General features: G+C 68.5%; 48 protein-coding genes and 1 pseudogene (2 of these 49 only partly in view). 29 read left to right on the top strand and 20 right to left on the bottom strand.

Annotated elements, in window-relative coordinates; translation table 11 throughout:
• Together SJY11_RS00795 and SJY11_RS00790 are read right to left on the bottom strand one after the other, a co-directional pair.
• A protein-coding gene (locus SJY11_RS00795) for a stimulus-sensing domain-containing protein (protein ID WP_376984555.1) crosses the window boundary here: on the bottom strand, positions 1-1,775 show its 5' portion. 25 nt of this gene lie to the left of the window's left edge; 1,775 of the gene's 1,800 nt are visible here — the first part of the coding sequence; its start codon is at positions 1,773-1,775; its stop codon lies beyond the left edge, outside the window.
• A 92-nt stretch (positions 1,776-1,867) separates the two neighbouring features.
• A complete protein-coding gene (locus SJY11_RS00790; RefSeq protein ID WP_376984553.1) occupies positions 1,868-2,569 on the bottom strand; it encodes a response regulator in 702 nt (233 codons plus the stop codon).
• Between the two features lie 143 nt (positions 2,570-2,712).
• Between SJY11_RS00790 and SJY11_RS00785 the strand changes: the two genes are divergently transcribed.
• The 4 genes from SJY11_RS00785 to SJY11_RS00770 all read left to right on the top strand — a co-directional run bounded on the left by SJY11_RS00785 (position 2,713) and on the right by SJY11_RS00770 (position 7,268).
• Positions 2,713-3,489, top strand: a complete 777-nt coding sequence (locus SJY11_RS00785) for a HugZ family pyridoxamine 5'-phosphate oxidase (RefSeq protein WP_376984551.1) — start codon at positions 2,713-2,715, stop codon at positions 3,487-3,489.
• 208 nt (positions 3,490-3,697) lie between these two features.
• Entirely contained in the window at positions 3,698-5,308 is a 1,611-nt protein-coding gene (locus tag SJY11_RS00780; RefSeq protein WP_376984550.1) for a phosphoenolpyruvate carboxykinase, read from the top strand.
• Positions 5,309-5,533: 225 nt separating this feature from the next.
• Positions 5,534-6,541, top strand: a complete 1,008-nt coding sequence (locus SJY11_RS00775; protein WP_376984548.1) for an Lnb N-terminal periplasmic domain-containing protein — start codon at positions 5,534-5,536, stop codon at positions 6,539-6,541.
• Between the two features lie 259 nt (positions 6,542-6,800).
• Entirely contained in the window at positions 6,801-7,268 is a 468-nt protein-coding gene (locus SJY11_RS00770; RefSeq protein WP_376984546.1) for an Lrp/AsnC family transcriptional regulator, read from the top strand.
• Positions 7,269-7,494: 226 nt separating this feature from the next.
• Here SJY11_RS00770 and SJY11_RS00765 read toward each other — a convergent pair whose 3' ends face one another.
• From SJY11_RS00765 to SJY11_RS00745, 5 genes and pseudogenes are all read right to left on the bottom strand, one after another.
• Entirely contained in the window at positions 7,495-9,345 is a 1,851-nt protein-coding gene (locus tag SJY11_RS00765; protein ID WP_376984544.1) for an ABC transporter ATP-binding protein, read from the bottom strand.
• 25 nt (positions 9,346-9,370) lie between these two features.
• Positions 9,371-10,312 (bottom strand): ABC transporter permease, encoded by a 942-nt coding sequence (locus SJY11_RS00760; protein ID WP_376984542.1) that lies wholly within the window; start codon positions 10,310-10,312, stop codon positions 9,371-9,373.
• Positions 10,278-11,237: an ABC transporter permease gene (locus SJY11_RS00755; RefSeq protein WP_376984541.1), complete on the bottom strand. Its 960-nt coding sequence runs from the start codon at positions 11,235-11,237 to the stop codon at positions 10,278-10,280. The genes SJY11_RS00760 and SJY11_RS00755 overlap by 35 nt, the downstream gene beginning before the upstream one ends.
• 154 nt (positions 11,238-11,391) lie before the next feature.
• Entirely contained in the window at positions 11,392-13,179 is a 1,788-nt protein-coding gene (locus tag SJY11_RS00750; RefSeq protein ID WP_376984539.1) for a peptide ABC transporter substrate-binding protein, read from the bottom strand.
• A 202-nt stretch (positions 13,180-13,381) separates the two neighbouring features.
• Positions 13,382-13,966, bottom strand: a pseudogene (locus SJY11_RS00745) (formyltransferase family protein); the annotation flags it as partial.
• An 89-nt stretch (positions 13,967-14,055) separates the two neighbouring features.
• Here SJY11_RS00745 and SJY11_RS00740 point away from each other — a divergent pair.
• From SJY11_RS00740 to SJY11_RS00710, 7 genes are all read left to right on the top strand, one after another.
• Positions 14,056-14,856 (top strand): SDR family oxidoreductase, encoded by an 801-nt coding sequence (locus SJY11_RS00740; protein ID WP_376984537.1) that lies wholly within the window; start codon positions 14,056-14,058, stop codon positions 14,854-14,856.
• A gap of 56 nt (positions 14,857-14,912) precedes the next feature.
• Positions 14,913-15,935: an inositol 2-dehydrogenase gene (iolG, locus tag SJY11_RS00735; protein WP_376984535.1), complete on the top strand. Its 1,023-nt coding sequence runs from the start codon at positions 14,913-14,915 to the stop codon at positions 15,933-15,935.
• The gene (locus SJY11_RS00730; protein ID WP_376984533.1) at positions 15,932-16,714 is read left to right on the top strand and encodes an inositol monophosphatase family protein; all 783 of its coding nucleotides are present in this window, start codon (positions 15,932-15,934) and stop codon (positions 16,712-16,714) included. Before iolG ends, SJY11_RS00730 begins: the two co-directional genes overlap by 4 nt.
• Before the next feature lie 93 nt (positions 16,715-16,807).
• The gene (locus tag SJY11_RS00725; RefSeq protein WP_376984531.1) at positions 16,808-17,845 is read left to right on the top strand and encodes an ABC transporter substrate-binding protein; all 1,038 of its coding nucleotides are present in this window, start codon (positions 16,808-16,810) and stop codon (positions 17,843-17,845) included.
• A gap of 40 nt (positions 17,846-17,885) precedes the next feature.
• Positions 17,886-20,093, top strand: a complete 2,208-nt coding sequence (locus SJY11_RS00720) for an ABC transporter permease (protein ID WP_376984529.1) — start codon at positions 17,886-17,888, stop codon at positions 20,091-20,093.
• A 13-nt stretch (positions 20,094-20,106) separates the two neighbouring features.
• Complete coding sequence (locus SJY11_RS00715; protein WP_376984527.1) at positions 20,107-21,174, top strand: ABC transporter ATP-binding protein; 1,068 nt, start codon at positions 20,107-20,109, stop codon at positions 21,172-21,174.
• A 144-nt stretch (positions 21,175-21,318) separates the two neighbouring features.
• Positions 21,319-23,043, top strand: coding sequence for a Na/Pi cotransporter family protein (locus SJY11_RS00710; RefSeq protein WP_376984525.1), 1,725 nt, complete (start codon positions 21,319-21,321; stop codon positions 23,041-23,043).
• Between the two features lie 19 nt (positions 23,044-23,062).
• On the opposite strand, the gene SJY11_RS00705 is transcribed toward SJY11_RS00710, so the two are convergent.
• From SJY11_RS00705 to SJY11_RS00690, 4 genes are all read right to left on the bottom strand, one after another.
• Complete coding sequence (locus SJY11_RS00705; protein ID WP_376984523.1) at positions 23,063-23,503, bottom strand: NUDIX hydrolase; 441 nt, start codon at positions 23,501-23,503, stop codon at positions 23,063-23,065.
• Positions 23,504-23,675: 172 nt separating this feature from the next.
• Entirely contained in the window at positions 23,676-24,965 is a 1,290-nt protein-coding gene (locus SJY11_RS00700) for an ArgE/DapE family deacylase (RefSeq protein ID WP_376984521.1), read from the bottom strand.
• 128 nt (positions 24,966-25,093) lie between these two features.
• Positions 25,094-25,486, bottom strand: a complete 393-nt coding sequence (locus SJY11_RS00695; RefSeq protein WP_376984520.1) for a c-type cytochrome — start codon at positions 25,484-25,486, stop codon at positions 25,094-25,096.
• A gap of 116 nt (positions 25,487-25,602) precedes the next feature.
• Positions 25,603-26,433, bottom strand: coding sequence for an alpha/beta fold hydrolase (locus SJY11_RS00690; protein WP_376984518.1), 831 nt, complete (start codon positions 26,431-26,433; stop codon positions 25,603-25,605).
• Positions 26,434-26,675: 242 nt separating this feature from the next.
• Between SJY11_RS00690 and SJY11_RS00685 the strand changes: the two genes are divergently transcribed.
• From SJY11_RS00685 to SJY11_RS00665, 5 genes are all read left to right on the top strand, one after another.
• Complete coding sequence (locus SJY11_RS00685; RefSeq protein WP_376984517.1) at positions 26,676-27,338, top strand: FecR family protein; 663 nt, start codon at positions 26,676-26,678, stop codon at positions 27,336-27,338.
• A 3-nt stretch (positions 27,339-27,341) separates the two neighbouring features.
• Positions 27,342-28,040 (top strand): Crp/Fnr family transcriptional regulator, encoded by a 699-nt coding sequence (locus SJY11_RS00680; protein WP_376984515.1) that lies wholly within the window; start codon positions 27,342-27,344, stop codon positions 28,038-28,040.
• On the top strand, positions 28,033-29,958 hold the full coding sequence (locus SJY11_RS00675) for a CHASE2 domain-containing protein (protein ID WP_376984514.1): 1,926 nt from the start codon (positions 28,033-28,035) through the stop codon (positions 29,956-29,958). Before SJY11_RS00680 ends, SJY11_RS00675 begins: the two co-directional genes overlap by 8 nt.
• A gap of 209 nt (positions 29,959-30,167) precedes the next feature.
• A complete protein-coding gene (locus tag SJY11_RS00670; RefSeq protein ID WP_376984512.1) occupies positions 30,168-31,358 on the top strand; it encodes an OmpA family protein in 1,191 nt (396 codons plus the stop codon).
• Positions 31,355-32,506, top strand: a complete 1,152-nt coding sequence (locus SJY11_RS00665) for a formylglycine-generating enzyme family protein (RefSeq protein WP_376984511.1) — start codon at positions 31,355-31,357, stop codon at positions 32,504-32,506. Before SJY11_RS00670 ends, SJY11_RS00665 begins: the two co-directional genes overlap by 4 nt.
• A gap of 9 nt (positions 32,507-32,515) precedes the next feature.
• Here the strand turns inward: SJY11_RS00665 and SJY11_RS00660 are convergent, their stop codons facing one another.
• Complete coding sequence (locus tag SJY11_RS00660) at positions 32,516-34,432, bottom strand: TRAP transporter permease (RefSeq protein ID WP_376984510.1); 1,917 nt, start codon at positions 34,430-34,432, stop codon at positions 32,516-32,518.
• Positions 34,433-34,481: 49 nt separating this feature from the next.
• The gene (locus SJY11_RS00655) at positions 34,482-35,465 is read right to left on the bottom strand and encodes a TAXI family TRAP transporter solute-binding subunit (RefSeq protein WP_376984508.1); all 984 of its coding nucleotides are present in this window, start codon (positions 35,463-35,465) and stop codon (positions 34,482-34,484) included.
• A 448-nt stretch (positions 35,466-35,913) separates the two neighbouring features.
• On the opposite strand from SJY11_RS00655, the gene nadC reads away from it, so the two are divergent.
• Positions 35,914-36,747 carry a carboxylating nicotinate-nucleotide diphosphorylase gene (nadC, locus tag SJY11_RS00650; RefSeq protein ID WP_376984506.1) on the top strand — a complete coding sequence of 278 codons (834 nt, stop codon included), beginning with the start codon at positions 35,914-35,916 and terminating at the stop codon, positions 36,745-36,747.
• Positions 36,748-36,763: 16 nt separating this feature from the next.
• Complete coding sequence (gene phnN, locus SJY11_RS00645) at positions 36,764-38,818, top strand: phosphonate metabolism protein/1,5-bisphosphokinase (PRPP-forming) PhnN (protein ID WP_376984504.1); 2,055 nt, start codon at positions 36,764-36,766, stop codon at positions 38,816-38,818.
• A 168-nt stretch (positions 38,819-38,986) separates the two neighbouring features.
• On the opposite strand, the gene SJY11_RS00640 is transcribed toward phnN, so the two are convergent.
• Positions 38,987-39,487 (bottom strand): Lrp/AsnC family transcriptional regulator, encoded by a 501-nt coding sequence (locus SJY11_RS00640; RefSeq protein ID WP_376984503.1) that lies wholly within the window; start codon positions 39,485-39,487, stop codon positions 38,987-38,989.
• Between the two features lie 228 nt (positions 39,488-39,715).
• On the opposite strand from SJY11_RS00640, the gene SJY11_RS00635 reads away from it, so the two are divergent.
• The 5 genes from SJY11_RS00635 (at position 39,716) to SJY11_RS00615 (ending at position 45,446) form a co-directional block, all read left to right on the top strand.
• A complete protein-coding gene (locus tag SJY11_RS00635; RefSeq protein WP_376984501.1) occupies positions 39,716-40,945 on the top strand; it encodes a 3-methyl-2-oxobutanoate dehydrogenase (2-methylpropanoyl-transferring) subunit alpha in 1,230 nt (409 codons plus the stop codon).
• Between the two features lie 4 nt (positions 40,946-40,949).
• Entirely contained in the window at positions 40,950-41,966 is a 1,017-nt protein-coding gene (locus tag SJY11_RS00630; protein WP_376984500.1) for an alpha-ketoacid dehydrogenase subunit beta, read from the top strand.
• Entirely contained in the window at positions 41,966-43,285 is a 1,320-nt protein-coding gene (locus SJY11_RS00625; RefSeq protein ID WP_376984498.1) for a dihydrolipoamide acetyltransferase family protein, read from the top strand. Before SJY11_RS00630 ends, SJY11_RS00625 begins: the two co-directional genes overlap by 1 nt.
• 165 nt (positions 43,286-43,450) lie before the next feature.
• Positions 43,451-44,848, top strand: a complete 1,398-nt coding sequence (gene lpdA / locus SJY11_RS00620; RefSeq protein WP_376984497.1) for a dihydrolipoyl dehydrogenase — start codon at positions 43,451-43,453, stop codon at positions 44,846-44,848.
• A gap of 193 nt (positions 44,849-45,041) precedes the next feature.
• Entirely contained in the window at positions 45,042-45,446 is a 405-nt protein-coding gene (locus tag SJY11_RS00615) for a DUF983 domain-containing protein (protein WP_376984495.1), read from the top strand.
• 15 nt (positions 45,447-45,461) lie between these two features.
• On the opposite strand, the gene SJY11_RS00610 is transcribed toward SJY11_RS00615, so the two are convergent.
• The 3 genes from SJY11_RS00610 to SJY11_RS00600 are packed head-to-tail and all read right to left on the bottom strand — an operon-like array spanning position 45,462 to position 48,395.
• On the bottom strand, positions 45,462-46,238 hold the full coding sequence (locus SJY11_RS00610; protein WP_376984494.1) for an ABC transporter ATP-binding protein: 777 nt from the start codon (positions 46,236-46,238) through the stop codon (positions 45,462-45,464).
• 7 nt (positions 46,239-46,245) lie between these two features.
• Positions 46,246-47,310 (bottom strand): FecCD family ABC transporter permease, encoded by a 1,065-nt coding sequence (locus SJY11_RS00605; protein ID WP_376984492.1) that lies wholly within the window; start codon positions 47,308-47,310, stop codon positions 46,246-46,248.
• Positions 47,307-48,395, bottom strand: a complete 1,089-nt coding sequence (locus tag SJY11_RS00600; RefSeq protein ID WP_376989220.1) for an ABC transporter substrate-binding protein — start codon at positions 48,393-48,395, stop codon at positions 47,307-47,309. Before SJY11_RS00600 ends, SJY11_RS00605 begins: the two co-directional genes overlap by 4 nt.
• A 259-nt stretch (positions 48,396-48,654) precedes the next feature.
• On the opposite strand from SJY11_RS00600, the gene SJY11_RS00595 reads away from it, so the two are divergent.
• Positions 48,655-49,437 (top strand): class I SAM-dependent methyltransferase, encoded by a 783-nt coding sequence (locus tag SJY11_RS00595; protein ID WP_376984490.1) that lies wholly within the window; start codon positions 48,655-48,657, stop codon positions 49,435-49,437.
• Between the two features lie 9 nt (positions 49,438-49,446).
• On the opposite strand, the gene SJY11_RS00590 is transcribed toward SJY11_RS00595, so the two are convergent.
• Entirely contained in the window at positions 49,447-50,088 is a 642-nt protein-coding gene (locus SJY11_RS00590; RefSeq protein WP_376984489.1) for an NrsF family protein, read from the bottom strand.
• 81 nt (positions 50,089-50,169) lie between these two features.
• On the bottom strand, positions 50,170-50,742 hold the full coding sequence (locus tag SJY11_RS00585) for a sigma-70 family RNA polymerase sigma factor (RefSeq protein WP_376984487.1): 573 nt from the start codon (positions 50,740-50,742) through the stop codon (positions 50,170-50,172).
• Between the two features lie 158 nt (positions 50,743-50,900).
• Between SJY11_RS00585 and SJY11_RS00580 the strand changes: the two genes are divergently transcribed.
• The 5 genes from SJY11_RS00580 (at position 50,901) to SJY11_RS00560 (ending at position 56,664) form a co-directional block, all read left to right on the top strand.
• Entirely contained in the window at positions 50,901-51,755 is an 855-nt protein-coding gene (locus SJY11_RS00580; protein WP_376984485.1) for a CE1 family esterase, read from the top strand.
• Between the two features lie 73 nt (positions 51,756-51,828).
• The gene (locus SJY11_RS00575) at positions 51,829-53,472 is read left to right on the top strand and encodes a thiamine pyrophosphate-binding protein (protein WP_376984483.1); all 1,644 of its coding nucleotides are present in this window, start codon (positions 51,829-51,831) and stop codon (positions 53,470-53,472) included.
• Positions 53,472-54,659: an OpgC family protein gene (locus SJY11_RS00570; protein ID WP_376984481.1), complete on the top strand. Its 1,188-nt coding sequence runs from the start codon at positions 53,472-53,474 to the stop codon at positions 54,657-54,659. The genes SJY11_RS00575 and SJY11_RS00570 overlap by 1 nt, the downstream gene beginning before the upstream one ends.
• A 77-nt stretch (positions 54,660-54,736) precedes the next feature.
• A complete protein-coding gene (locus SJY11_RS00565) occupies positions 54,737-56,119 on the top strand; it encodes a tetratricopeptide repeat protein (RefSeq protein WP_376989219.1) in 1,383 nt (460 codons plus the stop codon).
• Between the two features lie 14 nt (positions 56,120-56,133).
• On the top strand, positions 56,134-56,664 hold the full coding sequence (locus SJY11_RS00560; protein WP_376984479.1) for a YHS domain-containing (seleno)protein: 531 nt from the start codon (positions 56,134-56,136) through the stop codon (positions 56,662-56,664).
• A 6-nt stretch (positions 56,665-56,670) separates the two neighbouring features.
• Here the strand turns inward: SJY11_RS00560 and SJY11_RS00555 are convergent, their stop codons facing one another.
• A protein-coding gene (locus SJY11_RS00555; RefSeq protein WP_376984478.1) for a DUF2798 domain-containing protein crosses the window boundary here: on the bottom strand, positions 56,671-56,850 show its 3' portion. It continues 45 nt past the right edge of the window; only the last 180 of its 225 coding nucleotides appear in the window; its start codon lies beyond the right edge, outside the window; the stop codon is at positions 56,671-56,673.

The raw sequence follows: 56,850 nt of genomic DNA, 5'->3' as shown, positions 1-56,850 counted from the left end.
AGGCAGACGATGAAGCGCGCACCCAGCCGCGGCTGCACGCCGTCGGTCCCGGCCGGGCCGAGGCGGTTCTCTGCCCGGATCGTGCCGCGATGCGCCTCGACGATCTGGCGCGAGATCGACAGACCGAGTCCGGAATTCTGGCCGAAACCCTCGTTTGGCCGGTCGGTGTAGAAGCGCTCGAAGATCCTCTCCAGCGCATGCGGCTCGATCCCGGGCCCGCCATCCTCGACCGTGACGAGAACCTCGTCGCCGACCCGCGAGAGCATGACGCGCACCGGCTTGTCCGGCGGCGAGAAGGAGCGGGCGTTGTCGATCAGGTTGACGATCACCTGGCCCAGCCGCGAATCGTGGCCGAGAACGATGAAGCCGTCGCGCCCGCCCGGGCGCTGGCCGCGACGCTCGGTGACGAGTTCGATCATCGGCTGGCCCTCGCGGCGGGTCTCGTTCTGGGCCGAGACCACCGTCTCGAGGATCTGGCCGAGATCGACCGGCCCGGCATCGTTGCGGGCGAGTTCGGCATCGAGCCGCGAGGCGTCGGAAATGTCGGAGATCAGCCGGTTGAGGCGGCGCACATCGTGCTGGATCACGGCCAGGAGCCGGCCTCGGGACTCGTCCGACTTCGCCCGCGGCAGGGTCTCGACCGCGCTGCGCAGCGAGGTCAGGGGGTTCTTGAGCTCATGCGCCACATCCGCGGCGAAACTCTCGATCGCCTCGATGCGGCTGTAGAGCGCCTTCGTCATCTCGCGCAGCGAGCCGGAGAGATGGCCGATCTCGTCGTGGCGGCCGCTGAAATCGGGGATCTGCTCGCGTGACTTCACGCCGCGGCGCACCCGCTGGGCGGCATCGGCGAGCTTGCGGATCGGTTCGGCGATGGTCCCGGCCAGCAACACCGACAGGACGATCATGACCCCCGCCGAGATCGCGAACACCCGGAAGATCGCGTAGCGCTCCGAGACGATGACGGCGTCGATGTCGCCGCCCTGTGTCGACAGCAGCAGCGCGCCCTTCACCGTCCGGAAGCGCTGGACCGGCACCGCGACCGACACGATGGTCTGCCCGCGCGTGTTGACGCGGACCACGCTGGCGGGCGAGCCGTTCAGCGCGCGAGCGACCTCGGGATAGGACTTGCCGTTGGCATTCTCGAAATCGTCATAGGCCGGCACGTCGGCGCGCCCGAGCCGGTTACGGAACAGGTTCCAGGTCCGCTCCATCAGCGGCGCCTCGTCCGGCTCGCCGACGCGCGGCAGCTCGAGCCGCAGCACGTCGCCGCGCGAATAGAGGCTGCGAGAGTCCAGGGTCAGCAGCCCGTCGCGGTCATAGATGCGGGCCCGCGTCTTGGTCGGCGTGACCAGCCGGCGCAGCAGCGGCGCGACCTTTTCGGGGTTGATCGAGAAGTCGAGCGGGTCTTCGGCGATGCCGGCGCTCTCGCCCGCCTGCAGTTGCAGCAGCTTGTCGGGATCGATGGTGATCGCGTCGGTCTCGACCGTGGCGGACGCGGCGATTGCGCCGGCGATGATCTCGCCCTGCGTGAGTAGGCTCTGGACGCGCGATTCGATCAGGCTCTCGCGGAACTGGTTGAGATAGAGAAAACCGACCAGGAGCGCGACGAGCCCGCCGAGATTGAGCACGACGATGCGCCGGGTCAGGCTGGAGGCGGCGCCGGACGAAATCGCCCTCAGGCTGCGCCGCGCGAAGGCGGCCAGCCGCTGCCGCAGCGCCGGGCGCCCTGCGCCGCCGCCGACCTCCGCCCTGCGCTCCTCGTCGATCGTCGCCATGGGTCTGGAACGCTGCTGTCCTGCCGTCGGGCCTGGCGGCGTCGCCCGTCGCGCGGCCTCCGGACGAGGCCGTGCGTTCGAACGCTCGGGGCTCAGCCCTCCTTGAACCGGTAGCCGACGCCGTACAAGGTCTCGATCATGTCGAAATCGGCATCGACCTGGTTGAACTTCTTGCGCAGCCGCTTGATGTGGCTGTCGATGGTGCGGTCGTCGACATAGACCTCGTCGTCATAGGCGGCGTCCATCAGCGCGTTGCGGCTCTTCACCACGCCCGGCCGTTGCGCCAGAGACTGCAGGATCAGGAACTCGGTGACGGTCAGCGTCACCGGCTCGCCCTTCCAGGTGCAGGTATGGCGCTCCGGGTCCATGCGCAGCAGGCCGCGCTCCAGCGCCTTGGCGTCCTCGCCCCGCGGGGCGGCGGCCGGGTCCTTGGCGCCGGCGCGCCGCAGGATCGCCTTGACACGCTCGACCAGCAGACGCTGCGAGAACGGCTTCCGGATGAAGTCGTCGGCGCCCATCTTGAGCCCGAAGAGTTCGTCGATTTCCTCGTCCTTGGACGTCAGGAAGATCACCGGCAGGTCGGACTTCTGGCGCAGCCGCCGCAGCAGCTCCATCCCGTCCATGCGCGGCATCTTGATGTCGAAGATCGCGAGGTCGGGCGGATTCTGCTTCAGGCCGTCCAGCGCCGAGGCGCCGTCGGTATAGGTCATGATGCGGTAGCCCTCGGCTTCGAGAGCGATCGAAACCGAGGTGAGGATGTTGCGGTCGTCATCGACCAGCGCAATGGTTGGCATAAGCTCTTTGTCTCTTGGCCGTGTTGCAATGACTGAGGTCCACTCCCGCGAGAGAGCGGCTAAACCGTGGCCGCAATCTAGCGACGGCAGGGCGGTTTGCCTATGTCCCCGTCACAGAAAGACCCGACAGGACCATTCGTTCCATGACCACGTCTCCCGCCGCGCCGCAAAAACGCGAGGATCCGATCCGCCCGACCGACGACGCGGCGCGCGCACTCGCCAAGACCTTGCTGCGCGGTGCACGGTTCGGATCGCTGGCGACGCTGGGGCGGGACGGCCACCCATCCGCGAGCCTCGTCAGCCTGGCGACTGACAGCGACGGCACGCCGCTGATCCTCGTCTCGGCGCTGTCGTCTCACACCGGCAATCTCGAGGCCGATCCGCGCTGTTCGCTGTTGCTGGCGCCGGGCGGGAAGGGCGACCCGCTCGCCCATGCGCGGATCACGCTGAAGCTCCAGGCGCGTCGGATCGCGCGCGAAGGCGCCGAGGGCGGGCGCATCCGACGCCGCTTCCTCGCCCGCCAGCCCAAGGCGGCGCTCTATGTCGATTTCGGCGACTTCTCCTTCTTCGCGCTCGACCTCCAGGCCGCGAGCCTCAATGGCGGCTTCGGCAAAGCCTATGAACTCCTGCCGGGTGACCTGCTCAGCGACGCCGCCGCTGCGCGCGCCATCACCGCGATGGAGGAGGGCGCGGTCGAGCACATGAACGCCGATCATGCCGACGCCATCTGCGCCTACGCCACCGGCCTGCTGAAGGCGCCGGATGGCGACTGGCGCCTCACCGGGCTCGACCCGGACGGGGCCGATCTCGCCCGCGGCGACGCCACCCTGCGCCTGCCCTTCCCGGCGCCCGTCACCGATGCGGCTTCGATGCGCCGGACTCTGGTCGAACTCGCCGCGGCGGCACGACGACCCGCCTAGCGCCCTGATTCACCACGTCGATTCGATTTAATCGATTTAGGTGAGAATGTTCCAGGTGGAGGCTTTGCCTTCACTTGAGCCGGGTCCAACATGGCCTTAAGGGGACCGGCACCGGCCGGCACAAAGGTCGCCCGCGCGCGTTGCTCTGTTCGCGCATGTCTGCAGATCAGGCGGCTCTCCGGGCCAGCCTGCCTCGGGAGGTTCTTCTGTGAAATCCATCGGTCAGTTCAATGCCGCCCAGGGGGCGGAGACGTTCGGCTTTCGCAACCTGAAGAGCGTTTCCTGGAACCTCGAGGCCGCCCGGCTCTATGAGGAATCCCTCGCCCGGGGCGAATCCCAACTCTCGCGCGGCGGCGCCATCACCGCCGATACCGGGACCCATACCGGCCGCTCGCCCAAGGACAAGTTCACGGTGCGCGACGCACTCACCGACAAGAGCGTCTGGTGGGACAACAACAACGCGATGTCGCCGGAGCAGTTCGAGACCCTGCTCGCCGACTTCATCGCCCATGCCGAAGGCAAGGACCTCTTCGCGCAGGATCTCTATGGCGGCGCCGATCCGGTTCACCGCGTCAAGGCCCGGGTCTACACCGAGATGGCCTGGCACTCGCTCTTCATCCGCAACCTGCTGATCCGCCCGGCGCGCGAGGAACTCGCCGACTACGTGCCCGAGATGACGATCGTCGATCTGCCGAGCTTCAAGGCCGATCCGGCCCGCCATGGCTGCCGCAGCGAGACCGTCATCGCCATCGACTTCACCCGCAAGATCGTCCTGATCGGCGGCTCGGCCTATGCCGGCGAGATGAAGAAGTCGGTCTTCACCTATCTCAATTTCGTCCTGCCGACGAAGGGCGTGGTGCCGATGCACTGCTCGGCCAATGTCGGCCCCGACAACGATTCCGCCATCTTCTTTGGCCTGTCGGGCACTGGCAAGACGACGCTTTCGGCCGACCCCGACCGCACGCTGATCGGCGACGATGAGCATGGCTGGTCGAAGGACGGCATCTTCAATTTCGAGGGCGGCTGCTACGCCAAGACGATCAAGCTCTCGGCCGAGGCTGAGCCGCAGATTCACGCCGCCTCGCTGCGCTTCGGCACGGTGCTCGAGAACATCGTCATGGACGAGATCACCCGCGAGGTCGATTTCGACGACGGCAGCAAGACCGAGAACACCCGCTCGGCCTATCCGCTCGACTTCATCCCCAACGCCTCGCGCACCGGACGCGCCGGGGTGCCGAAGAACATCGTCATGCTCACGGCGGACGCCTTCGGCGTGATGCCGCCGATCGCCAAGCTCACCCCGGCCGAGGCGATGTACCACTTCCTCTCCGGCTACACCGCCAAGGTCGCCGGCACCGAGCGCGGCCTCGTCGGTGTCGAGCCGGAGTTCTCGACCTGCTTCGGCTCGCCCTTCCTGCCGCGGCACCCGTCGGAATACGCCAACCTCCTGCGCGACTTCATCGCCAAGCACCATGTCGATTGCTGGCTGGTGAACACCGGCTGGACCGGCGGGCAGTACGGCACCGGTCGGCGCATGCCGATCCGCGTCACCCGCCGCCTGCTGACGGCGGCGCTCGACGGGTCGCTCAACCGCGCCGATTTCCGCCGGGATCCCTATTTCGGTTTCGCCGTTCCCACGTCAGTGCCCGGCGTCGAGCCGCACATCCTCTATCCGGTGAAAACCTGGCAGGACAAGGCGGCCTTCGCCGAGACGGCCAAGAACCTCATCGGCATGTTCGCCAAGAACTTCGAGAAGTTCGAGGCCCATGTCGACGATGCGGTGAAGGCAGCGGCGCCGGTGAATTCGCTGGCGGCGTGAGCCTAACGCTTGATCTTGGCAGGCAAAGGCTCTTCCCTTCCCCCTGGTGGGGAAGGGATAGGGATGGGGGGCGTGCCGCCTGGTGAGCGTGGTCCGATACTACTGCTGGGATGCCGCGACGCCCGCGCGTGGTAAGGTCGAGCCTGCCTTTGCGCCCCCCACCCCTAACCCCTCCCCACCAGGGGGAGGGGAATGCGCGCGACCGCACCGAATGGGAGCGTTGCAATGGCCATCCTGATCATCCTCTTCCGCCTCCTCGCCACGCTGGCCATCCTCGGGGCCACCACCTGGGCCGCGGGCCTACTAATCTTCCGCCTGCCCGGCTCGACCGGCACGGTCGCCGCGATCGGCTTCGGCATCGCGGGCCTCGCCGGCGCCATCGGCCTGTGGAGCGGCGCGGCCCGCCTGCCGCTCTCCTTCGCGGTCCTTTTTCTCGGTCTGCTGGGCTGGTGGAACACCCTCCTGCCCTCGCATGAGCGCAACTGGATTCCCGAAGTCGCGCGCCTGCCAACGATCACGCAGCAGGGCGAGATGCTCACCGTCAGCAATCTGCGCAACTTCCGCTGGCGCACCAATGATGACTTTGACGAGCGTTGGGAGACACGCAGCTACAACCTCGGCGCAATCCAGGGCATCGATCTCTACCTCTCGCACTGGTCGGGCGAGGCGATCGCGCATCTGTTGATCAGCTTCACCTTTGCCGATAGCGCACCTTTGAGTTTCTCGGTCGAAATCCGGCGCGAACATGGCGAGGAATATTCCGCGCTCGCCGGCTTTTTCCGCAGCTACGAAATGGCTTATGTCGCCGCCGACGAACGCGACGTCGTTGGCGTCAGGAGCCATCCACGCAAGGAGGATGTCCGGCTTTTCCGGCTTGCGGCGAGCCCGGCGCAGGCGCGCGACCTCCTCCTCGCCTATGCGGCCGACGTCAATCTGCTGGCCCGCGAGCCGCGCTGGTACAATACGCTGATGACCAACTGCACCACGATGGTGTTCCAGCTCGTGCGCCAGATCGCGCCGGGCTGGGCGTTCTCGGTGCCGCTTGATCCCCGCGTGCTGCTGTCGGGCTATCTGCCCGGCTATCTCCAGCAGATCGGCGCGGTGAGGACCGATATCCCGTTGGCCGAGTTGGTCCGGCTCTCGCGGATCGGCGAGCGGGCGCGGGCGATCTCGCTCGACGATCCCGACTTCTCGAAGAAGATCCGCGAGGGCGTGCCGACGGCGCGCCCCTGATACCGCGAGACCAGATCGCCGCGCCGTCGCTGGGCGTGTCCGCGCCGAATCCAAAGCGGATCGAACTGCGATATCGGCCGCCGCCGCGCGGCCGCGCTCGCTCCAATGCTCCCTCCATGGTCTCGCCCGGAAAAGTACGGATTGACAGAGGCAGAAAAGGAATTTCTATCCGAATGTAGCATGGCGCTACCGAGGGGATGAATAATCCCTCATTTCGGCTCAAGAAGCATAATATTCTATTCAGGCGGGATGTCAGAGCATGGATGCGATCGATCGAAAAATCCTCACCGTTCTGCAGGATGACGCCGACATCTCGATCGCCGAACTGGCCGATCGCGTCGGCCTGTCGCAGACGCCCTGCTGGAAGCGCATCCAGAAGCTCGAGCAGGCGGGCGTCATCCTCAAGCGCGTCGCGCTGGTCGCGCCGGAGACGATCGGACTGGGGCTGACGGTTTTCGTCCAGATCGAGACGGCCGACCATTCCGGCCCCTGGCTCGCGAAATTCGCGCAGCTGGTCTCTGCGATGCCGGAGGTGATGGAGTTCTATCGCATGGCCGGGGATGTCGACTACATGCTGCGCGTCGTCGTCGCCGACATGTCGGCCTATGACGGCTTCTACAAGAGGCTGATCGAGACGATTCCGCTCAAGAACGTGACCTCGCGCTTCGCCATGGAGCGGATCAAGTCGACCACGGCCTTTCGCGTGCCCGATCTGCCGAGGGCGTGAGGGACGCGGCTGGCTTGAACTGTCTCTGAACCACCACCGTCATCCTGGGCGGCCAGAGGCCGACCGGGATCCATCATAGGGCGATGTCCTGCCCTATGATGGATCCCGGCCTGCGCCGCTGCGCGGCTTGTCCAGGATGACGCCGTTTGGGGCTTGCTCGGCGATCTCTGGGGGCTGCCGAGCAGGCCGGCCCTCGTGCAGAGCGCCGGCCTTGATAGTCGCCCGATCAGGCCGCGACGGCCTCGATCGTCTTCTTCTCCCACTCCTCGCCCCAGATCATCACGGCGTGGCCCGGCGAGACCTCGCGGAACTGGCGGACCGGCGGGACGTAGTCCGGCGCGCGCACCGGGCTCTTGATCTCGTCGTTGGATGGCGGGGTCTTCTCGTGCCGGCGGGTCGGATCGGCGATCGGCACCGCCGCCAGCAGGCGCTTGGTGTAGGGATGCTGCGGATTGCCGAAGATCGCCTCGCGTGGGCCGATCTCGACGATCTCGCCGAGATACATCACCGCGACGCGATGGCTGACGCGCTCCACCACGGCCATGTCATGCGAGATGAAGAGATAGGCCAGCCCCATGCGGGCCTGCAGCTCGAGCATCAGGTTGACCACCTGCGCCTTCACCGACACGTCGAGCGCCGAGACCGCCTCGTCCGCCACGATCAGCCGCGGCTCGACCGCGAGCGCCCGCGCGATGCAGATGCGCTGGCGCTGGCCACCCGAGAACTCGTGCGGGAAACGGCTGGCCATGTCGGGCTGCAGGCCGACGCGGCGCAAAAGCTCGGCGATCTGGTCGCGGGCCTCGCTGCGCGTGGCGAGCTTGTTGATCAGCAGCGGCTCGGCGATGGCCGAGCCGACATTCATGCGCGGGTTCAGCGAGGCGAAGGGATCCTGGAAGATCATCTGCATGCGCTTGCGCTGCTCGCGCAGGTCGTTCTGGTTGAGCTTCAGCACATCGACGCCGTCGAGCAGCACGGAGCCTGCCAGCGGCTCGATCAGGCGCATCACCGAGCGCCCGGTCGTGGATTTGCCGCAGCCGGATTCGCCGACCAGCGCCAGCGTCTCGCCGGCCTGGACGCTGAAGGACACGTTCTCGACCGCGTGGACGCGGCCGGTGACCGAGGAGAGCAGGCCGGAGCGGATCTCGAAGCGGGTGGTGAGGTTCGAGACCTCGAGCACCGGCCGCTCGGCACTCTTGACGGTATCGGGCGTCTCCTCGGGGATGTCGGACTCGCCCGTGGCGCGGTCCACCACCGGGAAACGCATCGGCCGCGACCGGCCGTCCATCGAGCCCAGCTTCGGCACCGCAGACAGCAGCGAGCGGGTGTAGGGGTGTTTGGCGCGGGCGAAGATGTCCTCGGTCGCGCCGGTCTCCACCGCCTGGCCGTTATACATCACGACCGTGCGGTCGGCGATTTCGGCGACCACCCCCATGTCGTGGGTGATGAAGAGCACGGACATGCCCTCCTCCTCCTGCAGCAGCTTGATGAGCTGCAGGATCTGCGCCTGGATGGTTACGTCGAGCGCGGTCGTCGGCTCGTCGGCGATCAGGAGCTTCGGCTTGCAGGCCAGCGCCATCGCGATCATCACGCGCTGGCGCATGCCGCCCGAGAAGCGGTGCGGATATTCGTGGAAGCGCGACTTCGCCGCGGGGATACGGACCTTTTCCAGCAAGCGCACGGTCTCGGCCTCGGCCTCCGAGCGCGACATGCCGCGATGCAGGATCAGCGCTTCCGCGATCTGGAAGCCGATCGTCAGCACCGGGTTGAGCGAGGTCATCGGCTCCTGGAAGATCATCGCGACGTCGTTGCCGCGGATGCGGCGCATCTGCGGCTCCGGAAGCGTCAGCAGTTCCTGCCCGGCGAGCTTGATCGAGCCCTCGATCTTGCTCGAGCCCTGGGGCGTCAGCCGCATGATCGACAGTGCCGTCACGCTCTTGCCCGAGCCCGATTCGCCGACAACCGCGACGGTCTCCTTCGGCGCGATGTCGAAGGAGACGTTGCGGACGACCTGCTTCCAGGCGCCCTCGACCCGGAAGGAGGTGCTGAGGTTGCTGACGGACAGGATGGGAGTGGTCATGCGGATGCCTTCCGGGTGTTGTGGGTCAGATGACGCGGCGCGGATCGAGTGCGTCGCGCAGGCCGTCGCCGATGAAGTTGATCGAAAGCACGGTCAGGAAGATTGCTGCCCCCGGGAACAGCGCCCAGTGCGGCGCCGAATCGAGATGGTCCTTCGCATCGAACAGCAGCCGGCCCCAGGTCGGGATGTCCGGCGGGAAGCCGAGACCCAGGAAGGAGAGCGTCGATTCGGCGATGATCGCCGACGACACCTCGATCGTGGCCGCCACGATCACCGGGCCGATCGCGTTGGGGAGGATGTGGTGGACCATCTGCCGGAACTTGGTGGCGCCATGGGCCCGCGCGGCCTCGACGAACTCCTTCTCGCGCAACGACATGAACTGGGCACGCACAAGTCGTGCCACCGGCATCCATTTCAGCCCGCCGATCACGACGACGATGAGGATGAAGACGCCGCCCTCGACGCCGAACACCGCCTTGAGTTGCTCGCGGAAGAAATAGATCACCAGCAGGAGCAGCGGCAGCTGCGGCAGGGAGAGGAAGAGGTCCGTCACCCACATCAGGAAATTGTCGACATAGCCGCGCGACATGCCGGCGATCGCGCCGATCAGGATGCCGACGAACGTGGCGACGAACATGGCGGCGAGACCCACGGCGAGCGAAATCCGCCCACCATAGATCATGCGCGCCAGCAGATCCTGGCCGAGGTCGTCGGTACCGAACGGGTGACTCCAGGACGGCGTCTGGAGCTGCGCCGAGAAGTCGATCTCATTGATCGGCACCGGCCAGATCCAGGGCCCGACGATCACGCCGATGATCATGATGGCGAGCACGAAGCTGCTCGCCATCGCCAGCTTGTGGCGACGGAAACGCTTCCACGTCTCGCGTCCGGGCGAGGTCGCGGCGCTCGTCTGGGCCGGGCCGGACATCGGCTCAGCTGAAGGAGATGCGAGGGTCGAGCCAGCCATAAAGGATATCCGCGATAAGATTGAACAGGACGACGAGGCAGGCGAAGACGAAGGTCACGGCCATGATGACCGGCGTGTCGTTGGCCAGGATCGCGTCGATGAGGAGCGAGCCGATGCCGGGAATCCGGAAGATCTGCTCGGTCACGATGGCGCCGCCGAACACCGCCGGCATCTGCAGCGCAACCAGCGTGACGACGGGGATGAGAGCATTGCGCGTGACATGGCGCAGGGTCACCGTCTTGCCGCTGAGGCCCTTGGCCCGGGCCGTGGTGACGTAGTCGAGCCGGATCACGTCAAGCACGGCCGAACGCACATAGCGCGTGTAGGACGCTGCCTGGAACAGGCCGAGCACGGTGATCGGCATGATCGCCTGTCGGAACATCTCCCAGTACCAGCGCCAGCCGGTCGCAGCGAGGTCGGAGCGATAGACGAAGGGGAACCAGTCGAGCGAAACCGAGAACACCAGGATCAGCAGCAGGCCGGTGAAAAAGGTCGGCAGCGAGAAGCCGATGAAGGCGAGCGTATTGGCGATCTGGTCGAACATCGAATAGGGCCGGGTCGCGGCATAGATGCCGACCGGCAGGGCAATGCAGAGCGCCAGGATCTGGGACGAGCCGACAATGAAGAGCGTGGTCGGGACCCGCTGCATGATCAGCGTGTCGACGTCGATGCGGCTGGCGAAGGAGAAACCCCAGTCACCCTGCACCATGTTCGACAGCCAGCGCAGATAGCGCACCATGACCGGGTCGTTGAGCCCGAAGCTGGCGCGCAGGGCCTCGCGGACCTCCGGCGGCACATTGGGATTGGTGGCCATTTCGGAGAACGGATCGCCCGGCGCCAGGGCGAGCACGGTGAACAGGATGAGGCTGATGCCGAGCAGGCTCGGAATCGCGATCAGCAGTCGCCTCAACAGATAAGCGCCCATCGGACAAACTCTTTTCGTGCGCGGTCTTATGCCGCCATGGACGAGTGCCGCACGTCCCCGGGAGGGCGGCGGCCTGTCTTACTTTTCCAAATGAAGAGGGAGCAGAGCCCCCGGTGCGGACTTGGCCGCACCGGGGGCTCTGCTCCCGGCAGGATCAGGCCCGGTACCAGGCCGCCAGGTTCCAGGTGTCGGAGTCCCAGCCGCTGTGGTCATGGAAGAGATTGTTCGCCGCCGCGGCCACCACCGATCGCGACAGGAGCGGCTGGATGACATGGGCCCCGCAGAAGATCTCGTTGACCTTGATCAGCAGCTCGGCGCGCTTGTCGGGGTCGAGTTCCTTCTGGGCGGCCCGGTAGGCCTCGTCCGCCGCCTTGTCGGTGTAGCGCGAGACGTTGCGGCCCAGCCACTTGTTCTCCTTGTTGGCGATTTCCCAGGACACGAACTGGTTGAGGAACCGCTCCGGATCGGGCTGTGGCTGCGTGGTCGTGTACATCTGCATGTCGGCGTAGAACTTGGTGTAGGTGTCGGGGTTCGCCACGTCGGACGAGAAGAACACCGACGCGGTGATCGACTTCAGCTCGAGGTCGATGCCGGCACGCTGGCAGGCCTGCTTGATGATCTGCTGGCACTTCTGGCGCGGTGCATTGATCGAGGTCTGGTAGACGTATTTGAGCTTCTTGCCGTCCTTCTCGCGGATGCCGTCGGAGCCGCGCTTGTAGCCGGCCTCGTCCAGGATCTTGTTCGCCTTCTCGATGTTGAACTCATATTTGAGCTTCTTCGACTTGAACTTCGCCGGCTGATTAACAAAGCTCGCCGTGGCAACGCCGCCGCGGCCATAGATGAACTTCTGGATCGAGTCGCGGTCGATCAGCAGGTTCATCGCCTCGCGCACCTTCGGATCGGTGAGCGTCGGGTGCTTGGTCTTGATGCTGGAACGCTCGCCATCGACCTCGGTCCAGGGATCGGTGGTATTCAGCATGATGAACTCGATGTTGCCCGAGGGCACAGCGCTGATCTTGCCGCGGCCGCCGGTCTCCATGCGCTTGAGGATCTCGTCCTCGACCTGGAGGTTCCAGGCATAGTCGTATTCGCCGGTCTGCAGCACGGCGCGGGCCGCCGAGACCGCGTCACCGCCACCCTTGACCTCGAGCGTGTCGAAATGCGGCTGATTGGCGACGTGATAGTCGGGATTGCGTTCGGCGGTCAGGATGTCGCCGGGCTTGAACTCGACGAACCGGTAAGGGCCCGTGCCGACCGGCTTGAGGTTGGACGGAGCCTCGCGCGACTTGGCGCCCTTGTACTCGGCGAAGAGATGCTTCGGCAGGATCATGCCGGCGACGCCGACGAAGGCGTCGGCCCAGAACGGCGTCGAATTCTTGAAGATCACCTTGATCGTGTGGCTGTCGATCTTCTCGACCTTGATGTCCTTGTAGGAGCCGGTGGTGTAGGCGGCCGTCGCCGGATCGGCGGCATATTCCCAGGTGAAAACCGCGTCATCGGCGGTGAACGGCTTGCCATCATGCCATTTCACGCCCTGCTTCAGCTTCCAGATGACCTCCTTGCCGTCGGCCGAGAGGCCGCCATTCGCCCGGCTCGGGATTTCGGCCGCGAGCTGCGGGAAGAGATTGCCGTCCTTGTCCCAGCCGGCGAGGGGCTCGAAGAAGACCCGTGAGGCGATCTGGTCCTTGGTGCCCGAAGCGAAATGCGGGTTCAGCAGCGTCGGGGCCTGCCAGAGCAGCATCTTGAGCGGACCGCCGCCACCGGCCTTGGTCGGCTTGTAGGGCAGGCTGGCGTTCGCCATCGCGACGCCGTTGAAGGCCAGCAGCTGGTTCGCGAAGGGCGCGGCTACGCCGACTGCAGCGGCCTTCTTGAGGAAGGAGCGCCGCGACAGGGCGCCTTCCTTCACGCGGGCGATCAATTGGCCCAGATCCTGGTCTTTCATGCGAAGTCTCCACTCGTGGCGCGTTGACGGCTGTTCGACGCTTTGTGCGCCGTTCTCCCTCTCGGTCGGCCCTCAGCAAGCCATGTGCCAACGAAAGCGTCAACTGTGCAGCGCAGGGCGAAGCTGCGTGCGCCGCAGGGCGAGCGCATTCGCTCGCGGGCAAACGAACGATTGTGTCTTCGCCGGCCGGTCGTTTGCAAGTTTATGCGGGCCGGTCGACAAAGACGACCAATTTCTTTCCATTGAGGATAACGCGATCCTCCAGGCGACGCGGCACGGCGCTGGCCAGCATGCGACGCTCGATGTCGCGGCCTTGCGCACCAGATCTTCGGGTGGGTCGCGATGCGAGATTCTCTCGACGCCCTGTTCGACGAACGGCCCTTCGTCCAGACCGGCGTGACGCAGTGGGCCGTCGCACCGATCGGCTTTATGCCGACACTCATGCGCCCGGTGACAGGGCTTGGCACCCTTGAAGCCGGGCCGGGAGGGGTGATGAATATTGATGCGGAAGCCCTGAAACTTCGCCGAACGCCGTCCGAGAGGATCTGCATGGAGCGCGCAGCACGACGAGATGGCTGCGGATCTCCGGGACCAGGCCCCAGATCTCCGCCTCCTGCTCCATCTCGGTCTCGCGCGTGAACGGCAAATGCGGGAAAGGCAGATCGCCGCGATCGGTAGAGGCGACGTGCTCGCGACCGTGGTTGGAGGCGATGGCGGTGACCGTCATCGTCAATGCGCTGATCCGCCAGCGGGAGAGCAGGTCGCTCAGGCAGTGGTCGAGAGCGCTTGACGGCCCCGGGGCAAAATGGAATGCATGTTCCATAAGAGGCTTCAAATCAAAAAAACGTGCCATCTTCTTTTGGGGAAGCGTTCCCGGTGTCGGACACCCAGTCGCATAGCGTCGCGCTCGCCGGAAAGGTCGCGATCGTCACCGGCGCGAGTCAGGGGCTCGGTGAAGCGATTGCGCGCGAGTTCGCGGCGCGCGGCGCCGCCGGCCTGCTGCTGACCGGGCGCAGCCGCGAGCGTGGCGAGGCCGTGGCGGCGAGCCTGAGGGTGGCCGGCTGCGACGCCCGCTTTCACGCCGCCGATCTGTCCGACCTCGCCGCCGTCCGCGAGATCGTGCCAGTGGCCGAGCGGGCCTTCGACCGGCTCGACATCCTCGTCAACGCGGCGGGCGATACCGACCGTGGGACGATTTTCGACACCTCGCCCGAACTCTATGAGCGCCTCATGGCGGTCAATCTGCGTGCACCCTTCTTCCTGATCCAGGATGCCGCCGAGCTGATGCGACGCCAGAGCATCGCCGGCTCGATCGTCAACATCCAGTCCATGTCGGCGCATGGCGGCCAGCCCTTCCTCTCCATCTACAGCGTCTCGAAGGGCGCGCTCGCGACGCTGACCCGCAACGCCGCCTACGGGCTTCTGCCGCACCGCATCCGCGTCAACGCCCTCAACATCGGCTGGATGTCGACGCCGGGCGAGGATGCGGTGATGCGCCGCCACCATGGCGCGCAGGACGGTTGGCTCGAGCAGGCCGCTGCGGGCCAGCCCTTCGGTCGGCTGCTCGACCCGCGCGAGGTTGCACGCGCCGTCGCCTATCTGGCCTCGGACGAATCCGGGTTGATGACCGGCTCCAACATCGATTTCGACCAGACGATTCTCGGCGCGCATGATTGACATCGCCGCCGACGGCACTACGGCCCGCCTCGGGCCAAGACAGGACGACAGACGAGATGACGACGCGAGTGCCGACGATGCGGGTGGGGTTGCTGGGGGCGGGCCGGATCGGCCGCATCCACGGGTTGAACGTGGCGGCACGCGCCGACGCCGAACTGGTCGCGGTGACCGATGCGGTGCCCGCCGCCGCGGCCGCGCTGGCGGCCGAGACGGGTGCGAAGGCGACCAGCACGGAGGCCATCCTCTCGGATGCCGACATCGACGCCATCCTGATCTGCACGCCCACCGACACCCATGCCGACCTGATCGAGGCGGCCGTCTCGGCCGGAAAGGCCGTGTTCTGCGAGAAGCCGGTCGATCTCGACGCCGCCCGCATCCGCCGCTGCCTCGCCACGGTTGAGAAATCGGGTCGGCCGCTGATGATCGGTTTCAACCGCCGCTTCGACCCCAACTTCGCTGCCCTCGAACGCCGGCTGCGGGCCGGCGAGGCCGGGGCCGTCGAGATCGTCAGCGTGATCTCGCGCGATCCCTCGCCGCCCCCGGTCGACTATGTGAAGCGCTCGGGCGGGCTGTTCCGCGACATGATGATCCATGATTTCGACATGGCCCGCTTCCTCCTCGCGGAGGAGCCGGTCGAGGTCTTCGCTTTGGGCTCGGCGCTGGTCGATCCCGCGATCGGTGCGGCCGGTGACGTCGACACCGCCGCCGTGCTGATGAAGACGGCGTCTGGCAAGATTGCGCAGATCTCGAACTCCCGCCGCGCGACTTACGGTTACGACCAGCGCATCGAGGTCCATGGCTCGCAGGGCATGCTGCGCGCCGGAAACATCCACGAGACGACCGTCGAGAGTGCGACCGCTCAGGGCTTCCGCGCCGATCCCGTCCAGAACTTCTTCCTGGAGCGCTATGCCGCCGCCTACCGCGCCGAACTGGAGGCCTTCTTCGCCGCCTGCCGCGGCGGTGTTGCCCCGACGCCCTCGGGTCGCGACGGGCTCAAGGCGCAGATCCTGGCCGACGCCGCGACGCAGTCGGCGCAGACCGGCAAGCCGGTCGCCGTCGATCTGGAGGCGGCCCGATGACGCCGGCCGAACGCGATCTCCGCTTCTATGCGGCGCTCGGCCTCGCGGCCGAGGCGAGCCATCTGGCGCAAGGCTATTTCAGCCGCCGCGAAACCCTCGGCACCACCATGAAGGGTGCGCAGGATTGGCTGACCGTCGCCGACGGGGCGGTCGAGGCCTTCCTGCGCGAGCGCCTGTCGCAGCTCTTCCCGGATGACACGGTGATCGGCGAGGAGGGCGGCGGCGAAGCCTCCGACGCCGTCTGGATTCTCGACCCGATCGACGGCACGGCCAATTTCGCCCATGGCGACCGCAACTGGTGCATCTCGATCGGCTTCCTCGCCGACCGCAGGCCGGAAATCGGCGTCGTCGCAGCGCCGGCGCTAGGCGAACTCTATGCCGCGCGCTGCGGCGGCGGGGTGACGCTGAACGGCGCGCCGATCAAGGTCTCGGGTGGCAGCGACATCGCGCGCGCCTCGATCGAGCTCGGCTGGTCGACCCGCGTGCCGGCCGAACGCTATGTCGAGATCATCGGGCGGACCTATTCTGCGGGCGCGGCGGTCAAGCGCGGCGGCTCGGGCACGCTCGGGCTTTGCCATGTCGCCAATGGCAGCAGCGATGCCTATGCCGAGCTTCACATCAATGCCTGGGACGTGGCGGCCGGGATCGTCATCGCCGGCGAGGCCGGTGCGTCCATCAACGATTTCTTCGCCGGCGCCGGCCTCTCGAAGGGCAATCCCATCCTTTGCTGCACGCCTGGGCTGGCGGTGGAACTTCGCCGGATCACAGGAATCGCTTAGCTGGCATTGGACCCCATTGCTTTCTGGGATCATGTCGTTTCACTGTCGCAATAAAGACAACAAGAACAGAACGTTCTGATCAGGGAGGTTATCATGCAGACGCAGTCCTGGCTCCGGGCCGGCCTCTTCGCCGCGCTCGCCACCGCTTCCTTCGGGGCCGCTCCGGCCCAGGCACAGGGGTCCCTCGTGCTCTACTGTTCCGTCCAGGAGGAGTGGTGCCGGCCGATGGCCCAGGCCTTCGAGAAGGAGACCGGCATCAAGGTCTCGATGACGCGCAAGAGCTCGGGCGAGACCTATGCCCAGATCAAGGCCGAATCCTCGAACCCCCGCGGCGACATCTGGTGGGGTGGCACGGGCGACCCCCATCTCCAGGCTGCCGAGGAAGGGCTGTCCGAGGCCTATGAGAGCCCCCGCAACGCCGATCTGCACGACTGGGCCGTGAAGCAGTGGAAGCAGTCCAAGGGGCGCACGGTCGGCGTCTATGCCGGCGCGCTCGGCTTCGGCTTCAACACCAAGCAGGTCGCCTCGCGCAAGATCGACGAGCCGAAATGCTGGGCCGACCTGATCAAGGCCAACCTCAAGGACGAGGTCCAGGTCGCCGATCCCAACTCCTCGGGTACCTCCTACACCATGCTGGCGACGCTCGTGCAGCTGATGGGCGAGGACAAGGCCTTCGACTATCTCAAGGCCCTGCACAAGAACATCAACCAGTACACCAAGTCGGGCGCGGCGCCGGCCAAGGCGACCAGCCTCGGCGAGACCACCGTCGGCATCACCTTCATGCACGACATGGTGACGATGGTCGTCGATGGCGGCCCGGTGAAGGTCGTCGCCCCCTGCGAGGGCACGGGCTACGAGATCGGCTCGATGTCGATGATCAAGGGCGCCCGCAATCCTGACAGCGCCAAGAAGTTCTACGACTGGGCGCTGACCCCCGCCGCCCAGTCCCTCGCCGCCCAGGCCAAGTCCTATCAGGTACCGTCCAACAAGAGCGTGGTGCCGCCCCCGCAGGCGCCCAAGCTCGAGGAGGTCAAGCTGATCGACTACGACTTCGCCAAATACGGCTCGTCGGCCGAGCGCACCCGCCTGCTCAGCAAGTGGGACCGTGAAGTCAAGGTTCTGCCCAAGTAAGCGGCAGGACACGGCTCTGACGAGATAGGGGGCGCCCGCGATGCGGGAATCGACGAAGCTCGTGCTCGCGATGGGCTGGCTCGGCTACGGCCTGTTGCCCTGGTATCTCGTCGAGCGCGCGAGCCTCGTCAGCTTCGGCTGGCTGAACGGCTACCCCTTCGGCCGGGTCGGCACGGCCCTGGCGCTCTCGCTCTCGGGCGAGGCGCCCTGGCTGCTTCCGGTCGGACTGGCGCTCGTCGCGGCGACGGTGGCGAGCGGGCTGCGCGACGAGAAGATCGTGGCGCGCATCCTGATGCTGGCGGGGGCCGCCGGCATCGCGCTGTTCTTCGCGCAGGGCTTTGCCATCGGCATCCGCGGCCAGGGCATGCCCGGGCTCGCGGCGCTGCTCGGAGGGGCCGGCGCGGCCCAGCCGGGGATGGGCGCCGGTGCCTTTCTCTGCATCCTGTCGCTGCTGCTGCTGCTCTGTCACGGCCTGGCCTATCGCGGCTATTGCCGCGGCGACCTGTTCACCACCAGCGCCATCGGCATCATCGTGCTGCTGATCGGGCTGTTCATCTTCTTCCCGGTCGTCACCGTGCTGGAGAGCGCGCTGATCGACCAGGACGGCGCCTTCGCGCTCTCGGCCTTCACCAGCCGCTTCTTCGATTCCTCGATCTGGGGCCTGGGCTGCCTCACAGCCAACACCAATTGCGGCGTGGCCTGGAACACGCTGTTCCTGGCCGTCCTCTGCGGCGTCATCACCACGCTGCTGGGGCTCGCCTGCGCGCTGCTGATCCTGCGCACCGGCATGCCGGGCAAGCGGGTGATGCGGGCGCTGACGGTGCTGCCGATCATCACCCCGCCCTTCGTCATCGGCCTTGCGCTGATCCTGCTGTTCGGCCGCTCTGGCATGGTCTCGAACCTGATGTATGAATGGTTCGACGTCCCGCGCTCGCGCTGGATCTACGGCCTTCCCGGCGTGCTGCTGGCGCAGGTGCTGGCCTTCGCGCCGATCGCCTTCCTCGTGCTGATCGGCGTCGTGCAGGGCATCAGCCCGAGCCTCGAGGAGGCCTCGCAGACGCTCGGCGCCAAGCGCTGGCAGACCTTCCGGACCGTGACCTGGCCGCTGCTCAGGCCGGGACTGGCCAATGCCTTCCTGCTCGGCTTCGTCGAGAGCATGGCCGATTTCGGCAACCCGCTCGTGCTGGGCGGCAATTACGAGGTGCTCTCGACCAAAATCTTCTTCGCCGTGGTCGGGGCCTCGCACAATCAGGGGCAGGCGGCGGTGCTGGCGATCGTGCTGCTCGGTTTCACGCTCGGCGCCTTCTGGATCCAGCAGCGCTGGCTCGGCGACAAATCCTACACGACGGTGACCGGAAAGGGCGATTCCGGCCTGCCGACGCCGCTGCCGCGGCGCGTCTCCTGGCTGGCCGGCCTCGTCATCCTGCCCTGGGTCGCGCTGACCTTCGTGATCTACCTGGTCATCCTGATCGGCGGCTTCGTCAAGGCGATGGGCCGCGACTACACGCCGACGCTGGAGCATTACCGCACCGGCTTCTCGATCGACTGGAGCCGCGGCCTGTTCTTCGAGGGAGCGGCCTGGGATTCCTTCTTCACCACGATCAAGATCGCCGCCATCTCGGCGCCGCTGACGGCGGTGATCGGCCTGATCACGGCCTATCTGCTGACCCGGCAGCGCTTTGCGGGGCGCGCCGCGCTCGAATTTGCGACGATGCTCTCCTTCGCGATCCCCGGCACCGTGATCGGCGTCGCCTACATCCTCGCCTTCAACGTCCCGCCGATCGAGATCACCGGCACGGGGCTGATCCTCGTGCTCGCCTTCGTCTTCCGCAACATGCCGGTCGGTGTCCGCTCCGGCATCGCCGGCCTGTCGCAGATCGACAAGAGCCTCGACGAGGCCTCGACGACGCTACGCGCCCGTTCCTTCACCACGCTCTGGCGCATCATGCTGCCGCTGCTCAAGCCGGCGCTCGTCTCGGCCCTGGTCTATTCCTTCGTTCGCGCGATGACGGCCGTCAGCGCGGTGATCTTCCTGGTCTCGGCCGAGTACAACCTCGCCACCGCCTACATCGTCGGGCGCGTCGAGGCCGGCGAGTTCGGGCTCGCGATCGCCTATTCCTCGGTGCTCATCGTCTTCATGGCGTTCGGCATCGGCCTGATTCAGTTGGGCGTCGGCGAGCGCAAGCTCGGGCGCCGCAAGGCCGTCGCGACGGTCGCCACGCCGGTGCCCGCCCCGGCGGTCGGATAAGGACAGCGTGACCATGGCAAAGGCCGGCCCGGCATCCGTCGAATTCCGCAATGTCTCGATGCGCTACGGCGCGGTGACGGCGGTCGACGACATCTCCTTCACCATCGAGGCCGGGACCCTGGTCACGCTGCTCGGCCCCTCCGGCTGCGGCAAGACCACGACCCTGCGCATGATCGCCGGGCTCGAGATCGCCAGTGAGGGGCAAATCCTCATCGGCGGGCGGGACGTGACGCGGCTGTCGGCCGCCGATCGCGACGTCAGCATGGTCTTCCAGTCCTATGCGCTCTTTCCGCATATGAGTGTGCTGGAGAACGCAGCCTACGGTCCGACCGTGAAAGGCCTCGGCAAGGAGAAATCCCGCGAGATGGCGCTGGAGAAGCTGGCGCTGGTCGGCCTCAAGGGCTTCGAGAGCCGTTACCCGTCGGAACTGTCGGGCGGCCAGCAGCAGCGGGTCGCGGTGGCGCGCGCGCTCGTGCTCGAGCCGCAGGTGCTGCTCTTCGACGAGCCGCTCTCCAATCTCGACGCCAAGCTGCGCCGCCGCGTCCGCGAGGAAATCCGCGAACTGCAGCAGGACCTGAACCTCACCGTCGCCTATGTCACCCATGACCAGGAGGAGGCGCTGGCCGTCTCGGACCGGATCATCGTGATGTCCAATGCGCGGATTGCGCAGGAAGGGGCGCCGCGTGCGCTCTACGAGGCCCCGGCCAACGCCTTCGTCGCCGATTTCATCGGCGATGCCAACCTGATCGACGTCACGATCGCCTCCGTGGCGGACGGGCGCGCCGCAGTCGCGATCGGGTCCGCGACCGTGTCTTTGCCCGCCCGCGAGCTGGGGCCGGGGCCGGCCAAGGTCGCGATCCGTCCCGAAAGCCTGCTGCTGTCGGAGACGACCGGGCCGGATTCGCTGCCGGGGACGGTGCGCAAATGCGCCTATCTCGGCAATCATCTCGACATCATGATCGAGACCGAGGTGGGTGAGCTCTTCGTCGTCCAGTACGGCCATCACGACATGTGGAAGCCCGGTACGCCGGTCAACCTCGCTTTCGCCGACTCGGGTGTCACCCTCATTCCGCCGAATTGACCGGAACCGCCCTCGAACGAGGCAGTTTCCCCTTCACGGCCGCACGATCAGCACAATTTGCGCGCAAGAGTGATAAGTTGGCTAATGAAAATGCGCCGATGATGCGTTAGGTTCGCTATCCGAGCGGAGAAAGACCCGGCTGCGATGACAAGCAACGACAGCGCGACGATGATCCTGTTCCACCTCGCCGGCGGCGTCGCACTGCTGATCTGGTCGGTGCGGCTCGTTCGGACCGGCGCGATGCGGGCGTTCGGCGCCTCGTTGAGACAGGCGCTTCAGAGCTTCACGCGCAACCGGTTCACCGCCTTCGGCAGCGGCGCCGCGGTCACCATCGTGCTGCAGAGCTCGACCGCGACGACACTGCTCGTCTCCTCCTTCGCGGCCCGCAAGCTGATCGTGCCCGCGATGGCGCTGGCGGTCCTGCTCGGGGCCAATCTCGGCACGTCGCTGGCCGCCTTCGTCATCTCGATGGATCTCGGCTGGCTCTGGGGGCTGTGCCTGGCCATCGGCGTCGCGCTCTATCTCGGCCACGAGGCAATGGACCGGGCGCGCAATATCGGCCGCATTCTGGTCGGGATCGGCCTGATCCTGCTCGCCTTGATCGAGCTGAACGGCGCGGCCGCTCCGCTCGCCCAGTCGCCGACCTTCCGCACCCTGCTGACGGCGCTGGGCAGCGAGCCGCTGCTGGCGGTCGTGGTTGCGGCGGCCGCGACCTGGCTGACGCATTCCAGCATCGCCATCGTCCTGCTGATTGTCACCTTCGCCGCCTCGGGCCTCGTCCCGCCGGCGACGGCGCTGACGCTGGTCGTCGGCGCCAATCTCGGCAATGCGCTGATCCCGGTCCTGGACCAGCTCGGCGCCCCCGTCGCGCAGCGCCGGGCGGCGGTCGCCAATCTGGCGACGCGGCTGCTGCTTGCCCTGATGGTGCTGCCCTTCGTGGCGCCCTTGTCGAACTGGCTGCTGGCGCTGCCTTTTGCGGATGCGCGGCTGGCCATCGAGTTCCATCTCGCCCTGAACCTGGTCGGCGCGCTGATCTTCCTGCCCTTCGTGCATCCCGTCACGACGCTCGTCGGCCGCCTCATGCCAGACCGCGACACGGCCGAGACGGTGGTGGCGCCGCGCTATCTGGACACCAACGCGCTCGACAGCCCGACCGAGGCCCTGGCCTGCGCCATGCGCGAGGCGCTGCATCTCGGCGACCGCGTCGAGGGCATGCTGCGCGACACCATGACCCTGCTGGAGAAGGACGAGCTCAGGCTCTCGCGCGCGATCGCACAGGCCGATGACGGCGTCGACACCATCCATGAATCGATCAAGCTTTACCTCGTGCGGGTCTCGCGCAACGAGCTGAGCGACGAGGAGGGACGCCGCCTCCTCGAGATCATCACCCTGATCACCAATCTCGAGCATATCGGCGACATCATCGACAAGAACCTGCGCGAACTCGCCGAAAAGAAGATCCGCAAACGCTATTCCTTCTCGCCCGAGGGGCTGGCCGAGATCCGCGACTTCCATCAGCGCGTCGCCTCGGGGCTCGGACTGGCGCTCAACGTCTTCGCCACCCGCGATCTCGCGCTGGCGCGCCAGCTCTTCGCCGAGAAGGCGACGATGCGGGAAGCCGAGCGCCGGGCCACCGAAAGCCATTTCGAGCGGCTGCGGGACGGACGCCCGGAATTGATCGAGACCAGCGCCATCCATCTCGACATCATCCGCGATCTCAAACGCATCCATGGGCATGTCGCCTCGATCGGTTATCCGATCCTGGAGAGCGCCAATGTCCTGCGCGAGAGCCGGTTGATGGAGAGCAAGGAGGCCCGCGCAAGGCACGAGCGTGAGGCGCTGCTGCCCGCGCCCCAGACGGGCCGCTGACGCGGACGGACCCGTGCGGTCAGGCCGCGGCGGCGAGGCTGACGTTGCGGATCGCCGAGGCGAGTTCGGGCTCGTCGACGAGGTCGGCGGCATCTTCGGGGCTGAACCACTGGCTCTGGCGCTGGTCCTGTTCCGCCCAGGTCGGCAACTGCCGCTCGACATCGAGCAGGAACAGCGTCACCTCGCACAGCACGAAGTGGTCGGACATGCGCTTCCAGTAGGTGTAGCGCCCCGCAGGTTCCTCGACGATGTGCCCGACGACGCCGGCCTCCTCATAGGCCTCCCGCGCCGCCGATTCCGGATCGGTCAGTCCCTTGATCGGCCAGCCCTTGGGGACGATCCAGCGGCGCGTGGTGCGCGACGTGACGAGCAGAACCTCCACCCCCCCACCCGGCAGGCGCCGGATCGGCATGGCCGCGACCTGCGGCCGGATCGTGCCGGGAGGGCCCTTCTTCTTCATCGGTCGCTGCTGCCCTCGTCTCTGATGGCGTCTGCGGCTGATTCGGCCCGCCGCCTCGATGGTCCAAATATTGCGCCGGCGCGCCGATATGGAAAGCATATTCCATCGGTCGCTCTGACGCATTTGGGTGCTGAACCTGATGAAACAAGAGGCGAAGGTGCCGAAGGTTCCCTCAGGGGGACAGTGTCTCCACGCCGCACCATTCGGCGATGAACAGAGCCATCGCGCCCGTGATGCGTTTCACCGAGGCGAGGCTGACGCGCTCGTCGAAGGCGTGGATGTTCTCGCCCATCGGCCCGTAGCAGAGCGCCGGAATCTTGTCGTAGAGCGCATGCACGCGGGCATCGAGATAGGCTGGCGTCATGAAGGATTGCAGCGGCTTGCCCAGCGCTGCCTGATGCGCGCGGCCGAGCACGGCCTCGGCCTCGCTGCCGGGCTCCAGCACATAGCCCTCCGCCCAGAAACCGTTGAAGGTGACCTTGGGCGGGTTGTTGGCGAGGAAGCTGTCGGCGCGCGAGGCGGCGCGGATACAGTCCTCGATGCGCTGCGCGATCTCCTGCGCGGTGACGCCGGGATACAGCCCGACGCGGCAGTCCACGCGGCACCAGCACGGGACGGAGGAGGCCCAGTCGCCGCCCTCGATCTTGCCGATGTTGAGATTGATCGGATGCGCCTGGTCCTCGAAATGCTCGCGCCCGGCCTTCTCCGCGTTGAACTCCTCCTCGAGCTTGCGCAGCGCCGCGATCACGCGATAGGCGGCGTCGATCGCGTTGGCGCCGGCGCCCATCTCGCGGACATGCACCGGCACGCCGCGCACCTCGAACTGGAACCAGATCACGCCGGCATTGGCGCGGCACAGCATCTCGTATTCCGGCTCGGGGATCAGCGCCGCATCGGCGCGGTAGCCACGCAGATGCGTCATCAGCGCGCCGTTTCCGGTCGATTCCTCCTCGACCACCGATTCAAGATAGAGCGTGGCCGCCGGCTGCAGCCCGATCCGGCGCAGCGCGTCGAGGCAGGCGAAATTGGCGCCATGCCCGGCCTTCATGTCGGCGCCGCCGCGGCCATAGAGCCAGTCGCCCTCGATCACGGGATCGAAGGGCGCATGGGTCCACTGGTCGACCGGGCCGGTCGGCACGACATCGACATGCGCCTGCAGGATCAGCGAGCGGCCCTTCTCCTCGCGCGGATGATGGATGCCGACGAGGATCGGCGCGTCGGAGTGATGCGCGGAGAAGGGCCCGCCGCCGGGATGGGCCTTGATCGCCGCCTCGTCCATCTTGAAGCGGTCGACCGTAAAGCCCCGCTCCCGCAGCGCCCGGTAGACGAAGTCCTGGCAGGCATGTTCCTCGCCCCGCAGCGAGGGAAAGCGGATCAGCTCCTGCGTGAAGGCGATCTGCTCGGCGAAGCCGGCCTCGACGGAAGCCAGGATTGTGTCGCGGAGGGCGGGGTTGAGAGGCATGGGCGCAGGCTCCGTCACGAGGGAGCACCGAGTTCGGGGCCTTTGGCAGGCTGCGTCAACCCATGCCGCCGGAGGGGGCGCGATGCTGCAGACGCGCTGGCACCGCCCCCCCCCCGGCCCGCGGCGGGTCAGAGTTTCTTGCCGTCCTTGCCGAACTGCTTGAGGAAGGCCGTCAGATCGGCGATTTCCTTCTCGTTCTTGATGCCGGCGAAGACCATCTTGGTGCCCGGGATCTTGCCGCGCGGGTCCTTGATGTACTCGGCGAAGACCGCCTCGTCCCAGGTGATGCCGGAGTTCTTGTTGGCGGCCGAGTAGCTGTAGCCCTCGACGGTGCCGGCGGTGCGCCCGAACAGCCCGTTGAGCTGCGGACCGACGATGTTCTTGGCGGTCTCGCCGATCTGGTGGCAGGCACGGCACTTGTTCCAGGAGCGCTCGCCGGCGGCGACGTCCTGCGCTGCGGCGGGTGCGGCAAGGGCGGGGGCGAACAGGGCGGCCAGCAGGGCGAGGCGAATGGCTGTCATGCGTAGGTCCTTGGCTTTCGGCGCGGGACCGGCGAGTGGCCGTCCCTTGAATGGGCATAATCCAAAGAGGGATGCTGCCTAGGGGCCAATTCGCCGCGCCCCGCTCCGGCCCCGCGTCAGCCCAGCCGGCCGATCCAGTCGGCCACCGTCGAGGTGAAGGCGTCCGGCCGCGAAACCGGGAAGAGATGCCCGCCGGAATCGAGCATGGCCTTGGCGCAGCCGGGCAGTGCCGCCGCGAGATCCTCCTGCAGGAAGGCGGGCACGACCATGTCGTCGCGGGCGCCGAGCACGAGCACCGGCAGATCGAGTGCGGCGGCCTGCATCGACCCGTCGAAGGCGAGCAGCGCGTCGATGCGCTCGGTCATCACCGCCTGTTGCTGCGCCGTCAGCGGCGCGGCGGCCAGGGCGGCCTCGTAGACGGGCCAGTTCGCCTCGATCCAGGCCGGCGGATAGGCGCAGAGCACGGAGGCCGCTGCATAGGCCTCGGGATGGCTCGCCAGGATCGCGCGGCGCGCGCCGAAATAAGCGGTCATGTAGTGGCTCGGCCTCAGCCAGCTCCCGCTCAGGATCAGCCCCTCGACGCGCCCCGGCGCGAGCTGCGCGAGCGACAACGCGATGCAGCCCCCGGTCGAATGGCCGAGCACCACCGCCTGCTCGATGCCGGCCTCGTCGAGCACGCTCAGGCAGTCCTGCGCCAGTGTCTCGATGCTGCAGGGCGCGCTGCCGCGCGTGCTGGCGGCGAGACCGCGCTGATCGAAGCGCAGCACCCTGAAGGACCGCGCCAGAGTCTCGGAGATGCTGGCCCAGAAGCCCCCGGTACCGCCGAGCCCGGTCACCAGCAGCAGCGGTCGGCCCCGGCCTTCGGCGAAGACGCGCAGCACCGCGCCATCGGCCGTTCGCGCATCGAACTGCGCCGGCGCCGGCAGATCGCTCTGCTGTGGGTTCATGGGCAACCTCCTTCTGCGCCGGTGCAATGCTGCCCGGCCCTGCGCCAAGGATGGCGCAGGCGGCGGGGCACCGCCATGGTCGCAGCGGCAGGGGAGAGACGCAGTCGGCGCAGGGCGGTGGCGCATGAACCATGCGTGGCTCCCGAGCGACCGATGAGGTATCGGCCAATCCCGGGTTGCTTGGCTTGACCGCGACGCGTCGGTCATGGGCAACTGCGTCCGGGCGGGAGAAGGCGAGAGGCATGGCGGCGATCGAGGACGACCTGATCGGTTCGGGTGACGGCGCGCTGGACCGGCGCGGGCTGGTGCGAGCGGCCATGCTGCTCGGCCTGGGTGGCTTGCCGTTGCCGGCCCTGGCTCAGACCCAGGCGAATCGCGCCCCGGCCGCCGGTCTGGTGACCGATCTCCGCGGAGACGCCATGGCCGAGCTCAGGGAGACCCGGCGCAGGCTCGCGACCGACGGCCCCGTTTTCGTCGGCGATCGCGTCGAGACGGGCGAGGATGCCCGCGCCGGCTTCCGGCTCGGGCGCGCCACGGAACTGCGGCTCGGCGAGAAGGCGCAGATCACCATCGACCGTTTCATCATCGACGCTGGCGGCACCATCACGCTCGGAGCGGGTGCGCTGCTGGTCGACAAGCCCCCCGGCAGCGAAGCCGGGCGTATCCGCATCCGGTCCTCCTATGGCCTCATCGCCGTGCGCGGCACACGCTTCTTCGCGGGCCCTAGCGACGGCGTCTTCGGCGTCTTCGTCGCGCGTGGGGAGGTCGCCGTGCGGGCTGCCGGCCGCGAGGTCGTGCTGCGGGCGGGCGAGGGCACCGACATCGCCCGACGCGGCGCCGCGCCGACGCCTGCACGCCGTTGGGGCGAGGCGCGCATTGCTGCGGCGCTCGCCCAGATCACCTGACCGATGGAACCGGCCCCGATCACGGCGCTGCTGGCCGAGGCCGGTTTCTTCTCGGGCCTCTCGGGCGAGGCCCTCGCGGACTGCGCCGCCGAGTTCCGCGAACTGCGCTGTGAGCAGGGGCAGATGCTCTTCGGTCGCGGCGATGCCGGTGATCGCCTGCTGCTGGTCGCAGAGGGCCGCGTGAGGCTGGCGGTGACCACCGAGGATGGCCGCGAACTCAGCGTGCGCCACGCGGCCCGTGGCGATCTGCTGGGCGAGATCGCCCTGCTCGACGGCGGTCCCCGCAGCGCCGACGCGGTCGCGATGACGCCGGTTCTGGCCTACGGCCTGCGCCGCGCGGCGCTCGAACAGCTGATGCTGCGCCATCCGGAACTGGCGGCCGGGATCATCGCCTTTCTCTGCCGCCGGCTGCGCGAGACCACCGACCAGCTCGAGGGCATCGCGCTCTATTCGATCGAGGTCCGGCTGGCCCGCTTCCTCCTCGTCGGCCTCGGCGGCCGTCGCGCCCCGCCGGGCAAGCGGGTGCCGCTCGAACTGGCATTCTCCCAGGGCGAGCTCGCGCAATTGCTGGGCGCCAGCCGGCCCAAGGTGAATGCGGCGCTGGGCTCCCTCGAACAGACGGGCGCGATCCGCCGCACCGCCGACCGCCTGTTCTGCGATCCCGACCTGCTCGCGAAATGTGCTGGAATCGGAGATGGCTGAGAAAAGGCTGCGACGGTGGCGACCCGTCGCTGCAGGTGTCGCGGTCGGCCTCGGCCTGATCCTGCTCGCCCTCTTCGCCCCGACCTTCTGGCGCGAGACCCAGCGCGAGCGGGTTTTGGATGTCCTGCTGGAGCAGGTCGCGGATTGGCGCGGCCCCAAGCCCGCGCCCAGGCTCGCCATCGTCGCGATCGATGCCGCAAGCCATGACGAGAACGGTCGCTGGCCCTGGCGTCGGGAAACGCTGGCGCGGCTGATCGCGGCCGTCAATGCGGCGAAGCCCGCTGCGATCGCGCTCGATCTGCTGCTGGCGGGCGAGGATACGCGCTCCCCCGCCGCGCTGGCGCGCCGGCTCGCCGAGGAGACCGGAAACGCCGCCCTGGCTGCGCTGGCGCCGACGCTGGAGGACGGCGACAGGATGCTTGCGGACGCCGTCGGCACCGGCCCCGTCGTGCTTGGCTGGGTGCTCAACCCGCACGGGCGCGATGCCGTTGGCGCCATACCGGTGCTGACACGCCCGGGCGTGGCCCTCGGTTCGCTCTGGCGCGAGCAGGGGGCGAGCGCGCCCCCTCCCGGGCTGGCGGCCGCAGCGGCGGGTTCCGGCACGCTGTCCCTCCCCGGAGACGATGACGGGCTCGTCCGCCGCGTTCCGCTGTTCGTCACGGTCGGTGACGAGAACCGTCCTGGGCTGGCCCTTGAAGCCATGCGCCTGGCTGCCGGCGCCTCCGGCTACCTGCTCTCTGCCGGTCCGCTGCGGGTGACCATCGGTGAAATGACGCGCCCCCTGCCGCCGCACGGCCTCCTGCGACTGGTGCCGGGCGGGCCGGCGGTGCCCGTCATTCGCGCATCGGATCTGCTGCGCGGCGATACGGACGTGGCCGCCCTGGCGGGCGCCATCGTCTTCATCGGCGGCGTCTCTCCGGAGCTGGGAGCGTTGCGGGCCAGCGCCCGCGATCCCCTGACTCCGTCCTCCCTGCTGCATGCGCAGGCGGTCCACCAGATCGCGACCGGCGTGATGCCGGTTCGGCCGGACTGGGCTGACCCGGTGGAACTGGGGCTTGCGCTGGTCGTCATGTCGATCGCGATCGCGATGGCGCGGCTCTGGCGGCCCGCGATCGCGACGGCTGCACTCCTTTGTCTGCTCGCGCTCGTTGTGGTCGGCACGGGGTGGCTGGCCCTGCGCGACCTGCTGTTCGACCCGCGCATCCCGATGATTGCCGCGACCTTCGCCTTTCTCGCCACCTCGCTCACCGCCTTCTCGGAATCGCGCTGGCGCGAGGCGCGACTGCGCCGCCGCTTCGAGCAACATCTGGCGCCCGGCGTGGTCGAGCGGATCGTCGCCGACCCCGACAGCCTCAAACTGACGGGCGAGCGGCGCGAGGTCACCGCACTCTTCACCGATATCGAGGGGTTCACGCAGACCACCCGCGAGGCCGGACCCGAGCAGCTCGTCGCGGTGCTGGACGGCTATTTCGAGGGGGTCACCCGCATCGTCGGCGGCCATGGCGGCATGGTCGACAAGCTCGTCGGCGACGCCGTCCACGCCCTCTTCAATGCCCCCCTCGATCTGGAAGATCACCCGCGCCGCGCACTCGAATGCGCCGTCGCGATCCTCGCCTGGACGGAAGCCTACCGGGCCACCGGTCTCGCCGCCACGATCGGCCTGGGACGCACCCGCCAGGGCATCGAGACCGGCATCGCCATCGTCGGCGACGTCGGCGTCGGCGCCAAGCTCGACTACACCGCCCATGGCGACGCCGTGAACACGGCGGCGCGGCTCGAGGCGCTCAACAAGGAACTCGGTTCGTCGATCTGCGTCGGTCCTGTCGCGGCGAGCCGCTGCGACCCCGCCCTGCTGCGCCCGCTCGGAACCGTGGCTCTGCGCGGGGTCGGACGCGTCGACGTGTCCGCGCCGGCCTGAGCCGCTCCTGCCGCAGCGTCCTGCGCGGGCTGTTCCCTCGGAGACAGGCATAACCGCTCCACTGCTTCACTCTCTCCTCACACCGATCCTCCCGGACCAGGAAGGATTGCTCGGGAAAAGGAGATGACGCTATGGTTCAGCACTTGATCGACCTTCGTCGCAATCCGGCTGGGGAGCAGGGCGGCGACAGGCCTCGCCGGAGCCGCCCGATGACCCTTCGTTCCTTTACCGCCGCCGTCATGCTCGCGCTCGCAGCCGTCGGCAGCGCCCCGGCCGCCATCGCCCAGCCCGTCGCCGCCGCGCGGGCCCCCGCGCTGGTCCCGCTCGAACAGGCCTTCATGAAGGCCGCGACGGACCTCTTCGCCAAGCTGCCGGCGAGCGCCGGCGAGGTCACCGTCGTCATCGATCCGCTGATCGACGGCGTCACCGGCATCCAGTCGGCGGCGACGCGCGGCTTCGACCGGCGCATCGCGGAGCTGGTGGCGGAGCGCTATCCGCATGTGAAGATCCTGGCCTTCACGCCCGAAAACGTCGCCAAGGCTCGCTTCGTCTTCATCGGCACCTTCAACACGATCAACAATGCCGGCCAGCCCGGCGGCGATCGCGACGCCTTCTGGATCTGCTTCGCCCTGGTCGAGCGCGAGGCCAAGACGGTCTATGCCCGCAGTGTCGCGCGCTCGACGGTCGGCAATGTCGACATCGCTCCTGCGGCCTCCTATGCCGACACGCCGGTCTGGGGGCTGGACGCTGCGACCCGCGCCTATGTCGAGGCCTGCCAGAAGTCGCAGCCCGGCACGCCCGTCTCGCCCGCCTATATCGACCAGCTCGGCGCCGCCGCCCGCATCCGCGAGGCCGGCGCTGCCTATGAGGCCGGCGACCACCGTCGGGCGCGCGATCTCTACCGCGAGGCCCAGGCCCAGCCGGGCGGCGACCAGCTGCGCGTGCTCAACGGCCTCTACCTCTCCTATGCCGCGCTGGGCGAGACCAGCGAGGCCGACCAGACCTTCGGACAGATGGTTGAGCGCGGTTTTTCCCTTGGCCAGCTCGGGGTGAAGTTCCTGTTCGAGCCGAACTCCACCGCCTTCAACGCCGACCGCAAGCTCTCGGCGAGCTACCCGGCCTGGTTGCGCGAGATCGCGGCGCGGGCGACCCAGGCCGGCGTCTGCCTCGACGTGGTCGGCCATGCCAGCCGCACCGGCCCGGAGAGCCTCAACGACAAGCTGTCGCGTGAGCGCGCCGAGCGTATCGTGGCGCTCATGGCTGCGACCGCGCCCGGCATGTCGCAGCGGCTGCGCCCCTCCGGCGTCGGCTTTCGCGAGGTGCTGGTCGGCCTGCCGCGCGATGACGCCAGCACGGCGGTCGACCGCCGCGTCGAATTCAAGACCGCGCCCTGCGCATGAGCGCCGCGGCTGATCTGCCCGCGCGGCGGCCCGCCGGACGGCGGGCCGCCCTGGGCGTGGCGCTGGCCGCGCTCGGCCTCGCCCTGCCGGTCGGAGCCCTTTCCCAGCCGCTGCCGCGCCAGCCGGGTTCAGCCTCCACCGGACCCTCCCTCAAGCTGAGCCCGCTGGCGCCGCCGCGGGATCCCGCCGCCGACATGGCGGCACGGATTGCTGCCACGACCGACCGGGCGGCCCTGCTCGAATTGCTCGCGGCGGGCGTCGACAAGAGCCGGGTGACGGCAAGGCTCGCCGCTTTGGGCTATGTCGATCTCGCGGCCGGCGACCAGCGGCTCTGGGTCAAGCCGGGCTCGGGCGAAGGCTTTCGCGACTGTGCCGACTGCCCCGAGCTCGTCCTGGTGCCCGATGGCGATGTCCGCATGCAGCTTTCGACCGGCGCGACGCCGCGCAATGTCGACGTCGCCCTGCCGCAACCCTTCGCGGTCGGCCGCTTCGAAGTCACCCGGGCGCAGTACCGCGCCTTCGTGCAGCAGTCCGGCCATGTCGTCGAACTCGGCTGTCATGTCCGCTCGCCGGTCTGGAAGCTCGATCCGACCCTGTCCTGGCAGGATCCCGGCTTTCCGCAGACGGACAACGACCCGGTCGCCTGCGTCAGCCATGGCGACGCCAAGGCCTATCTCGCCTGGCTCTCGAAGCGCAGCGGCCAGCGCTACCGCCTGCTGACCGACGCCGAATGGCACCATGTCGCGGCCTCCTCGGCTAAGGACATGGCCGATCCCGCGCGCCTCTGCGCGATCGGCAACGGCGCCGACGAGACCGCCAAGCAGTCGATGCCCTCCTGGACCGCGGCGCCCTGCCGTGACGGCTTCCGCACCACGGCGCCCGTCGGCAGTTTCGCCGCCAGCCCCTGGGGTCTGTCCGATCTCAGTGGCAACCTCTGGGAATGGGTCGATACCTGCCCGCCCGACCCCTCCGTGCCCGGCCAGCCCTTCCCGCCGCCGATCTGTCGCGAGGAGGAGGGCCGCATCCTGCGGGGCGGCTCCTGGGCGGATCCGCCGGCGGCGCGGCGGCTCGATGCCCGGATCGTCAGCGAGCCCGGCATCCGCGACCAGGTCGCAGGCTTTCGCGTCGCGCGCGATCTCGGCAACTGAGGGCGGCGGTCAGGCGACGCCCGGCCTGGCCCGCTTCGACCGGCGAAGCGTCCAGATCCAGCCCGTCATGCCCGCCAGCAACAGCGCGCCGATGGCCTCGGTCGCGGCGAGGGGAAGAAACAGACAAACGCCGGCGACGAACAGCAGCGCGCGTTTCATGCCGTCCAGCATGACCAGGAAATAGCCTTCCAGCGCCGCATTGAGCGCCAGCACACCGAGCGCGGCGGTGCCGGCCGAGATCACGATCTGCCCCGTCGCGCCCATCATCAGGAGCGCCGGCTGGTAGATGAAGACGAAGGGCAGCAGGAACGCGACCATCGCGATCCGGCAGGCGACGACCGCGATCATCACCGGATTGGCCTTGGCGATCGAGGCCGCGGCGAAGGCCGCCACCGCCACCGGTGGCGTGATCGCCGACATCGAGGCGATGTAGACGATGAAGAGATGGGCGGGCAGCACTTCGATGCCGAGCGCGATCAGGGCCGGCGCCGCCAGCACGGCCGACAGGGCATAGACGGCGGGGGTTGGCATGCCCATGCCCAGCACGATGATGACGAAGGCGGCCACGAGGATGGTCAGGATCGGGCTGCCGCCGGACATGTGGAACAGGCCGGAGCTGATCTTCCCGGTCAGATCGGTCATCGACAGCGTGCCGACGACAAGGCCGGCGATGGCGCAGGCGACGCCGACGCCGACCATTCCGCGCATCCCGTCGCTCAGGCCGAAGAACAGCGTTTTGATCAGAGCCAGAGGGTTGGGGTGGCGCAACATGGCGACGGGAACCAGGGCCGCACAGGCGAGCGCTCCGGCGAAGGCTGGCCGGTTGAGGCTGAGTACGCCCCAGACCAGCAGGCCGATTGGCAGCAGATAGGCCCAGTCACGCCGCAGTACGGCAAAAATGGAGGGCACTTCGCCCTCGCTCATCGGCTGGAGACCGTCCCGATGCGCGCGGAAATGCGCCGCGAGGAACACCGACAGATAGTACAGCACGGCCGGGATCAGCGCCGCCAGCACGATCGTGGCATAGGGGATTCCGGTGAAATCCGTCATCAGGAAGGCGGCGGAGCCCATCACCGGCGGCAACAGGGCCCCGCCCGTCGAGGCGGCGGATTCGATCGCGCCGGCATAGGTTCGGCTCACGCCGGTGCGGATCATCAGCGGGATGCTGAAAGATCCGGTGGTGACGACGTCGGCCGTCGGCGAGCCCGAGATCGAGCCGTAGAGCCCCGACGAGACCACCGCCACCTTGCTCGCCCCGCCGACCTGCTTGCCGACCAGGCTGTTGGCGATGTCGTAGAAGAAATCCGCCCCGCCGATCCGGTCCAGCAGCGCGCCGAAGACGACGAAGACCACGACCAGGAAGGCTGCGACCTCGAGCGCCGGTCCAAACAGCCCGTTGGTCGAGAGGACCAGATGGTCGACGATTTCCTGCGTGCTGAAGCCACGATGGGCGAAGGAGCCCGAAAGCCGGTTGCCGAAGACGGCGTAGGCGAGAAAGGTCGTCACCAGCACGACCAGGATCATCCCGATGCAGCGCCGCGTCGCCTCCATCACCAGCGCGATCAGCACGATCGACGCCGCGATGTCGAGGGCCGACAGCTCGTCGACCATCGGCAGCCGCATCTCGTGCACCGGCTGCATCGCGACGAAGTAGCCGCAGGAGACGAGCGAGAGCACGACCAGAAGCCATGCGGCGAGGGAGCGCCCGGTGGGACGCGCCGGATTGGCTGTGGTCGTCAGGAACGCGAGCGAAAGGACCGCGCCGAGGAAGAGAAACAGCGCGATCTCGCGCTTCACATACCAGCCGAACGAGATGGCGATCAGCAGAACCGCGGTGGCGACGCCGATGAGATGGACCGTCCATTGCTCCGGCGCGCCGAGGTCGCGCGAGCGCCCCGGCGCGAGGATCGTCAGCAGGGGCGGCATCGCGAAGTCTCCAGATGATCGGTCCGGAGGCGGCGGAGAAGGCCGCGCCTCACTTCAGCAGGCCGGCTTTCCGATAGGCGGCCTCTGCGCCGGGATGGAGCGCCAGCGGCGCGGTCTGGGTCAGGTTCACCGGCTCGAGCTTGGCCATCATCGCATGCGCCTGTCGCAGATAGTCGAAATGCTTGATCATGCCGTTGGCGATCAGGGCCGCATCCTCGTCCTTCATCTCGGCCGAGGCGAAGAGCACGACGCTGCCGGTGATGGTCGGCACCGCCGCGGACTGGAAGGCATAGGTCCCGGCCGGCACGGTGATCGGCGCCGTGCCGAGCAGGGCGCCGAGCTTGGCGGTCGCCTCGGGCGAGATGCCGAGCATCTTGACCTTCATCTCGCGCGTCGCGTTGTTGATCTGCCCGGAGGGGAAGGCGAGCATGTTGATGATGACGTCGACCTGGCCGTTCTTCATCATCTCGAGGCCGGCATTGTAGTCGACATTGTGAATGCGCCCACCCCAGGCCTCGATGTCCTTGGCGGTGATGCCATAGGCCTTGAACACCTCTTCGCCGGTGACCGCCATCAGCGTGCCGCGCTGGTTGAGCGCGACGCGGACCGGCTTCTTGGCGGCGAGAACGCTCTCGAAGCTGTCGATGCCGGCATCCTCGCGCACGAGGATCTGGACCGCGGCCTTGGGGTCGATCAGCGCGATGGCGCGCAGATTGGTCACGGGTGCCTTGAAGGGTTCCTCGCCGGCCTGCGCCCGCTTCACCAATTGCGCATGGGCGATGCCGAGCTCGACCTTCCCGGTCGAGACCAGCTGGATGTTCGCCGCCTCGCGGCCCGGCTCGTAGCCGAAGGCGGCGCCAGGCGATTCACGCCGGATGGTTTCGCCGATGGCGTTGCCGATGGCGCTCCAGGCGCCGCCGACGGAGCCGCCGGTCAGGGTGATCTTCTTTGCCGGTGCGGTCTGCGCTGCCGCCGGAACCGCGCCGAGTGCCAGCGCGGCCGCGACGAGTGTCGTGAAAGTCAGTCTCTTCATGGTTCCCTCCCAGCCTCGTGTCGGACACGGCCCGGGAGCGGGCCGCTCAACCGAAGGCCACCGGCGGATGCCGCCGGTGGATGATCTGACGTAGCTGCCGTTCCCCGGCGGCTTCAAGCCGCCTTGTCGAATGCTGACTTGCGCAGCACGACGAGGAGTTTGTTGGTGTGCATATGGGTTGTCAATGCTGTTCCTCGCCCAAACGGGCGGCGTGCACTGCAGCAAATTTTTGCAACCTGCACGCGACGACTGCGATTGCTGCGCTGAAATGGCTCGTTGTTGTGCCACGCTATGCCTCGGTGGGTGGCGTCGACCAATCCCTGCTTGACAGGTCGGGCCCCCCTTCCCATCGTTGGTACACAAACGGTAACCGGATCGGGCCATCCATGCTATTCGCTCCCCATGGCGAAGCCCGCTGGAGCTGGCGGGGCGCAGGGCAGGGCTGATCATGTATGACCGTTTCACCACCCAGCGGCTGATCGATCTCTGGCTGAGCGAGGACATCGGTTCCTGCGACCTGACCGTCCAGCTCATGATCGAGCCGACGGAGACCGGCGCCTTCCGCATGAACGCCCGCGAGCCGATGGTCCTGGCCGGCATCGATGTCGCGGCGGCCGTCTTCGCCCGCTACGAGCCGAGGCTGTCGGTCAAGGTCGAGGCCGCCGATGGCGACCGCGTCGAGAAGGGCGCAACGCTGATCCTGGTCGAGGGGCCGGCCCAGGGCATCCTCACCGCCGAGCGCACGGCGCTCAACATCGTGCAGCGGCTCTCGGGCATCGCCACCGAGACCGCGCGCTATGTCGACATCATCAAGGGCACGCGCGCCCGGCTGATCGACACCCGCAAGACCACGCCCGGCCTGCGCATGCTGGAGAAGCATGCGGTCGCCTGCGGCGGCGGGCTGAACCACCGCCTCGGGCTCGATAACGGCGTGATGATCAAGGACAACCACATCGCCGTTTGCGGCGGCATCGCCCAGGCGGTCGAGCGCGCCCGCCGCAAGCTGCCCGTCCTGACCAAGCTCGAGGTCGAGTGCGACCGGCTGGAGCAGGTGCGCGAGGCGGTCGCCGCCGGTGCCGATGTGATCATGCTCGACAACATGCCCGTGCCGGAGATGAAGGAGGCGGTCGCCTATGTCGCCGGCCGCGCCAAGCTGGAAGCCTCGGGCGGCATCCGCTACGAGACGATCCGCGCCATCGCCGAGACCGGCGTGGACTACATCTCCACCAGCAAGATCACACAGTCGGCGCCCGCCGTGGATATCGGGCTCGACGAGGCCTGAAGGCGACCGGAACTCCATGCGGCCAGGCATCCTCTTCGTCGTCGTCGGGCCGAGCGGGGCCGGCAAGGATACACTGATGGACGGGGCCCGGCGGGCCTTGGCGCAGGGCGGGCGCTTCGGCTTCGCGCGCCGCCTGATCACCCGCCCGGCCGATGCCGGAGGCGAGGATCATGAGGCGATCGACGAGGCCGGCTTCGCCGCGCTCGCGGCGGCCGGCGGCCTTCTGGTGTCCTGGCAGGCGCATGGGCTGCATTACGGGCTGCGCGCCGGGCTGCGGGATGAGCTTCTGGACGGCCGCCACATCGTCGCCAACGGCTCGCGCGGCGTGCTGGAGATACTCGCCGGCGCCGTGCCGCGGCTGATCATCATCAACGTCACCGCCTCGCCCGAGACGCTCGCCCGCCGTCTCGCCTCCCGCGGACGCGAAACGGCTGAAGACATCGCCGCGCGGCTCGCCCGCAAGCCGCCGCAATGGCCTGATGGCATCGAGACCATCACCGTCTCCAATGACGGAACGGTCGAGGAGGGCATCGAGCATTTCCTCGCCGCGATCGACGCCGCCACGCGCCGCCTGTCCCTGAAGCCCGTCCCGATCGACGGCTGGCGCGACAGCATCGCCTATCTGCCACGCGACAGCCTGCTCGGCGTCGCGGATTTCGACGGGCCGGGCAAGGTCGATGTGGCGGGCCCGATCGAGCGGGATGGCACCCGCCGCAGCATCCGCGCCCGTATCAACGTCGTCGATCCCGGCTGGCTGCTGCAGCCGCACGAGATCGGCCTGTCGCGCGAGGCCTTCGCGCAGCTTGGCCTGCCCGAAGGCAGCGATATCACGCTGACCCGCACGCCGCCGCAGCACAGCCGCGATGCGCTGCGCGCCAAGATCCAGGGCTCCGAACTCGGCGCCGCCGACTACGCCATGCTGCTGCGAGACATCGTCGAGGGCCGCTACCCGGAGGGCGAGATCTCCGCCTTCCTCGTCGCCGCCACGCGCTCGCTCAGCGATGCCGAGGTCGCGGCGCTGGCGAGCGTGCGCGCCGGTTTTTCGACGCCGCTGCGCTGGGACGAGCCGATCGTCGTGGACAAGCACTCGATGGGCGGCATCCCCGGCAGCCGCATCACGCTGATCGTCGCGCCGATCGTCGCGGCCCACGGGCTCGCCATGCCCAAGACCTCCTCGCGCGCCATCACCTCGGCCGCCGGCACGGCCGATGCGATGGAGGTGCTGGCCAGGGTCGACCTGACGGAGGACGATGTCCGCCGCACGGTGGCGCAGGCGCGCGCCTGCATCGCCTGGAACGGCCGCCTCAACCACTCCGCCGTCGACGACGTGATGAACGCGATCACGCGCCCGCTCGGCATCGATTCCAACCGCTGGTCGGTCGCCTCGATCATCTCGAAGAAGCTGACCGCAGGCTCGACCCATGTCGTGATCGACCTGCCCTATGGCCGCCGCGCCAAGCTCCATAGCGAGGCGGAAGCACGCGAACTCGGCGCGCTGTTCGAGAGCGTCGGGCGTTCCGTCGGCCTGCATGTCGAGGCGGTCGCGACCTGCGGCGCCGGGCCGATCGGCCGCGGCATCGGGCCGGCGCTCGAGGTCCGCGACGTGCTCTGGGTGCTGGAGGGCGATGCGCAGGCCCCGGCCGATCTGCGCGAGAAGGCGCTCGACTTCGCCGGCCGCATCCTGGCCTGGGACCCGGCCATCGGCACGCAGGAGAAAGGCCGCGCGCGGGCGGCCGAGCTGCTCGCCTCGGGCGCGGCACGCGCCGCTCTGGACGGGATCATTGCCGCCCAGGGACGCCGTGACATCGTGGCCAAGCCCGCAGCCCTCACCCACACCCTGCGCGCCTCCCGCGCCGGCCGCATCAGCGAGATCGACGGCTGGCGCATCGCGGGCATCGCGCGCCGCGCCGGAGCCCCCTTCGACAAGAGCGCCGGCATCGACCTGCTGCGCGCGGTCGGCGACGACGTCACGGCCGGTGAGGGGCTCTTCACGATCCACGCCGCCGCGGCGCCGGACCTCGAGGCGGCGGTGGCGCTGGCGGCTGCGGATGAGGGGTTCGTGCTGGGCTAGCGGCTTTTGGGACCGAAAGCTGCAACTTCAGGGCTTTGACCCACGACCGTCATCCTGGACGACCGCAGGTCGGCCGGGATCCATCCTAGCGCACGGCGGCGCCCCATGATGGATCCCGGGCTGTACCGCTTCGCGGCTGGCCCAGGATGACGTCCGCGTGGAGACGAACTACGGCCGCGGCATCTTCAGCGGGTCGATCGAGATCGCGCGTTTGAGCGTGCGCAGGCCGAAGGTCGTGCGGGTCTGCCGGATGCCGGGAATTCGGTAGAGCGTCTCGCGCAGAAAGCGCTCGTAATGGTCGGTGCCGCTGACCACGACCTTGACCAGATAGTCGTATTCGCCGGTGACCAGATAGGCCTCGACCACCTCCGGAATCCGCGTCAGCGCCTCGCCGAAATGGTCGAGGATCTTGTCGTCGTGCTTGTCGAGCGTGATCTCGACGAAGACGACATTGCCGAAGCCGAGCGCCTTTTGGTCGAGCACCGCGACGTATTTCTCGATCGTCCCGCTCTCCTCCAGCCGTTTCACCCGCGTCCAGCAGGGCGAGGGCGAGAGCCCGACCTTCTCGGCCAGCGCTTGGACGGTCAGGCGGCCGTCCTCCTGCAAAGCCGAGAGAATCCGCAGATCGGTGGCATCCGGTTCATCGCCCCGGCGGTTGCGCGGTATCAAGGAACATCATCCTGCATCGCGAGTAGGAGGCGGAAGATATTTCCGCAGACGGTTCCGGACGCAACCGATTTCGACAGGAATCTCCGCCGGCTCCGGGCTAGCCTGACGCCAAGAGGGATGCGTCGCGCCGCGCGACGCAAGCCCCGCGGAAACGGGACGGCTTGCCGTCCGGGCCGGACGGCGGAATGCTGGCCGACCGGACGATATGGCGGATCAGGGACGGAGCGCATGACCGACACACCCCTTCGCTTTCACGTGCCGCAGCCGGCGTCCCGCCCGGGCGAGCAACCGGATTTCTCCCATGTCGTGATCCCCAAGGCGGGCTCGGTGGAGCGCCCGCCGGTCGATGTCGACCCCAAGGACATTCGCGACCTCGCCTATTCGATCATCCGTGTGCTGAACCGCGAGGGCCAGGCGGTTGGCCCCTGGGTGCCCGACCTCACCCCCGAGGATCTGATCCGCGGCCTGCGCCACATGATGACGCTGCGCAGCTTCGATGCCCGCATGCAGATGGCCCAGCGCCAGGGCAAGACCTCCTTCTACATGCAGCACACCGGCGAGGAGGCGGTGAGCTGCGCCTTCCGCATCGCGCTGTCGGACGGCGACATGAACTTCCCGACCTATCGGCAGGCGGGCCTGCTGATCGCGCACGACTATCCGCTCGTCGACATGATGTGCCAGATCTATTCCAACGAGCGCGATCCGCTGAAGGGCCGGCAGCTTCCGGTGATGTACTCGTCGAAGGAGCATGGCTTCTTCTCGATCTCGGGCAACCTCACCACGCAGTTCGTCCAGGCGGTCGGCTGGGCCATGGCCTCGGCGATCAAGAGCGACACGAAGATCGCCGCCGCCTGGGTCGGCGACGGCTCGACGGCGGAATCGGATTTCCACGCCGCGCTCGTCTTCGCCTCGACCTACAAGGCGCCCGTCGTCCTCAACGTCGTCAACAACCAGTGGGCGATCTCGACCTTTCAGGGCATCGCGCGCGGCGGCTCGGGTACCTTCGCCGCGCGGGGCCTCGGCTTCGGCATCCCGGCCCTGCGGGTCGACGGCAATGACTACCTCGCGGTCTATGCCGTGGCGCAATGGGCGATCGAGCGGGCCCGCCGCAATCTCGGGCCGACGCTGGTCGAATACGTCACCTACCGTGCCGGTGCGCATTCGACCTCGGACGATCCTTCCGCCTATCGCCCCAAGCAGGAGTCGGACGGCTGGCCGCTGGGCGATCCGCTGCTGCGGCTGAAGGAGCATCTGATCGCGATCGGCGCCTGGAGCGAGGAGCGCCACAAGCAGGCCGAGGCCGAAATCCTCGCAACCGTCATCGCGGCCCAGAAGGAGGCCGAGAGCTTCGGCACGCTGCACTCCGGCGGCAAGCCCTCGGCGCGCGACATGTTCGAGGGCGTCTATGCCGAGTTGCCGCCGCATCTGCGCCGCCAGCGCCAGCAGCTAGGGGTCTGACGCCATGCCGCGCATGACGATGATCGAGTCGATCCGCTCCGCCATGGATGTCTCGATGGCCCGCGACGAGAACGTCGTGGTCTATGGCGAGGATGTCGGCTTCTTCGGCGGCGTCTTCCGCTGCACCCACGGGCTCCAGCAAAAATATGGCGTCAACCGCTGCTTCGATGCGCCGATCAGCGAGGCCGGCATCGTCGGCACGGCGATCGGCATGGCGGCTTACGGCCTGCGCCCTTGCGTCGAGATCCAGTTCGCCGACTACATGTACCCGGCCTATGACCAGATCGTCTCGGAGGCCGCGCGGCTGCGCTACCGCTCGAATGGCGATTTCACCTGCCCGATCGTGATCCGGATGCCGACCGGCGGCGGCATCTTCGGCGGCCAGACCCACAGCCAGAGCCCGGAAGCCCTCTTCACCCATGTCGCCGGCCTCAAGACCGTGGTGCCGTCCAACCCCTACGATGCCAAGGGCCTGCTGATCGCCGCGATCGAGGATCCCGACCCGGTGATCTTCCTCGAGCCCAAGCGGCTCTATAACGGCCCCTTCGACGGCCATCACGACCGCCCGGTCACGCCCTGGTCGAAGCATGAACTCGGCGAGGTGCCCGAGGGGCATTTTTCCCTGCCGCTCGGCAAGGCCGCGATCCGTCGCGAGGGTTCGGCGGTCACCATCGTTACCTACGGCACCATGGTCCATGTCGCCGAGGCCGTGGCGCAGGAGACCGGCATCGATGCCGAGGTCATCGATCTCAGGACCCTCGTCCCGCTCGATCTCGACACCATCACCGCCTCCGTCGCCAAGACCGGGCGCTGCATGGTCCTGCACGAGGCGACGCTGACCTCGGGCTTCGGCGCCGAACTCGCCGCGCTGGTCCAGGAAAACTGCTTCTACCATCTCGAGGCGCCGGTGCGCCGCGTCGCGGGCTGGGACACGCCTTATCCGCATGCCCAGGAATGGGCCTATTTCCCCGGCCCCGCCCGCGTCGGACAGGCGCTGCGCGAGATCATGGAGAGCCGCTGATGGCCGAGCGCATCATCAAGCTCCCCGATGTCGGGGAAGGCATCGCCGAGGCCGAGCTCGTCGAATGGCACGTCAAGGTCGGCGACATCATCCGCGAGGACGATCTGCTCGCCGCGGTGATGACCGACAAGGCGACCGTCGAGATTCCAGCCCCCGTCGACGGCAGGGTCACCTGGATCGGCGCCGAGATCGGCGACACGGTCGCGATCGGCTCGGCGCTGGTGAGGCTCGAGGTCGCCGGCGAGGGCGCAGCCACCGACGCGCCGGCCGAGGACGTTCAGCCGGAACAGACTGCGGAGGCATCCGCATCGCAAGCGCCGGCTGCACCGGCCTCCAGTCAGCCCGAGACGGCGGACGCTCCCCCTCAGGCCATGACGGTGCCCCGGCCCGCCAAGACAATCACGGGCGCCTCCGCTTCCGCGCCAGCCCTGCCGCGGCGCGCTCCGGGCGAGCGGCCTCTTGCTTCGCCGGCCGTGCGGTTGAAGGCCCGCGAAGCCGGCATTGATCTGCGACAGGTCTCAGGGACCGGCCCGGCGGGCCGCATCCTGCACGAGGATCTCGATGCCTTCCAGCTGCGGGGGCCGGAGACCGAGCGCAAGCCGGGCCTCGCCGAGAAGACCGGCGTCAGCGAGGTCAAGGTCGTGGGCCTGCGGCGCAAGATCGCCGAGAAGATGGCGCTGGCGAAGGCGCGCATCCCGCACATCACCATCGTCGAGGAGGTCGATGTTTCGGCGCTGGAGGATCTGCGCGCGGTCCTCAACAAGAAGCCGACGCCCGAGCGTCCGAAGCTCACGCTTTTACCCGTCCTGATGCGCGCCATGGTCAAGGCTTTGGCCGAGCAGCCCAACCTCAACGCGCTCTATGACGACGAGGCGGGCATCGTCCGCCAGCATGCCGGCATCCATCTCGGCATCGCCACGCAGACTCCGGGCGGGCTGATGGTCCCCGTGGTGAAGCATGCCGAGGCGCGCGACATCTTCGGCTGCGCGCTGGAGCTGAACCGCATCGCCGAGCGCGCCCGGCAGGGCACCGCGACCCGCGACGAGCTCACCGGCTCGACCATCACCATCACCTCGCTCGGCGCCATGGGCGGCATCGCCACGACGCCGGTGATCAACCACCCGGAGGTCGCCATCGTCGGCGTCAACAAGATGATGGTCCGCCCGGTCTGGGACGGCACCACCTTCGTGCCGCGCAAGATGATGAACCTCTCCTCCAGCTTCGACCACCGCGTCGTCGACGGCTGGGACGCGGCCGTCTTCGTGCAGCGGCTCAAGGAGCTGCTGGAAAACCCGGCGACGCTGTTCATCGATGGGTGATGCGGTGAAGATGGTTTTCCAGCAATCCGCTCCCCGTCATTGCGAGCGTCAGCGAAGCAATCCAGGTGGGCGTCGCGTGCTGCCGCTCCTGGATTGCTTCGCTTCGCTCGCAATGACGGACGGAGCATTGAACGATGCCGGGACCTGGCACCGGAGAAGCCACCTATGACCGAGATCACCTGCAAGCTGCTCGTCATCGGCGCCGGGCCCGGCGGCTATGTCTGCGCCATCCGCGCCGGGCAGCTCGGCCTCGATACCGTCATCGTCGAGGCCGGCAAGCTCGGCGGTACCTGCCTCAATGTCGGCTGTATCCCCTCCAAGGCCATGATCCATGTCGCCGAAGAATACGAGAAGGCCGCTCACGCCGCCGCCGGCAAGACGCCCTTCGGCCTGACGGCCAGCGCGCCCGCGCTCGACTTCGCCAAGGCCGTCGCCTGGAAGGACGGCATCGTCGGCCGCCTCAACAACGGCGTCGGCGGCCTGTTGCGCAAGGCCAAGGTCAAGATCGTGCAGGGCCGCGCCCGCTTCCGCGATGGCAAGACGGTCGTGGTCGAGACCGAGACCGGGCCGAAGGTGATCCGCGCCGAGCGCATCGTCATCGCCACCGGCTCGGTGCCGGTCGAGCTGCCCTTTCTGCCCTTCGGCGGCCCTGTGATCTCCTCGACCGAAGCGCTGGCATTGGCTGAGGTGCCGAAGCGGCTCGCCGTCGTCGGCGGCGGCTATATCGGGCTCGAACTCGGCATCGCCTTCGCCAAGCTGGGAAGCCGGGTCACCATCGTCGAGGCGCAGGAGCGCATCCTGCCGCTCTATGATGCGGAGCTGACCGGCCCCGTCGCCAAGCGGCTGACCGCGCTCGGCGTCGAGGTCCTGCTCGGCGCCAAGGCGCGCGGCGCCACGCCCGCGGGCGACGCGCTGCGGGTCGAGACGGCGGACGGGCAGGAGCGGCGCATCGCCGCCGACCGCATCCTCGTCACCGTCGGCCGTGCGCCCGCCACCTCGGGGATCGGGCTGGAGGAGCTGGTGCTCGACATGGAGGGCCGCTTCATCCGCATCAACGAGCGCTGCGAGACCTCGATGCGCGGCGTCCATGCCATCGGCGACGTCACCGGCGAGCCGATGCTGGCGCACCGCGCCATGGCACAGGGCGAGATGGTGGCCGAGATCGCCGCCGGCCTGCCGCGCGCCTGGGACAAGCGCGCGATTCCCGCGATCTGCTTCACCGACCCCGAGATTGTCTCGGTCGGCCTCTCGCCCGAGGAAGCCCGGCGCACCGGGCAGGAGATCCGGATCGGCCAGTTCCCCTTCGCCGCCAATGGCCGCGCCATGACCCGCGATGGCGAGCAGGGCTTCGTCCGGATCGTTGCCCAGGCGCAGAACGGGCTGGTGATCGGCATCCAGGCCGTCGGCTCCGGCATCTCCGAACTCGCCACCGCCTTCGGCCTCGCCATCGAGATGGGCGCGACACTGGAAGATGTCGCGGGCACGATCCACGCCCATCCGACACAGGGCGAAGGCTTCCAGGAGGCGGCGCTCAAGGCGCTCGGCCACGCCATCCATATCTGAACCGGCTGCGGCAAACCGTCCCGGCGCCGCGCGGCAGGGGATCGTGTGCGGCGATCGCCCGTTGTTTTCGGCAGTTTCGGGGGCTGCCATCGTCGATGCAGCCCAGCGATGCACGCGCGGCGATTGCCTTCGACTGTCCTGGCGCCCATCTCGGGCGGGTGCCCATTTTTGCGGCATTGCGTGGGAGAATGAGATGTCCGGCGAACACTGGCCGACCCTGTCGCCGCTCCGGACTGGCCTGCGCGGCCGCTGCCCGCGCTGCGGCAAGGGCCATCTCTTCAACGGCTTCCTGAAGATCAGGCCGTCCTGCGAGGTCTGCGGCCTCGACTATTCCTTCGCCGATCCGGCCGATGGGCCAGCCTTCTTCGTGATGATGTTCGTCTGCGTACCGGCCGTCGCCTTCCCGCTCTGGCTTGAGCTCGCCTACCAGCCGCCGACCTGGGTGCATCTGGTCACGACGCTGCCGCTCATCCTGCTGACCTGCATCCCGCCCTTGCAGCCGCTCAAGGGCTGGCTGGTGGCGTCGCAATATGTTCACAAGGCCGAGGAAGGCCGCCTCGCCCGCACTGAGGAGCCGCTGCCGCCGTCGCAGACCTGACGCGGGAGGCCTGCTTCAGGCCACCTGCCGGCTCGAGCCCTCGACCAGCACATAGGGCTCGCCGCCGGCCAGCGTCTCGACGCGGGCGCGCACGCCATAGACTTCGTCGAGCAGGGCCGGCGTCACGATCGCGCGCGGATCGCCCATCGCGATGAGCCGCGCATGGGCCAGCACCATCACCCGGTCGGCGAAGCGCAGCGCCTGGTTGAGGTCATGGATCGAGATCAGCACCAGCATGCCGCGCTCGCGCGCCAGCCGGCGCACCAGGCTCAACACCTCGAACTGGCGGTGCAGGTCGAGCGCGCTCGTCGGCTCGTCGAGCAGCAGGACGTCGGGCTCGCGCACCAGCGTCTGCGCGATCGAGACGAGCTGGCGCTGCCCGCCGGAGAGTTCGCCCAGGCCCCGGAAGGCGAGGTCCTCGATCTCGAGATCGCGCAGCACGCTGTCGATGCGCCGCAGCTCCTCGTCGCTGACCGACCAGGCGCCGCCCTGCTTGAGCGCGAGCAGGATCGACTCATAGACGCTCAGCACGGCGTTCACCGCCGTGTCCTGCGGCAGGTAGCAGCATTGCGGGACGGTTCGCCCGGCGACGCGGCTGGTTCCGCCGAGGCTGACTGTGCCGTCCCCGGAGGCCAGCCCGGCGATGCGCCGGAACAGGCTCGATTTGCCGGCGGCATTGGCGCCGATCAGCGCCACGACCTCGCCGCCGCTGAGATCGGCGGCATCGACGCCACTGAGGACGCGGCGCTTGCCATAGGCGACGCCGACGCCGCTGAGGCTGAGCTGGACCATCAGGACCTCACCAGGAGCGCTTCCGGCTCGTCATGATCAGGCTGAAGAAGAACGGCACCCCGACCAGCGCGGTGACGATGCTGATCGGGAAGATCAGGCCCGGGATCAGCGACTTCGACACCACCGAGGAGGCGGAGAGGATCGCGGCGCCCGCCAGCGCCGAGGCCGGTAGGAAGAAGCGCTGGTCCTCGCCGATCACCATGCGCGCGATATGCGGGCCGACGAGCCCGATGAAGCCGATCGTCCCGACGAAGGAGACCGGGACGGCGGCGAGCAGGCTGACCAGCAGCATGATCTCGAGCCGCAGGCGACGGACATCGATGCCGAAGCTCGCGGCCTTGTCGTCGCCCAGCCGCAGCGTCGTCAGCGCCCAGGCCCGGCGCAGGAAGAAGGGCAGGGTGAAGAGCAGCACCGCCGTGGTGATGCCGAGCTTGTGCCAGTTCGCCTTGGTCAGCGAGCCCATGGTCCAGAACACGACCGCGCCCAGCGCCTGCTCGGAGGCGAAGAACTGCAGCAGGGAGAGCAGCGCGTTGAAGGTGAAGACCAGCGCAATGCCGAGCAGGATCACGGTCTCGGTCGTCACCCCGCGCTGCTGGCTCAGCAGATGGATCAGCATCGCCGCGCCCATCGCCATGATGAAGGCGTTGATCGGCACGATGTAGTCGACAGCGAAGGGAACCAGCGCGACGCCGAAGACCAGCGCCAGCGCCGCCCCGAAGGAGGCCGCCGCCGAGATCCCGAGCGTGAAGGGGCTGGCGAGCGGGTTGTTCAGGATCGTCTGCATCTGCGCGCCCGCCATGGCGAGCGCCGCTCCGGTGACGACTGCCATCAGCGCCACCGGCAGACGGATGTCCCAGATCACCACGCGCAGCGCCGCCGGCGCCTCGGAGGGGTTCATCAGCGTCGCCAGCACCTGGCCGACATCGTAGCGCGCCGGGCCCAGCATCAGGTCGACCACGAAGCTCGCCAGCAGCAGGCCGAACATGGCCAGCAGAATCAACCGCCGCCGCAGCGTCAGCGCGCGATAGGCGAGCCCGGCCGGCCGGGCCGTAGCTGCGACGGTCGCGCTCACTTGCGCTCCACCGTCACCCAGTAGCCCGGCTGGTAGGGCAGCGGCAGGAAGCGCTCATGCAGCGTCTTCAGCGTCGCCTCGGCATCGAGACCCTTGAACAGCTCTGGATGCAGCCAGGTCGCGATCTCCTGGATCGCCACGAACTGGTAGGGGCTGTTGTAGAACTGGTGCCAGATGGCGTGAACGCGCCCCTCCTTCACCGCCTTGGTCTGGCTGAAGGCCGGCCGCTTGGCCAGATTGGCGAGCTTGCGGCGCGCCTCGACGAGATCGCTGCCCGGCCCGAGCCCGACCCAGGCGCCGCCCGGCACATAGGCGCCCCAGTTGCCGCCGGTGATGATCACGACGTCCGGATTGGCCGCGACGACGGCCTCGGGGTTGACCGTGCCGAAGGTGCCCGGGATCAGGTCGGAGGCGAAGTTCTTGCCGCCGGCGATGTCGACCATCTTGCCGAAATTCTCGTTGCCGAAGGACATGCAGCAATCGTCGCTGTAGCCGCCGGCCCGCTCCATCATCACCAGCGGGCGCTTCAGCCCCTGGACCTTGGCGAGACGGTCGGTGACGCGGGCGATCTCGGCGGCGCGGAAGGCGATGAAGTCCTCGGCGACCTTCTCCCGGCCGAAGAGCTTGCCCATCAGCCGCAGCGACGGCTCGGTGTTCTGGAAGGGCTTCTCGCGGAAATCGACATAGACGACGGGGATGCCGACCGCGGCCAGCTTCTCGACCAGGCTCGCCTCGTCGCTGGCGACCTTCGCCTCGATGTTGAGCAGCAGCACGTCGGGCTTGAGGGCGATCGCCTGCTCGATGTCGAAAGCGCCTTCCTTCATGCCGCCGAAGCTCGGCAGCTTGGCGATCTGCGGATAGCGCGCCAGATACTGCTTGTAGCTGTCGGGGTCGGCCTTGGGCAGGTCATCGCGCCAGGCGACGACGCGCTTGAACGGGTCCTCCTTGTCGAGCGCGGCGACGACATACATCTGCCGGCCTTCGCCGAGGATGACGCGCCGCACCGGCGCCTCAACCTCGACCTTGCGGCCGAGCACGTCGGTGACCGAGACCTTCTCGGCGAAGGCGGACGGGCCGCCGGTCATGAGCGAGGCGGCGACCGTAGCGGCAGCCAGCAGGGCGCGCAGCAGGGACATGGGGCTTTCTCCGGGAAAAGTGGCCGGGTCCCTAGGTCCGCCTCAGTAAAGGGTCAAGTCTTATCTTTTGGAATTATTGTAAACAAAAACGGCGGGAGCGTTTTCGGCAGTAATCATATCGCAATTGGCCGTTTGCGCTGAAACAGCTTGCGGTGCCGCGGTTTCCGTGGTTCTCGCAGCCGACAGCCCTGCCTCGGAAGTGCCGGCCATGACGACCCTGCACCACAATCTCAGCCTCAAGGACGAGATCCGCGACTTCTGGTCGATGCGGTCAGAGACCTTCGACACGATGCCCGGTCACGAGATCTTCTCGGTTGCGGAGCGGCAGGCCTGGATGAACCTCTTCGCGCGCCATCTCGGCCGCCCGCCCGCCGGCGCGAAGGCGCTCGACCTCGCCAGCGGCACCGGCGTCATCTCGCTGCTGCTGGCCGATCTCGGCTATGCCGTCACCGGGCTCGATCTCTCGGAGCCGATGCTCGCCCGCGCCCGCGCCAAGACGGTCGGCAAGCCGATCCGCCTCTATGCGGGCGATGCCGAGGACACGCTGGAAGCCTCCGACAGCTATGATGCCGTCGCCACGCGCCATCTCGTCTGGACGCTGCCCGATCCGCCGGCCGCCTTCCGCGAATGGCATCGCGTGCTCAAGCCCGGCGGCCGCGTCGCGATCGTCGATGTCGACATGACCAATCCGCGCCCCGGCAACGGCAAGGCCCTGCGGCTGCTGGCGAAACTCGCCCGTACCCTCTCCCGGCCGAAGCCGCCGCCGCCCTACAAGGCGGCCCATGACGACATCGTCTCGCGCGTCTATTTCGCGAAGGGCTGCCGGCCGGAGGAGATCGCCCGGCTCCTGGCCGATGCCGGCTTCGTCGATATCGCGGTTGATCGCGACCTGCGTGCCATCCACCGGGCGCAGGGACGCTTCATGCCGCTGCATCAGCGGCTGGAGCGCGCCAGTCAGGATCGCTTCATCGTTTCCGCCCGCAAGCCCTGAGGCGCGAGCTTACCAGCGCAGCAGGCGCGGTCCGGCCAGGGCCCCGAGCCCCCCGGCGACGGTCATCGCCAGCGGGTACCAGGTAGCGAGGAAGGGCGCGGCGTCCTCCGGGCAGTGCAGCGCATAGGCCAGGGTCGCGAGCCCCGCCGCACCGACCCCCGCCGCGAGTCCGGTCAGGCGCGGCCGCACCGGTGCGCCGCGCCGGGCCAGGACGAACAATGCGGCCAGCGGCAGCAGCGCATAGAGCGGCACCAGCACCAGGCAGGCGGACCAGCTCCGGCCGAGCAGGAGCGCGGGCCAGGCCGGCAACGGCTGGCTCGTCAGCACCGCCAGCGCCCAGGCGAGCACGGCCGCGACCGGCAGGAGGACGAGCGCGAGCACGCCCGCCGCCGCCCGGCCAGGCCGCAGGCTGCGCTGGAAGGCAAACAGAGCAAGCCCGGCCACCGACGCGCCCAGCGCAAACTTGGCCAGGACGGGCGTAGTCGCCATGGCAGAGGCCAGGTCGATCCGCGGCCCGACCATCAGCAGGACGGCGGCGGCGCAGGCGGCAAGCCCGGCGAGCGCCGTCAGGCCGGTGGCACGGGCGAAGTTCGCCGTGCCGACGGGGCCGGCATCGCTCGCGAGGATGGCAGCGAGATCATCGGTCTTCATGGCGGGCTCGAACGGACAGGGTGCATGGCAGGCAATTCGGGCGGAGGGCCGGAAAGGTTACGCGGCTCAGCGAGGAGTCGATCACGGCGACCGCGTCCCGCGCCGCATGAGGATTTTCGCCATGGCCTTGAGGCCGCGATGCAGCGCGACCTTGGCGGCGGTCTCGGTCATGCCCGCCGCCTGGGCCGCCTCGGCGAGGCTCGCGCCCTGGAGCTTGACGCGGTCGATCAGCCGGCGCGTGCGCTCGGGCAGGCCCGCGAGCGCACGCTCGATGTCGAGCTTCGCGTCGATGGCGGGGCCTGCCGGGGCGACAGGGATCGGTGCCTCTTCGTCGATCGGCAGATGGCCGCGATGGCGGCCAGAGCGGCGCAGATGGTCGATCAGCTTGTAGCGGGCGATCGCATGCGCCCAGGCGGAAACGGGAACGGCCGGGTCATAGGTATGGCGCGACAGGTGCAGCGCCAGCAGCGTCTCCTGCAGCACATCCTCGACCTCGTCGGCGCCCGACAGGCCCGCCCGCGCCAGATGCCCGCGCAGGAAGCCACGAAGCCGCGCCCCGATCAGGTTGAGAAAGCGGCGATAGGCGGCGGCGTCGCCCTCGAGCCCGGCCATGAAGGCGGGGTGCAGCACGGCTTCGAAATCGTCGAGCGACACGGGCGGCGAGGTTTCCGAAACAGGGGCGCAGATGTTCTCCTTGCACGGCTTTCCCGCCGCTCACAAGCCGGCGAGCGGGCCTCGCGGTCGCTCCCGAACGCCGCTAGCGTCGTCATCGGGCGCGGCCGGCGATCGGCGGGCCGTCCATGGAGCCGACGATGATCCGCCGCTGGCCGCTCTGGTTCGCCCTCGCGACCGCCCTGATGGCCGGACCCGGTCGCGCTGCTCCGCTCGAGGCCTGCCCGGCCGAGCAGGGATGCCGTGTCAAGGGCGGGCATTACCGGCTGATCCTGCCCGATTCGACCTCTCCCAAGGCTCCCCTCGCGGCGCTGATGTTCTTCCACGGCTGGCAGGGCTCGGCCGAGGAAATCGCGGCCGATCCCGGCCTGCGTGCGCTGGCAACACGGCTCGGCATCGCCCTGATCGCGCCCGACGGCACCGGGCGCACCTGGTCCTATCCCGGTTCGCCGGGTCGGCACCGCGACGAATTCGTCTTCGTCGGCCGGGTGCTCGACGATGTCGCGGCGCGCTTTGCGGTCGATCCCCGCCGGATCATGGCGAGCGGCTTCTCGCAGGGCGGCTCGATGGTCTGGTATCTCGCCTGTCGGATGCCGGAGCGCTTCCGGGCCTTCGCGCCCGTTGCCGGCGCCTTCTGGGAGCCGCTGCCCGCATCCTGCGCCGGCCCGCGGCCCGCCCTGATCCACACCCATGGCACGGCGGACGCAACCGTGCCGCTCGCCGGCCGTGCCCTGCGCAGCGGCTATCGCCAGGGCGACGTCTTCAGGAGCCTCGCCATTCTCGATCCGCAGGCGAGGGCGGTGACGCTGGCGGATTTCGTCACGTCTCCGGACGCGCTCGCCTGCCTGCCGCTGAGTGCGGCCGGCGCGACGCCCCTCGAACTCTGCCTGCACCCGGGCGGCCATGTCGTCGATCCCGCCTGGATCGAGCGGGCCTGGCGGCTGACGATGCGCGAGGCGGAGCCGCGCGCCGATCACCTTTCCGTGAAGCGGTAACCCCGGGAGGCTGCGCCGCGATTGTCATCCTGAACCGCCGCCCTGGGCGTTTCGCCCGTGAGGAGTTGCCTGCATGACCATCCAGACCCCGCCGCCCGCCAAGGGGATGGCCGACACGGCCACGGTGACGGGAGCCGACATCATCGCGGCGAGGCTGGCGGCGGCGGGCGCGACCCATGCCTTCGGCATTCCCGGCGGCGAGGTTCTGGCGCTCGTCGATGCGCTCGGACGCGCCGGCATCCGCTTCGAACTCGCCCGGCACGAGAACGCCGCCGGCTTCATGGCCGAGGGGCTCTGGCACGTCACGGGCGCGCTGCCCGTCCTGGTGGCAACGCTGGGGCCGGGCGTCAGCAACGCCGTCACCGCGGTCGCCCATGCCCAGCAGGACCGCGTACCGCTGGTCTTCATCACCGGCTGCGTCGATCAGGCGCTCGCCGAGAGCTACACCCACCAGGTCTTCGACCATCAGGCGGTGCTCCGGCCGCTGGTCAAGGCTAGCTTCCGCGCCGCGCCGGGCACCGAGGCGCTCGTCATCGACAAGGCGCTCGCCATCGCCCGCTCCGGCCGGCCAGGCCCGGTTCATATCGACCTGCCGATCGCCGTCGCCGAGGCGCCCGCCACGGCGCTTCCCCCGCCGCCGGCCGCCCCGACGGCTGTGGGGGTGCCCGCCGACCTCGACCGTGCAGTGGCACTGCTCGCCGGGGCACGCCGGCCGCTCGTTCTCGCCGGGCTCGACCTCGTCAACGAGAACGCCGCCGCCTCCCTCGCCCGGCTGATCGACCGGACCGGCGCGCCGCTGCTGACCACCTACAAGGGCAAGGGTCTGCTGGCCGAGGACGATCTGCGCGTCATCGGCGGCGTCGGCCTCTCGCCGAAGGCCGACGGGCTGATCCGCCCGCTGATCGAGGCGGCCGACCTGATCGTGCTGGCTGGCTATGACCCGATCGAGATGCGCCAGGGCTGGCGCAACCCCTGGCCGGCCGACAAGCCGGTCATCGACATCGTCGCCCAGGCGCTGCCGCATGGCATGCATGGCGCAACGATGATGCTGGAAGGCCATGTCGGCACGATCCTCGACCGGCTGGCCGAGCGGCTCTCGCCCGCACCAATCTGGGAGCGGGGCGAGCCGACCGCGGTCCGCGCCGCCTTCCGGCAGGCTTTCGCCGCACCGGCGGGGTGGGGCCCGCATGCCGTGTTCGAGACGCTGCGGGCGGCGGCGCCGCATGGCACAGTCGCCACCGCCGATTCCGGCGCCCATCGCATCCTGCTCTCGCAGCTCTGGTCCTGCGACGGGCCGCGCCGTCTGCTGCAGTCGACCGGGCTCTGCACCATGGGCTGCGCCCTGCCGCTCGCCATCGGCGCGGCGCTCGGCAGTGGGCAGCCGACGCTCTGCTTCGTCGGCGATGCCGGGCTCGAAATGGTGCTGGGCGAACTCGCGACGCTGCGCGACCTCGCTGTGCCCGTCGTCGTGGTCGTGCTGGTCGACGAGGCGCTCGGCCTGATCGCGTTGAAGCAGAAGCAGATGGGGCTGGCCCGCGCCGGCGTCGATCTCGGCCTCAGCGACTTTGCCGCGGTCGCGCGCGCCCTCGGCGGTCATGGCGTGACGGTGGAAGATCGCGAAAGCCTCGCCCGCGAGGCCGCAGCCGCCTTCGCGCGGCCCGGCTTCAGCCTGCTCGCTTGCCGCATCGACGCCGCCGCCTATCAGGGGGCCTTCTGATGGCCGAGCCCGCACGCACGCCGAAGCGGCCGCGCGACGAGCGCCTCGACCTGTTCCGCGGCCTCACCATGCTGATCATCTTCGTCGCCCATGTGCCGGCGAACAGCTGGAACGCCTGGATTCCCGCCCGCTTCGGCTTTTCGTCAGGCGCCGAACTCTTCGTCTTCTGCTCCGGCTTCGCCAGCGCGCTCGCTTTTGGGGCGACCTTCGTCCGGCGCGGCTGGTGGCTCGGCACGGCGCGCATCCTGCAGCGGCTCTGGCAGGTCTACTGGGCCCATGTCGGCCTCGTCGTCGCGCTGGTGGCGCTGGCCGCGCTGCTCGACACGCTGGTCGGCAGCGCCGAGCTGGCGCGCCAGTTCGGCCCGCTGATGGCCGATCCCGAGCGCGCCCTGCTGGGCCTGCTGACGCTCACCTGGCAGCCCGATTATCTCGATATCCTGCCGATGTATCTCGTCATCCTGGCGCTGATCCCGCTCGCCATCGGGCTGCGGCGACTCCATCCCTGGCTGCCCTTCCTGATGGTGGCGCTGCTCTATGCGCTGGTCTGGACGGAAGGGCTGAATCTGCCCGGAAACCCCTGGAACGGCGCCGGCTGGTTCCTCAATCCCTTCGCCTGGCAGGCGATCTTCTTCATCGGCTTCTTCATCGCGATGAAGTGGCTTCCCGTGCCGCCGCTGCGCCAGCCGGTCCTGCTGCTGGCGGCCGGGCTGTTCGTCGTTGCCGCGGTGCCGCTCTCGTTCTGGGGCATTCTGGAGATCTGGCCGGCCGCGCAGGGCTGGCGCGAGGTCCTGCTGCCGGGCGATTTCGAGAAGAGCAACCTTCACCCGCTGCGGATCCTGCATTTCCTCGCCCTCGCCTACCTCGTTCTGAGCGCGATCGAGCCGGTCCGCGACCGGCTGGATGCCGGCCTCGGCCATCTACTCATCCTGATCGGGCGTCAGTCGCTCGCGGCCTTCCTGGCGAGCATCGTGCTGTCGCGGCTCGCTTGGACGGCGTCCCAAATGCTGGGGCATGCCGAGATCACCGTCGCCCTGCTCAACCTCGCCGGTTTTGCCGCCATCCTCGGCGTTGCGACCGTGGTGGCGTGGTTCAAGCGCGCGCCCTGGGCCGGCCCGCCACCCGCGCCTCGCGAGACGCCTGTCGAGAGACCGTCACCTGTCGCCTCACGGCTGCGTGAAGCGAGTTGAACAGCGGTTGATCGCGCTGCTGCGAACTCCTCTCCGAGCGGCGGAGTCGGGCTTCGCCGGAAACGAGAGTGAGCCCCATGTTCTTCGATCTCTGCGGCAATAGGATCGGCGTCGCCAACGATGCGGCCCAGCTCGCCTGGGACGACACGCTCGAGGCCGTGCTGGCCCATGCCGCGTCCGCGCCCGAGCATCTCGCCCGGACGCTCGCGGCCGATCCGGGTTTCGCGCTGGCCCATGCTGCCAAGGGTCTGATGCTGCTGTCGCTCGCCCGGCCCGAATTGCTCGGCACGGGCCGCGACTGCCTCGCTCAGGCGCGCCGCGCCAGCGCCGAGCGGCCGGTGACGCCGCGTGAAACGAAATTCGTCGAGGCCCTCCGCCTCTGGCTGGATGACAAGCCGCGCCGCGCTGCGCAGGTGTTGGAGGCCGTACTGGCCGACCATCCCCGCGACGTGCTGGCGCTGAAGATCTCACACGGCATCCGCTTCATGCTCGGCGACCAGGGCGAGATGCTGTCCTGCCTGCGCCGGGTCGTGCCGCATTTTCCGGCCGGACACCGCCTCAGCGGCTATGTCTCAGGCTGCTACGCCTTCGCGCTGGAAGAACGCGGCTTTTATCGCGAGGCGGAAGCCGCCGGTCGCCGCGCCGTCGAATGGGCGCCGCGCGATGCCTGGGGGCGCCATGCCGTGGCCCATGTCTTGGAAATGACCGGCCGCGTCGACGAAGGCGTCGCCTGGCTGGCCGACAGTGCAGGCTGGGCCCATGCCAACAACTTCCGCTTCCACATCACCTGGCATCTCGCCTTGTTCCGGCTGGAGCGCGGCGAGACGGCAGAGGTGCTGCGCCTCTATGACGAGGGCATCCGGGCCGAGCAGACCGACGATTACCGCGACATCGCCAATGGGGCGGCGCTGCTGGCACGGCTCGATTATGCCGGCGTCGATGTCGGCTCGCGATGGGAGGAACTCGCGGCGAAGGCGGAGGCGCGGATCGAGGATCGCCGCCTCGTCTTCGCCGATCTGCATTATGCGCTCGCCTTGCTCGGCGCCGGGCGCGACGAGGCGGCCGGTACCATCGCGCGGTCTCTGGCCGCCGATGGACACATTCATGCCAGCGGCGAGCGGCGCGAGGCCGCCCGCAGCGGCGCGCTCGCTGCCCATGGGCTGATCGCCTTCCAGCAACGCGACTATGACGAGGCGGCGCGCTTGCTTGGCGCCGCGCGCGGTGGCCTCGTCGCCATCGGCGGCAGCCATGCCCAGCGTGATCTCTTTGAGCAGGCCTATGTCGAGAGCCTGATCCGCTCCGGCGCGCATGATCGTGCGGCCCATGTGCTGCGCGAGCGGCTGGCGCGGCGCGGCGGACATAATCTCTTCGCCAGCCGCCGGCTCGCCCGCCTGGGCAAGACCCGCACGGGGCTGGCAGCGCTCGCTCTCGCCGCCATCCCGATCGCCATCGCTCACTGACAGGGGTACGCCGTATGCCCTCCGACGCCACCATCCCTGCCGATCGGTCACCTGCCCGCCGCAGGCTCGCCGGTGTTCTCGTCGCGCTCTTTGCCGGTCTCGCCGCGGCGCTATTCGTCCCCGGCGTGGCGATTGCGCCGGCCATGGCGGGCAAGCCCGTGAATACGCTGGGCTCGCCGGAGGGTGTCGCAATCCGTGGCTATGACCCGGTTGCCTATTTCCGGGAGGGGGGTCCGCGCAAGGGATCCGCCGCTCATGCCGTGCACCATGACGGTGCCACCTGGCATTTTGCCAGCGCCGCCAACCGGGCGCTCTTTCTGGCTGACCCGGAGCGCTACAAGCCAGCCTATGGCGGATTCTGCGCCTATGGCACCTCGCGCGGCTATCTCGTCAAGATCGAGCCGGAAGCCTGGTCGATTGTCGATGGTCGGCTGTATCTCAACTACGATCTCGGCGTGCGCGCGACCTGGTTGAAGGATACCAGGACCTATCTGGCGCGCTCCGAGCGGAACTGGCCGAACCTGACGTCCCGCGATATCCGCTGAGGCGCCTCAATCCGCAGTCAGCGCCTCGACGGCCCGGCGGATGAAGGGCGCCGCGAAGATGACGACGGGCAGCATCATCGTCCAGGACAGCAGCCAGGCCGACAGCCAGCGCTGCAGTGCGGGGGCCGCGCCCGGACCGGCCGCGACGGCGACGGCCGAAGCGACCGCCGAGGTCAGCCCGGCCTG

Origin of the sequence: Allobosea sp. R86505 (assembly GCF_042466375.1) — a bacterium.
Classification (GTDB): Bacteria; Pseudomonadota; Alphaproteobacteria; order Rhizobiales; family Beijerinckiaceae; genus Allobosea.
The sequence above is the reverse complement of the archived record's forward strand: the minus strand, read 5'-3'. Positions and strand labels throughout refer to the sequence as shown.

Excerpts from the sequence above, each read along its gene's own strand:
- SJY11_RS00790 (WP_376984553.1), bottom strand. The coding sequence starts at position 2,569 with ATGCCAACCATTGCGCTGGTCGATGACGACCGCAACATCCTCACCTCG.
- SJY11_RS00785 (WP_376984551.1), top strand. The coding sequence starts at position 2,713 with ATGACCACGTCTCCCGCCGCGCCGCAAAAACGCGAGGATCCGATCCGC.
- SJY11_RS00775 (WP_376984548.1), top strand. The coding sequence starts at position 5,534 with ATGGCCATCCTGATCATCCTCTTCCGCCTCCTCGCCACGCTGGCCATC.
- SJY11_RS00770 (WP_376984546.1), top strand. The coding sequence starts at position 6,801 with ATGGATGCGATCGATCGAAAAATCCTCACCGTTCTGCAGGATGACGCC.
- SJY11_RS00765 (WP_376984544.1), bottom strand. The coding sequence starts at position 9,345 with ATGACCACTCCCATCCTGTCCGTCAGCAACCTCAGCACCTCCTTCCGG.
- SJY11_RS00760 (WP_376984542.1), bottom strand. The coding sequence starts at position 10,312 with ATGGCTGGCTCGACCCTCGCATCTCCTTCAGCTGAGCCGATGTCCGGC.
- SJY11_RS00755 (WP_376984541.1), bottom strand. The coding sequence starts at position 11,237 with ATGGGCGCTTATCTGTTGAGGCGACTGCTGATCGCGATTCCGAGCCTG.
- SJY11_RS00750 (WP_376984539.1), bottom strand. The coding sequence starts at position 13,179 with ATGAAAGACCAGGATCTGGGCCAATTGATCGCCCGCGTGAAGGAAGGC.
- iolG (WP_376984535.1), top strand. The coding sequence starts at position 14,913 with ATGACGACGCGAGTGCCGACGATGCGGGTGGGGTTGCTGGGGGCGGGC.
- SJY11_RS00730 (WP_376984533.1), top strand. The coding sequence starts at position 15,932 with ATGACGCCGGCCGAACGCGATCTCCGCTTCTATGCGGCGCTCGGCCTC.
- SJY11_RS00725 (WP_376984531.1), top strand. The coding sequence starts at position 16,808 with ATGCAGACGCAGTCCTGGCTCCGGGCCGGCCTCTTCGCCGCGCTCGCC.
- SJY11_RS00720 (WP_376984529.1), top strand. The coding sequence starts at position 17,886 with ATGCGGGAATCGACGAAGCTCGTGCTCGCGATGGGCTGGCTCGGCTAC.
- SJY11_RS00715 (WP_376984527.1), top strand. The coding sequence starts at position 20,107 with ATGGCAAAGGCCGGCCCGGCATCCGTCGAATTCCGCAATGTCTCGATG.
- SJY11_RS00710 (WP_376984525.1), top strand. The coding sequence starts at position 21,319 with ATGACAAGCAACGACAGCGCGACGATGATCCTGTTCCACCTCGCCGGC.
- SJY11_RS00705 (WP_376984523.1), bottom strand. The coding sequence starts at position 23,503 with ATGAAGAAGAAGGGCCCTCCCGGCACGATCCGGCCGCAGGTCGCGGCC.
- SJY11_RS00700 (WP_376984521.1), bottom strand. The coding sequence starts at position 24,965 with ATGCCTCTCAACCCCGCCCTCCGCGACACAATCCTGGCTTCCGTCGAG.
- SJY11_RS00695 (WP_376984520.1), bottom strand. The coding sequence starts at position 25,486 with ATGACAGCCATTCGCCTCGCCCTGCTGGCCGCCCTGTTCGCCCCCGCC.
- SJY11_RS00690 (WP_376984518.1), bottom strand. The coding sequence starts at position 26,433 with ATGAACCCACAGCAGAGCGATCTGCCGGCGCCGGCGCAGTTCGATGCG.
- SJY11_RS00685 (WP_376984517.1), top strand. The coding sequence starts at position 26,676 with ATGGCGGCGATCGAGGACGACCTGATCGGTTCGGGTGACGGCGCGCTG.
- SJY11_RS00680 (WP_376984515.1), top strand. The coding sequence starts at position 27,342 with ATGGAACCGGCCCCGATCACGGCGCTGCTGGCCGAGGCCGGTTTCTTC.
- SJY11_RS00675 (WP_376984514.1), top strand. The coding sequence starts at position 28,033 with ATGGCTGAGAAAAGGCTGCGACGGTGGCGACCCGTCGCTGCAGGTGTC.
- SJY11_RS00670 (WP_376984512.1), top strand. The coding sequence starts at position 30,168 with ATGACCCTTCGTTCCTTTACCGCCGCCGTCATGCTCGCGCTCGCAGCC.
- SJY11_RS00665 (WP_376984511.1), top strand. The coding sequence starts at position 31,355 with ATGAGCGCCGCGGCTGATCTGCCCGCGCGGCGGCCCGCCGGACGGCGG.
- SJY11_RS00660 (WP_376984510.1), bottom strand. The coding sequence starts at position 34,432 with ATGCCGCCCCTGCTGACGATCCTCGCGCCGGGGCGCTCGCGCGACCTC.
- SJY11_RS00655 (WP_376984508.1), bottom strand. The coding sequence starts at position 35,465 with ATGAAGAGACTGACTTTCACGACACTCGTCGCGGCCGCGCTGGCACTC.
- nadC (WP_376984506.1), top strand. The coding sequence starts at position 35,914 with ATGTATGACCGTTTCACCACCCAGCGGCTGATCGATCTCTGGCTGAGC.
- phnN (WP_376984504.1), top strand. The coding sequence starts at position 36,764 with ATGCGGCCAGGCATCCTCTTCGTCGTCGTCGGGCCGAGCGGGGCCGGC.
- SJY11_RS00635 (WP_376984501.1), top strand. The coding sequence starts at position 39,716 with ATGACCGACACACCCCTTCGCTTTCACGTGCCGCAGCCGGCGTCCCGC.
- SJY11_RS00630 (WP_376984500.1), top strand. The coding sequence starts at position 40,950 with ATGCCGCGCATGACGATGATCGAGTCGATCCGCTCCGCCATGGATGTC.
- SJY11_RS00625 (WP_376984498.1), top strand. The coding sequence starts at position 41,966 with ATGGCCGAGCGCATCATCAAGCTCCCCGATGTCGGGGAAGGCATCGCC.
- lpdA (WP_376984497.1), top strand. The coding sequence starts at position 43,451 with ATGACCGAGATCACCTGCAAGCTGCTCGTCATCGGCGCCGGGCCCGGC.
- SJY11_RS00615 (WP_376984495.1), top strand. The coding sequence starts at position 45,042 with ATGTCCGGCGAACACTGGCCGACCCTGTCGCCGCTCCGGACTGGCCTG.
- SJY11_RS00610 (WP_376984494.1), bottom strand. The coding sequence starts at position 46,238 with ATGGTCCAGCTCAGCCTCAGCGGCGTCGGCGTCGCCTATGGCAAGCGC.
- SJY11_RS00600 (WP_376989220.1), bottom strand. The coding sequence starts at position 48,395 with ATGACCGGCGGCCCGTCCGCCTTCGCCGAGAAGGTCTCGGTCACCGAC.
- SJY11_RS00595 (WP_376984490.1), top strand. The coding sequence starts at position 48,655 with ATGACGACCCTGCACCACAATCTCAGCCTCAAGGACGAGATCCGCGAC.
- SJY11_RS00590 (WP_376984489.1), bottom strand. The coding sequence starts at position 50,088 with ATGAAGACCGATGATCTCGCTGCCATCCTCGCGAGCGATGCCGGCCCC.
- SJY11_RS00580 (WP_376984485.1), top strand. The coding sequence starts at position 50,901 with ATGATCCGCCGCTGGCCGCTCTGGTTCGCCCTCGCGACCGCCCTGATG.
- SJY11_RS00575 (WP_376984483.1), top strand. The coding sequence starts at position 51,829 with ATGACCATCCAGACCCCGCCGCCCGCCAAGGGGATGGCCGACACGGCC.
- SJY11_RS00570 (WP_376984481.1), top strand. The coding sequence starts at position 53,472 with ATGGCCGAGCCCGCACGCACGCCGAAGCGGCCGCGCGACGAGCGCCTC.
- SJY11_RS00565 (WP_376989219.1), top strand. The coding sequence starts at position 54,737 with ATGTTCTTCGATCTCTGCGGCAATAGGATCGGCGTCGCCAACGATGCG.
- SJY11_RS00560 (WP_376984479.1), top strand. The coding sequence starts at position 56,134 with ATGCCCTCCGACGCCACCATCCCTGCCGATCGGTCACCTGCCCGCCGC.